Origin of the sequence: Nonomuraea sp. NPDC050786 (assembly GCF_040654115.1) — a bacterium.
In the GTDB taxonomy this organism is placed as follows: domain Bacteria; phylum Actinomycetota; class Actinomycetes; order Streptosporangiales; family Streptosporangiaceae; genus Nonomuraea.
Genome location: NZ_JBFAHJ010000054.1, coordinates 1 through 41,510, shown reverse-complemented (window position 1 = coordinate 41,510; position 41,510 = coordinate 1). Strand labels below are relative to the sequence as shown.

The following is a 41,510-nucleotide window of genomic DNA, read 5'->3' as shown; positions in this document are numbered from 1 at the left end:
AAAGCTATCTCGCTGGGCTCCACCTACGTGGTGCCATCTTGTGGATCCGAAGCCTGCAGCCCACATAGAGATCCGAACTCAGAACAGGCCCTAGAGCGGCGCGAGGGAGCTGGAGTCGATGACCGGCCAGATCTCGGCCACCTTGCCGTCCTCCATGCGGAAGATGACGCAGGCGCGCACCTCCAGCGGCTTGCCGGTGGCCGGGAAGCCGAAGAAGTCTCCCTCGTGCGTGCCGTGCAGCGTCCACCGGGTGGCCACCCGGTCGCCTTCGGCGATCATGTCCTCGATGTCGAAGCGCATGTCGGGCAGCGCCGAGCGGAGGTAGCGGGCGGTCTGCTTGAGTGCCTCCGGTCCGGTGACGCTTCCCCCTCGGGGCGCGAAGCCGGGGCCGACGATCTCGTCGGCGACGTCGAGGTCGTCGGCGTTGAGCACCTCGTCGTAGAAGCGCCTGATGACGTCCTTCATCGTGCTTTCCTTCCGATACGCTAGCCACTAGAGAGCCATATCTCTAGTTTTCCTAGACATCTGGAACGCTAAGGAGTTTGGATGGCGATGTCAAGGCGTGCCGAGCTCGTGGCCCAGCTGCTCGACGCGCTGCGCCGTACCAACGCGCTGTCGGTGGCGATGAGCCAGGGCGCCGCGGAGCGGATCGGCGTCAACACCACCGACCTGCACTGCCTCAACCTGCTCAGCGACGGCCCGCTGACGGCGAGCGAGCTGGCCAGACGCGCGGGCATCACGACCGCGTCCGTCACCGGGGTGATCGACAGGCTCGAGGGGGCGGGATACGTGCGGCGCGAGCGCGACAGCGCCGACCGCCGCAAGGTTGTGGTGACGCTCCTCGCCCAGGAGGCCGCGCAGGTGATCGCCCCGGTGTTCGCCCCGTTCGTACGGGCGTGGCGCGGCGCGATGGACGGCTACACCGAAGAGCAGCTGGAGCTGATCGCCGACTTCCTGGGCAGGACGGAAGAGGTCTTCGAGACGGAGGTCAGGCGCATGCGCGCCAAGTGACGCCGGGAGGAGCGCGGCGTCAGGCCATTCGCCGCAGGCTGCGCAGGACCCACGGCGGGCAGTCGGGGTGCGCCTCGGCCTCCTCGAGGGTGAGCCAGATCAGCTCGGCGACCTCCTCAGGAGCGGCCACCACCGGGCGGGCCCGCGGTGGCAGCTCGCTGCGGAAGACCACGTTGATCACCGGGTCGCCGTCGTCGGTCACGAAGAAGGCGCTGTCCACGTAGGTGAGGTCGATGCCCGTCAGGTCGACGCCGACCTCCTCCGCGACCTCCCGGCACGCGGTCCGCTCGAGGATGCCGGCCCCGACCGCCCCGGCCCCGTCGACCTCGGCCTTGCCGCCGATGCCGGCCAGCGTGCCCGGGGCGTGGGCCTCCTGGTGACCGCGCTTGACGAGGAGCCAGCGGCCGTCCCGTTCCAGGTAGACCTCGACGTTGACGACGAAGGCCGGCCGACCGGCCCTGGTGGCGCAGGGGTTGATCGTCATGGTGGAACACTACGCCCGCGCCTCCCCGGGCCGGGAAGGCGCGGGCGGGCGGGTCAGGCCCAGCCGTAGACCGAGCGGATGGCCGCGGCGATCTCGTTGACCAGGCTCATGTTGTTGCCGTTGGCCAGGACGGCGTAGCCGGCGCCGAGCTGCGGGTAGCCCTTGACGACGGACTTGAAGCCGTAGTTGGAGCCGTCGTGGGTGTAGGAGAAGTTCTGCGTCCCGGAGCCGGCGACGAAGAAGCCGCGCCCCATGGTGGGCTCGGGGCCGGGGGTGAGCAGCGTGCGGACGGACGCCTTGGTGAGCGGCCCGGCGATGTCGCCGGAGGCGGTCCACGCCCTGTTGAGGTAGCACACCAGGCGGCTCAGGTCGAGGACGTTGGTGTAGAGGCCCGCGGCGGCCGACTCGGGGTAGCGGTTGCGCTTGCCGGGGATCACCGCGCCGGTGGCGGTGTGGCCCGCGGCCAGCTCGAAGCCGGGCGACAGCGCGTACGAGCTGTTCTTCATGCCGAGCGGCGCGAACACCTCCTTGTCCATGTACTGGGCCAGCGTGAGGCCGCTCTTCTGCTCCACCATCCGCTGCAGCAGCACGAAGCCGGCCCCGGAGTAGTGGAACTCCGCCCCCGGATCGGTGGTGAGCTCGATCTTCGGGGAGTTGCCCTCGCCGTTCATGACCTGCAGCAGCGTCGGCACGGTCGCGTCCGGGCCGTAGCCGGCGAAGCCGCCGCCGCCGGCGTCGAAGCCGGAGCACGCGCCGGACGGGGAGGTGGAGCCGCGGCCGATGACGCCGGCCCGATGGGTCAGGAGGCGGTCGATGGTGGGGACGGCGGTGGTGGAGACGCACGAGCGGCGCGGCAGCGTCCAGCCCAGGTAGGGGCGGATGTCGCCGGTCAGGGGCTGCTTGAGCGTCTGCATGAGGCGCAGCACGCCGACCGAGGCCACGGCCTTGCTGACGGAGGCGGCCTGGAAAGCGGTCTCGGGATGGGCGGCGGCGCCGCTGCCCGCCTCCAGCCAGCCGTACCCGGTGGACCACGCGATCTTGTTGCCGACGACCACCGCGACGGCCACGCCCGGGGTCTTCCAGGCGCTCATCCGCTGCCAGATGGTGGCGCCGCCCACCGCGTTCTCGACCTGCCGGACGCGGTCGGCAGGCAGCGCGGGCACCTTGCCGCGCGAGCCCAGCGACCAGCCGCCGCTCGGCGAGAAGGCCAGGTGGTGCAGCTGCCAGCCGCCGGAGGCGAGGGAGTTCATCTGCTTGAAGCAGGCGTCGTCAATGGCGCGCGCGTAGAACTGGTCCTGCGCGACGACCGCCCATCCGCCCGCCTTGGGGAAGGCGACGCGGGTCACCTTGCGCCCGGCCTGCGTCAGGTTCCGCATCATCTGGTAGCACTCGTCGTCGATGCCCCGGACGAAGAAGCCCTGGGTGTCGGCCACCGTCCAGCGGTTGCCGCCGGCCGGCGGGAAGGCGACGTCCACGACCTGGCGGCCGGCGGCGTAGCTGTCGCTGATGCGCTGGTGGCACTCCTCGGGCAGGCCGCGCGCGGACATCCCCTTGTCACCGGTGATCACCCAGCGATCGCCGCCTTCGGGCGGGAAGGCCACGCAGTGGACCTTCCCGCCCGCTTTGATCATTTTCTGCAGCTCGGCGAAACACGCGTCGGGCACGCCGCGGGCGAAATAGCGGCCGTCCTGCGCGACGATCACCCAGCCGCCTGACGGCGTGAACGCGGCAGCGGTGATGCCGTACGGCGCCAGCTCGCCCATCTTCGTCTTCAGCTCGTCGGGGACGCCGCCGGTGGCGAAGGGGTAGCTCGCCGCCAGGGCGGGCCGGGCGAAGTCCACGGTGGCGAGGCCGGCCGCGCCGGTCAGGGCGAGAAAGCGTCTGCGGTCCAAAGGGGGGAACTCCTTCAAGCGCTGATCACAAAGTGCGCTTGCATCATGGCAGACCGCTGAGACCGCCTAGACCGACGGCGGTCCCTGCTCGACGCGGCGCAGCACCGGCGCGAGCCGCTCGTTGTCGGGGCTGTCGATGGGCTGCCGCTCGTCCCACCACGTGGCCCCGGCCTCCTGGAGCGGCCCGAGCAGGTCGCGGGCCTTGGACGTCTCGGCAGGGCTGACGCCGCCGACGACGATCTCGAAGGGGCTGTCGTCCTGGCGCTGCTCGCGGACGTACGAGACCAGCTCGCGGACCTGGTCGGCGGGCGGGGCGTAGCCGTGCGAGCCCGGCCCGAAGAGCGGGACCGCGCCGTCCCAGCGGGCGGCCCGGCGCATCGGCTTGCGGTTGGGCCAGAAGCCGGCGACCCAGACCGGCGGGCGGGGCTGCTGCACGGTCGGGGGCAGCAGGGCGACGTCCTCGGCCCGGTAGTGCCGTCCGTGATGGGTGACCGGCTCGCCGGTCCAGTAGCGGGCCAGCAGGTCGAGCCCCTCGTCGAGGCGTTCGGCGAGCTCCACGGGGTCGGTGGGCTCGCCGAAGCTGCCGTACTCGTCCTCGATCGGCCCGCCCAGGCCCGCGCCGAAGATCACCCGCCCGCCGCTGAGCACGTCGAGCGTGGCGACCTGGCGGGCGAGCTGCTGCGGCCGCCGCCGCGCGACCGGGGTGACCAGGGTGCCGAGCTTGATCCGGGTGGTCGCGATGGCCGCCGCCGTGAGCAGCATCCAGGGGTCGCCGAACGAGCGGCGCCGGCTCTTGTGGTGGACGACGTGATCCCAGACGAACAGGGCGTCCCAGCCCGCCCGCTCCGCCGCGACGGCCAGCGAGGCCACGGTGCGGGGGTCGGCGAAGTCCCCGAAGTTCGGGATGTTGATCGAGAAGCGCATCCCGCCATGGTGCTCGGTCATGGCGGGAGTCGCAAACGCGTCAGACGGTGTCGGCGATGTCGTTGGCGGCCACGTAGCCGAAGGTCATGGCGGGTCCGATGGTGGAGCCGGAGCCGGCGTAGCTGTGACCCATGACGGCTCCGCTGGCGTTGCCTGCGGCGTACAGGCCGGGGATGACCGAGCCGTCCGCCCGCAGCACCCGCGCGCGGGCGTCCGTGCGCATCCCGCCCTTGGTGCCGAGGTCCCCAGGGACGATCTTGAACGCGTAGAACGGCGGCAGCCAGAGCGGGGCCAGGCACGGGTTCGGCTTGACCAGCGGGTCGGCGTAATAGCGGTCATAGGCGCTGTCGCCGCGGTGGAAGTCGAGGTCCTTGCCGGTCGCCGCGAACCCGTTGAACCGGGTGATCGTGCCGCGCAGCGCGGCCTGCGGGACGCCGATCTTCTGGGCCAGCTGCTCGATCGTCCACGCCTTGTACGCGGCGCCGCCGTCGAACCAGGAGTCGGGCAGCGGCAGCAGCGGCGCGACATCCTTGAACAGGTACTTGTCGCGGTAGTTCTGGTCGACGATCAGCCAGGCGGGGATGTGCGGCGCGCCGGGGGTGTTGCGGTCGTACATGACGTGGACGACGTCGCTGTAGGGGGCGGCCTCGTTGACGAAGCGCACGCCGTTGCCGTTGACCAGGACGCAGCCGGGCAGAGTGCGTTCGGACAGGCAGAAGTACGGCTGGTCGGGCAGCGGGATCATCGGGCCCCACCAGGAGTCGTCCATCAGGTCGAGCGCGGCGCCGGCGCGCTCGCCGGCCTCGATGCCGTCGCCGGTGTTCTCCTTGGCGCCGATGGTCCAGCTCGTGCCGATGGGCTGGCGCTGGAACTCCGCGCGCATGGCCGCGTTGTGCTCGAAACCGCCGGAGCCGACGATCACCCCGCGGCGGGCCCTGACCGCTCCGCCGGGTGTGACGACACCCGTGACGCGGCCGGACTCGATGAGCAGGTCGAGCAGCGGGGTGTTCAGCAGGACCGGGACGCCGGCCGCGGCCAGCCCGGCGCGCAGGCCGCCGGCCAGGGACTGTCCCATGGTGAGCGGCTTCTGGCCGCGCAGCGCGGCCTCGGTGCCCCGTGCCAGGCAGGCGGCGCTGACCTCGAGGCCCTTGGCGTTGACGGCCGCCAGCGTCAGCCACTTGTAGTCGGCGCTGTAGACCACCATGCCGGCCGGGACGGCCATGTAGGGGCCATTGAGCCGGGCCAGTTCGGCGCCGAGGATGTTGCCGTCGAGCTGGGCGGGCTCGATGGAGCGCCCGTTCGGCATCCCGCCGGGGAACTCCGGATAGTAGTCGGAGTAGCCCTCCATGAAGCGGAAGCGCAGCGGGCTGTTCCGCATCACGAACGAGATCATGGCGGGCCCGGCGGCGAGGAACGCCCGCTGCCGCTCCACGGGCACCGTGTCGCCGACGACGCGGGCGAGGTAGGCGGCGGCCTTGGCCGGGGTGTCGGGCACGCCGGCGGCGAGGACGACCTCGTTGCACGGGATCCAGATGCCCGCGCCCGACCGGGCGGCCGAGCCGCCGAACGTGGGTGCCTTCTCGAGCACGACGGTGCGCAGCCCGCGCTTGGCGGCGGTCAGCGCCGCGGTCATCCCGGCGGCGCCGGCGCCCACGACCACGACGTCGTACTCGGCGTCGGCACGGGCGGGCGCGCTGCCCAGCGCCGTGCCCGCCACCAGGGCGCCACCGGTGATGGCGGCTCCTTTGAGCAGGTTGCGGCGGGTCTGACCTGCGGGGGTCAGGGTGTTGCCGGATCTCCTGGTCTCGACCATGTCGCCAAGCATGCGCTTGGTTGTTTTACCTGTCAATGCGCCGGGTGTTGACGGGAAGGCCGAGTCCTGGTGCCATGACCGGGACGGTCTTTACCAAGCAAGCATTTGTGCAGAGGAGATGTCATGCGACGCTTGGCCGCCGTGCTCCTGCTGCTCGCCGCGGCGCTCGTGGCCCCCGCGACCGCGGCGTACGCCGAGACCTGCTCGGCCACGCTCCCCCACCCGGACGGCCACGGCATCACCTGCCTGCGCGTCGACCGGCACCCGCAGGGCGACGGGTCCGAGCTGCGCGACGTCGCCATGACCTCGACGGCGATCTTCCAGGCGGCCGGCGGCACCCCGGCGATCGATCCGCTCGCCCAAGAGCTCACCGTGCGCGTCTACCTGCCGCCCGGGTACGACCCGGCCCGGAGCACCCGTTACCGCTCGCTCTACCTCGTCAACGGCGGTGGCGACAACTACGACGAATGGACCACCAAGGCCGACCTCGTCTCCCTGATCCGCACCACGCCCGGCCATCCCTACGACGGCATCGTGGTGATGCCGACCGGCGGCATGGCCGGCTGGTACAGCGACTGGGCGGGCCGCACCGACGGATATTTCGCGCCCAAGTGGGAGACGTACCACATCGCCCAGCTGATCCCGTGGGTCGACGCCAACTTCAACACGATCGCCAACCGGTCGGGGCGCGGGCTGGCCGGGGTGTCGATGGGCGGGTTCGGCACGCTCAAGTACGCCGCCGCGCACCCCGACGTCTTCTCCGTCATCGGCGCTTTCTCCCCCGGCATCGATCTGCGGGCCAAGCCGGCCCAGCGGACGGTCTCCGACTCGATGTGGCAGGCCGGTGCCGCGATCACGCTGTGGGACCTGGGGTCGTACCGGGTCAACAAGTACGCGAACGGGCTGCCCGTGCCGGACCAGCAGGAGCAGCTGGTGTACCGGCTGGACACCCTGTTCGGCCCGCACACGGTCAGCTCCTCCGGGGTCTACGACTGGCCTTCCGCCGACCCGGCGGTGCTCGTGACGCAGGGCAAGTACGCGCCGTTCAGCGGCAAGCTCGGGCTCTACGCGGGCGGCTGCAAGACGCTGCCGCGCGACCCATCGGGCGCGTACGTGCTCGGCGACGGCGACGACCCGGCGCCCGCGGAGTGCGGCTACAGCACCACCTCGCCGGAGAACACGCAGGCCAACGGGGTCAACGAGGCCATACTCGGCTCGTACGCCAGCGTCTTCGACCAGACGCTGACCGGCCTCGGCGTGCGCCACCGCTACTGCTACGGCACGGGCGGCCACGACTGGAACTCCTGGCCCGCCGTCCTGGTCGACTTCCTCCAGTACGCCTACGGCACCGCCCCCGCCCGCTGCCCCAACGCCTGACGCGGTGATCCGCCGAGGGCGTCGCGGCGAATACGTACCGGGTCCATTCACCGATCTGGAAGGAGGCGCGTCATGGTTCGTTGGCGCCGACTCGTGCTGACCCTGACCGTCGCGTTGTTCGCGGTGGTGGCGGTGGCGACCGCCGCGTCGGCCGGCATCCAGGGCAGCGGTTTCTGAGCCGCCCGCGAAGGGGCGGCAGGGGTCTGCCCTGACCGCCCCCCGTCACCAGGTCACGTGGAGCGACCGCACCCCGTACACGACGTTGAAGGAGCGGAACTCGGCGGGCGGCCCGGCCTCGCGCAGCCCCGGGAAGCGCTCGAACAGGGCGGGGAAGGCGATCTGCATCTCCATCCTGGCCAGCGGCGCGCCCAGGCAGTGGTGCACGCCGTGGCCGAAGGCCAGGTGTCCCATGTCTCCGCGGCCGATGTCGAGCCGGTCGGGATCGGAGATGAACTCCGGGTCGCGGTTGGCCGCGGGCAGCGCGCACACCACCAGGTCCCCCGCCGCGATGCGCCGGCCGGCCAGCTCGACGTCGGCGGTGGCGACCTTGACGATGCCCGTGTGCACGATGCTGAGCCAGCGCAGCAGCTCCTCCACCGCCGCGCTGATCCGCGACGGCTCCTTCCTGAGCAGCTCCAGCTGGTCGGGGTGGCGCAGCAGGGCCAGGGTGCCGAGGCCGAGCATGTTGGAGGTGGTCTCGTGGCCGGCCAGCAGGAGCAGCCCGGCGATGCCGATGAGCTCGTCGGTGCTCAGGTCGTCGCCGTGCTCGCGGACGAGCATGCCGAGCAGGTCCTCCCCCGGCTCGGCCCGGGTGCGCGCGACCAGTTCGGCCATGTAGGCGCGCGACTCGAGCTGCGCCGCCGCCCGCTCCTGCGGGGGCAGCGAGATGTCGAGGATCTTGCCGGTACGCCGCTGGAAGTCGTCCCGGTCGGCGTACGGCACGCCCAGCAGCTCGCAGATCACCAGCGACGGGACCGGCAGGGCGAAGGACGATACCAGGTCGGCGGGCGGGCCCGCGGCCTCCATGGCGTCCAGGTGCTCGGTGACGATGTCCTTGACGCGCGGCTCCAGGAGGCGCATCCGCCGCATGGTGAACTCGGGCGCCAGCATCCTGCGCAGCCGGGTGTGCTCGGGAGGGTCGAAGGACAGCAGGTTGCCCGCCCGCAGCTTCTTGACCTCCTCATCGCTCAGCGGCGGCATGCCGGGCGCCCTGAACACGGTGCGCTGGGCGTTGCTGAAGCGCGCGGGGTCCCCGAGCACCTCTCTGACGTCGGCGAAGTGGCTGACCATCCACGCCTCGAGGCCGAACGCGGTCTGCACCCGCCGGACGCGCTCCCCGTCGCGCGCCGCGAGGAGCTCGGGATCCGGGTCGAACGCGACGCGCCGCATGTACAGGGGCAGGGTCACAGACTCGCTCATACCGGCTCCTCGAAGGATCGGACCGTCACCGCGAACTGATAGAAGTCTATCGCTTGGCGCTCCGAATCAGGTGATCAGCAACGCCAGGGCGAGCGTGAACAGCAGGGAGTCCAGCCGGTCCAGCAGCCCGCCCGCCCCTGCCAGCCACGACGCCGAATCCTTGGCCCCGGCTCCCCGCTTGACCATCGACTCCAGCAGATCGCCCAGCGGCGCGCCCACGACGACGGCCAGCGCCAGCGGGACCGTGAACGCGCCCAGCACCGCGAGCGCCCCCAGCCCGGCGGCGGCCCCGGCCAGCGCCCCGCTCCACCGCTTGGCCGGCGACAACGGCGACAGCGCGGGCCCGCCCAGCAGCCGTCCGCCGAACGAGGCCGCGATGTCGCCCACCGAGACCGCGACGAACACCGCCAGCACGGCATCCCCGAGCAGCACCACGCCCACCAGCGGCAGGAACCACACCACTCCGGACACGCCCAGCGACGCCCGCCTGAGCCCGCCCGCCGCGTCCCCGGCCAGCAGCGGGACCAGAACCACCGCCAGCACGCCGGCGACCACCGCCTTCACCAGGTGCGCCGGCGCCAGCCACGCCACCAGCGGCGCGGCGGCCACCGCCGCCACGAGCGCCACGCGGTCGGCGACGGCCAGCTTCAGCAGCCCGCCGTACTCCAGAGCGCACCCGATCCCCGCCGCCACGGCCAGGGCGGCGGCCCCGGCGCGGCCGGCGTAGAGTGCGGCGACCACCACGGGCACGGCCACCGCCCAGGCGCACCAGCGCAGGATGTAGTCACGCCTGCGCGACAGGGCGACGGCGATCCCGCCGACGGCAAGCGCTCCCGCCACGTACGGGACCGCTGTGGCGGGCGTGATCATCCGGCGTCCAGGACGTTCGCCGCCGTCGAGGCGAGGCGTTCGTTGGCGACAGCGGCCACCGTTGGGACGAGGCGTTCGTCGGCGTCCGCGACGGCGGCCACCGTTGCGGCGACGCGTTCGTTGGCGTCCGCGTCTCGTACCGAGACGCGGACGGTCCTGCCCTCGAAGGCGGGTGACAGCGGCGACAGGTCGCGCAGGAACACCCCGCGCCGCCGGCACGCCTCCACCAGCCTGGCCGCGCCGGCACCGCCCCGGGGCAGCGTCAGCAGGACGAAGTTGGCCACCGACTCGTGGACGTCCAGGCCGCCGCCGATCGCGGCCAGCCGTTTCGCGAGGCCGGCCCGTAACGTACGCGTCCGGGACCAGCGTGCGGCGTAGTAGCCGGGGTCGCGCAGCGCGTGCACGGCGGCGATCTGGGCCGGCAGGCTCACGCCCCACGGCGGAGCCCAGCGCCGCACCCCGGCGACGATCTCCGCCGGCCCGGCCAGATACGCCACCCGTAACCCGGACAGGGCGTACATCTTCGACATCGACTTGCACACCACGACGTTCCCGGACGCGGCGGCGTACGCCTCCAGCGAGGGCTCACCCTCCACGTAGCCGACGTACGCCTCGTCGAGCCAGAACCGCGTGCCGTCCGGCGCGTCCTCGATCACCCGCCGCAGATCGTCCGCGTCGGTGTGCACCCCTGTGGGATTGTTGGGATTGACGATGACCACCAGGTCATAGCGTTCGCGCAAGGCGTCGCGGAGGCGGTCGAGGTCGATCCGCCACCCGTCGGCCCGCCGCAGCGCCAGCCGGTCGGCGCGGCAGCCGATCACCCGCTCGACGACGTGCGCGTACTCGCCGTAGGCCGGGTCAAGCAGCAGCACCCGCGACGAGCCGTCCAGCCAGCCGCGGAACGCGCGGAAGATCAGGTCCGACGAGCCCGCCCCGGCCGCGATCGCCGGCTCGGGCAGGCCGCGCCGCTCGGCGATCTCCTCCACCAGCCCCTCGGGGTAGGCGGGAGGAGAGGTACGCGCCAGCCAGCCCTGGTCGTCGGCCAGCGTCTCCACCACGGCGGGCGCGGGCGGGAACCAGGCGTCGAGCACATCGGCGGGGACCACGTCGCCGCGCGCCTTCACCGTGTCGAACCGCCTGCCCAGCACGCCGATCGACGCTCCCCCATGCCGGCAGCCGTACGCGCCGCCGTCCGTACCGCTGTCGGTGCCACCTGGCAGGAACGGCAGGTCCAGGCTCCACCGCACCCTCGGCTCGAGCGCCCGCAGCAGCGGCCCGTACAGCCGCAGGGCCCGGGAGGCCAGCTCGTCCACCTGCCCGGACAGCACCTCGAAGGTGACGGCGCCCGACCGCACCCGCGTGCCGATGCCGGTCAGCCCGGCCGCCACGTACATGCCGAGGATCTCCGACCGCCCCAGCGCCACGACGGTCCTGCCGCCGTGCTCGGCCACCCAGCGCAGCGCCGCGTGCATGAGCAGCACCGCCGCCGCGCTCCCCCGCCAGCGCGGCGCCACGGTCAGGATGCGGATCTCGAACAGCCCGTCCTGGCCCAGCAGCGGATGGCCGTCGCGGGTGAGGTACTTGTCGATGGAGTAGCGGCCCGCCCAGGGCGGCGTCACGCTGACGAACCCGACGGGCTCGTCGCCGTCGGCGGCGACGAGGTAGACGTTGTCGCCGTCGAGCTCATCGGTCAGGCGTTCGGCCTGGTTGGGGACGTGCTGGCCGAGCTCACGCGCGTAGACCTCGTGCCGCAGCCGGTAGATCCACTCGCGGTCGTCCGCCGTTCCCGGGCGTATTTCCAGGATGGTCATGCCTATCCGACGTGCGCCGCGATCAGCCGGTTTCCGGGCACGCGCCTGGCCCTATGCTCTGCGTGTGACAACCGAACACACGCGCGACGACGCGCCGCGGCCCGTGCCGCAAATCGGGGACGGGCTGCGGAGGGCCGGTTGGGGAGCCCTGGCGCTGTTCCTGGCCGCGTTCGCGGCTTTCGAGAGCGTCAAGTACGGCCTGCCGACCACGCTCGCCGCGCTGGTGTTCTTCGCGCTGCCCGACCTGGCGCGCCTCGCCGGAGTACGCCCGCCGGGGCCGCTCCACCACGCCGTGCACCGCGTGTGGATCCCGCTCCTGGTGGCGGTCGGCTACTCGGTGGGGCCGATCGTGTGGCCGCCGCTCTTCACCGCCGCCCTCGGATGGCTGACCCGCATCGCCCTCGAGCGGACGCTCGGACGCCAGCCTGCGTCGCGGCCGCCTGCCCACTAGCGCTCGAGCGGACGCTCGGACGCCAGCCTGCGTCGCGGCCGCCTGCCCACTAGCGCTCAAGCGGGCGCTCGGACGCCGACCCGCCTCCCGGCCGCCTACCCACTAGCGCTCGAGCAGCTCCCGCAGGGCCTTGACAATGTCGGCGGGGGCTTCCTCGGCCATGAAATGCCCGAGGCCGACGGTGGCATGCCGGAGGTCGGTGGCCCAGGCCCGCCAGAGCGCGGCCGCGTCGTAGCCGAGGGCGGCGCCCCAGTCCTGCTGGAGCACCGTCACCGGCATCCGCAGGCGACGTCCGGCCTCCCGGTCAGCCCGGTCGTGCTCGATGTCGATGCCGGCCGAGGCCCGGTAGTCGGCCACGATCGAGGGGATCGCGTGGCGGCAGGCCTCCAGGTACGCGGCGCGGACACCGGCGGGGATGGCCTGCGGGTCGCCGGTCCAGGTGTCGAGGAAGTGCCCGAAGAAGGCGTCCGGGTCCGCCGCGATGAGACGTTCTGGCAGGCCGGGCGGCTGGGCCATCAGGTAGAGGTGGAAGCCTACGGCCGCAGTGACGCCGTGCAGCGCCTCCCACATGTCCAGGGTCGGCAGCACGTCCAGGCAGGCCAGATGGGTGACCGCCGCGGGGTGGTCGAGCGCGGCACGGAAGGCGACCAGGGCGCCGCGGTCGTGCCCGGCCAGCGCGAAGCGCTCGTGGCCCAGCGCCCGGGCCAGGGCGATGATGTCGGCGGCCATGGTGCGCTTGGCATAGGTGGCGGGGCCGGTCTCGGCGGGTTTGTCGCTGGCGCCGTACCCGCGCAGGTCGGGGCAGATGACGGTGTGGCCGACCGCCAGCTCGGGGGCGACGTGCCGCCACATGAGGTGGGTCTGCGGGAAGCCGTGCAGCAGCACGATCGGGCTGCCCTCGCCCGCGACGGCCGCGCTGAGCGAGACGCCGTCGCCGACGGGGACGCGGTGGTAGGTGAAGCCTTCGATGATCACGATGCGCACTCTCTTTCGTCGTGGCCGGTTTCGTGGGGGGTCGGTTCCTAGGGCCGGTTTCGTGGGCCGGTTGCGTGGGCCGGTTTCGTGGGCCGGTTTCGTGGGCCGGTTTGTGTGGCTGGTCCTCAGCGTGCCGGGTACGAATGAGCATCCGATGAGCGCGCTACCGTGGCTTGGGGGCTTACCTGGGGGGTGACCGTGACGTGCGGGTGGAGTTCGGGGTGCTGGGGCCGGTCGCGGCCTGGGACGACGCCGGGGGTGCGATCGGCTTGAAAGGGCCGCGGCACCGTGCGGTGCTGGCCCGGCTGATCGTCGCCCGGGGACGCGTGGTCCCGGTCGCCCACCTGGTGACCGACCTGTGGGAGGATCCCCCTCCCGACGCGGTGGGCGCGGTGCGCACATTCGTGGCGGCGCTGCGCCGGGCGCTGGAGCCGGCACGCCCGCCGCGCGCCCCTGCCCGGCTGCTGGTCACCGAGGGGCCGGGGTACGCGTTGCGCGCCGAGCCGCACGCGGTGGACGCCTGGCGCTTCGAACGGGCCGCGGCCGCCGCGGGACCGCCCGAGGAGGTTCTCGAGCGGCTGGAGGAGGCGCTGGGCTGGTGGCGCGGGCCCGCCTACGCCGACTTCGCCGACGAACCCTGGGCCCGTGTGGAGCGCTCCCGACTGACGGAGCTGCGGCTGCACGCCGTCGAACGCCGGGCCGAGACCCGGCTGACCCTGGGGTTTGCCGGGGCGGCGGTGCCGGACCTGGACGCGCACGTGGCCGATCACCCGTGGCGGGAGGAGGGCTGGCGGCTGCTGGCTCTGGCGCTGTACCGTACCGGCCGCCAGGGCGACGCGCTCGCGGTGCTGCGCCGGGCGCGTACGCTCCTGGCCGATCACCTGGGCGTGGACCCGGGACCGGCACTGCGCCGCCTGGAGACCGACATCCTCCACCACGCCCCCCACCTCACCCCGAGCCCGGCGAGCGTGCCGGAGCGCGGCGTGCCGAAGCCAAGCGCTCCGGAGCCGGGCGCAGCGGAGCGCGGCGTGGCGGAGCGCGGCGTGGCGGAGCCGGGCGCTCCGAAGCCGGGCGAGCCAGAGCCGGGCATGCTGGAGCCGGGCGCACCGAAGCCCGGCGTGCTAGAGCCAGGCGCACCGACTCCAGGCATGCCGGAGTCGGGCGTGCTGGAGCCGGGCGTGGCCGGATTGAGTGGGCCGGAGACCGGTGCCGCTCAGCGGGGCGTGGCCGAGACGGTGTGGGCCCAGGCGGCAGCTGCCTACGACCGCAGCGCGCCGCCCGGCTCCCGGGCCCGGCTGGAGTCGACGGTGGCGCTGATGCGCGGGCTGGCGGTGACAGGGGGCGGCGGCCTGCAGACGGCTCGCGAGCACCGGGTGGCGGCCATCGCCGCGGCGGAGGAGCTGGGCGACGTGGAGCTGACGGCCCGCGTCATCGGCGCCTACGACGTTCCGGCGATCTGGACCCGCCTCGACGACCCGGACCAGGCGGCACAGGTGATCGCAGCAGCCGAACGCGCCCTGGCCGCCCTCCCACCGGACACCCCGGCCACCGTGCCCGCCCTGCCATCAGAAGCGGCGGCTTCCCCGACGAGCACCACCGCTCCCCCGGTCAATCGCACCGCAATCTCAACCAGCGGCGGCACCACCGTCCCAGCGAGCCGTGCCGCTCTCCCCACAGGTGGCGCCGTCCTCTCCCAGGGGGCACGTGATGCGGCGCGGGCTCGCCTGCTGGCCACGATCGGCCTGGAGTCTCGCGGCGCCCACTCGCCGCGCGGCCCGCAGGCCGCCCAGGAGGCGGAACGGCTGGCGCGCCGCCTGGACGATCCGAGGCTGCTGGCGTTCGCACTCAACGCCGTGTTCATGCAGACGTTCCACCGGGCGGGACTGGCCACGCGGCGGGATGCGATCGGCGCCGAACTGATCGCCCTGTCGGCGCGGCACGGCCTGGCCACCTACGAGGTCCTCGGCCACCTCATCCGCCTCCAGGCCCGCTGCGCCCTCGCGGACTTCCCCGGAGCCGATGCCCACGCCCGCACCGCCGACCGCTTGGCCGAGCGGTACGAGCTGCCGCTGGTGAGCGTGTTCACCCAGTGGTTCCGAGCGCTGCGGCTCGACGCGACCGGGCAGGCCCCGATGGAGGAGGTCGAGTCCGCCTACCGGGCCGCCGCCGCCCGCCTCGACGGTGCCGGCATGCCGGGGCTGGAGCACGGACTGCTGCCGCTCGCCCTGCTCTGCCTGCGCCTGCGCGGCCCCGCACGAACCCCTGGACAGCCCGCTCCGCTCTCTCGGATCGGACTGGCCGATGAGGACGCCCACTCACTCCGCGCTGCGACAGGCGGGAGCAGCGGCACCGGCTCTCTCCGGGTGACGGCGGACGAGGGCAGCGGCACCGGCTCTCTCCAGATGACGGCCGACGAGGGCGCCGACTTCGGCCCCTACGAACCGTGGGCCCGTCCCGTGCTGCTGCTCGCTCAGGGCCGCCGCGATGAGGCCGCGGCGAAGCTGCGCCGCCTCCCCGACCCGCCACGGGACCTGCTGCTGGAGGCCATGTGGTGTCTGGCCGCGCGCGCCGCCGTCGCGGTCGGCGACCGGGAGGCGATGGAACGGGCCCATACGGCGCTCGCACCCGCGGCGGCGGAACTGGCCGGGGCGGGCAGCGGGCTGCTCACCCTGGGACCGGTCTCCCGCCACCTCGACGACCTCGCCGCCGCCCTGCGCCGCTGACCGCACCACCGCAGTCGATCCCCGACGCCCGATAACCGTTGGCGCCCGATAATCGCTGGCGGTTGCATCGCCATGTCCACGACAATGGCGCGGTGTTGAGCAAACGGGCCTATACCGACGCCGACCTGCCCTGGCTCCAGGAGAGCGTGGCCGAGTGGATCGCCCGCGCGGGCCGGTGCGGCTACGACCACATCGGCGAGCTGCCGCACCGCATCTATGAGAACCTGCGCGGCCGCCGCCCGGTCGGTGAGGTCGTGCACGTGTGGGAGCAAGCCGGCAAGCTGGCCGGGCTGACCATCAACACCCGTTTCGGCAACGCCTTCGACGTCTTCGCCGCTCCCGAGCTGCGTGGCTCCGAGGCGGAGATCGCGATGATCGAGGACGCCTGCGTGACCACCGGCCACGGCGTCGACGAGGTGCTCACCGACGTCTTCGACTGCGACCACGTCCGCATCGACCTACTCGAACGTCTCGACTTCACCCGCTTCCGCGTGTGGGACGACATCCGGGAGAGGCCGCTCGCCGACCTCCCGGCGGAGCCGGAGCCTCCCGCGGGCTTCACCGTTCGCGGCGCCCGCCTGTCCGATGCCGACCGGCTGGCCGAGGCCCACAACGGCGCCTTCCAGGCGGGCTGGACCGGCGCGGAGTACCGCGACGAGGTCATGCGCAAGCCCGGCTACGACCCGGCCCGCGAGATCGTCGCCGAGGCTCCCGACGGCCGCATCGCCTCCTTCGCCGTCTACTGGGTCGACACCCGCAACGGCCTGGGCCACTTCGAGCCCGTGGGCACTCACCCCGACTTCCAGCGCAGAGGCCTGGCTCGCGCAGTGATGCTGCACGCCATGCACCGCATGAGTTCGCTGACCACCGTGACGGTCAACCACAACGCGGAGAACCTCGGGGCCCGCAAGCTTTATGAGAGCCTTGGCTTCGCCAAACGCCACGAGACGTACGGCTACCGCCGCTGAGTCCCCCGCCATGTGCCCGGGATGACGCGGGGAAGCCCAGAGCGCCGGTGGCACCCGTGACGCGACGGTGCGTGGATCATGCGGGCGTCAGGCGTGCACGCCCCGGCAATTGATCTTCTTACGAGTCGCCGTAGCGCCGCCACGGTCCATCCCGCGGCGACCTTGCCAGTGTGCTGCCAGGTGCAGGTCGAGCCCCGCCGCGAGCGGTGGTCTCACCGGCCCTCCACGAACGTTCTGTCTCTTCGTGCTCCGGCGAGCCCGCCCCGGAAAGGGGGCATGAGGGCGGCGCAGCAGGCCAGCAGGGCCAGCGCGAACGCCGGCAGCCAGGCCAGCCGGGCGAGCACCCACGCAGGGCCGTCGGGCACGGTGTGCAGGCCGGGCAGCGGCCGGCCGGCGAGCAGGCCGAGGGCGGTGACCGCGATCATGGCGGTCTGGTGCCACAGGTAGATCGGCATGGCCGACAGGTTGGCCGTCGCCACGGCCGCCCAGGCGGCGGGGCGGGCCAGCGCGCGGCGTAACGGGCCGAGCAGCAGCAGCGCCGCCCCGCACTGGGCCAGGCCGAAGGCGACGGCCGCGATGGTGGGCGGGGACTGGTTGGAGATGGGGGCGCCGGGAACGCCGACCATGGATGCCGGATATCCGGCCCACAGCACGAGCGCGGCGGCGGCCGCGGCACCGCCGATCAACAGCGTCCACCCGGTCGCCCGGCCGCGCAGGCGGCCGCGGCTCCAGGCCGCGCCCAGGCAGTACGGCACCAGCCAGCCGGCGGCGACGTTGACCCAGCCGATCCAGTCCGGCCCGCCCACCCCGAACCTGACGAGGTCGACGACGGCGACCGCGGCGAGCGGCCACACCGGGTGGAGCCCGGCGACCAGCGGGGTCGCCGCCGTCAGCGCGGAGAAGACCAGCAGGAACCACAGCGGCGACCACACCAGCTTGGCCAGGGCGTTCACCGTCTGCAGGTCGGCCCCGAAGGCGAGCATCGCGGCGGCCGCCAGTGCCCAGACCGCCAGGACGGCGCCGACCGGCCGGAACAGGCGGGCCGTGCGGCCGCCGAGCCACCGCGCGTAGGACAGGCCGCGGGCACGTGCGCGGGTGTGGCTCGTGGCGGCCATCTGCCCGCCCACGAGGAAGAAGAGCGCCATGGTCTGGAAAATCCACGAGGCGGGTGCGAGATAGGGCATGTGCCGCAGCGGGCTGGTCACGTACAGGGTGCCGCTGTCGGTGACCAGGGCGCTCACCAGCCAGTGGCCGAGCACCACGCCGCCGATGGCCAGGGCGCGCAGCGCGTCGACGCCGCGGTCGCGGCCGGAGGGCGTCGCCGCCTCGATGCGCCGCAGGAGGTCACGCTGCACGGCGGGCCTCGACGGAGGTGCGTCCCAAGACTGCACGGCGGGCCTCGACGGGGGCGTGTCCGGAGACGATTCTGACGATGCTCTGCAGCGCCAGGGAACCGGCTTTCAGGTAGTCGCTGTGGCCGCCGTCCCCTGCCGCGAAGACGCGGGCGCCGAAGCCCGGCGAGACCGGGTCGGCGCCGAACCCGAGGGCGGCGAGCCGGACGTGCGGCACGCGGGCGATCCAGTCGCCGCCGGCGCGACCGGCCCAGACTTCCGCCCGCGTCCGCAGGCCGGTGGCGCGCTCGACGGTGACGCCGGGGCTGCCGATCAGGATCAGCCGCTCGACGTCCAGCCCGGGAGCGGCCAGGCCGCAGACCACGCTGCCGTAGGAGTGGCACAGCAGGGAGACGCGGGCGGCGGGCCTGGTCGCGCCCAGCTCTCGTACGAACGCGCGCAACGCCGGGGCGCCCTCCTCCGCTCGGCCGGAGGTCAGCGCCGCCAGGCTCACCAGGTTGGGCGTGCGATAGCCGAGCCAGCCGACGACCGCGTACCGCTCGCCGAGCGCCTGCGACAGCCTCAGCGCGCCGCCGCGCAGGAGCCCGTACTTGTCGAGGGTGGTGCCGCTGCCGGGGACCAGCACCACGATCCGCTCGGCCGCCGCGAGGTCGCCGCCGAAAACCTCGACGGCACGGCCGCCGTCACGGCCGTCGAACGAGAGCAACCGGCGTCCGGGATCGGCCATGGCACGCAGGAGCGCGGCCCGCCGCAGGTCACCGTGGTCCGCGGCGGTCCGCTCGGCCGCCCGGACGGCGTCCCGGGTGGCCGCGTACCGGACGGCCAGGGCCTCGGGGGTCGCGGCCCGCAGCGGGGCGAGCGGGGCGGGGACGGGCGCGGGGACCGCGGCGGGGCTGGCCGCGCCGGTCACCGGCGCGGCCACCGAGGCGGAGAGGAACGCGGCGAGCAGGGTACGGCGCAGACGCGGCGCCTTGACGTCGATCACCCGATCGACGGTGCCGCAGGAGCTGCCCGCGCCACATCGAACCGCCGTCTGCATTCGCGCGGGCGCCGGGATACCCCGGTTGTACGACCGTGGTCCGATGCCCGGGCGAGGGGCAGGCCGATACGATCCTGAGCATGCACGTGACGCCCCCATTGCCGCTGCTCAAACGGGTCACGCCCGGCGCCTGGACGGTCGCGGCGTGGTGGGGCGGCCTGGTGTTCACGTTCCTGGTGCGGATCAGGCTTCCAGGGGAGGTCGAGCCTGGCACGATGGCCGCAGCACAGTTCTTCCGCTGGGACGGGCTGACGAACTTGGCGGTGGCCACCGCGGTCGCGCTGTACGGCGGCGCGCTGCTGCGGCGCCGGCCAATTGCGGCGCTGTGGCTGGTGATGACCGGCTCCGTCCTGGCCTGCCTTCCGCTGGGTGTGGGAGCGATTCCGCTGGCCCAATACCTGGCGGTCGACGTCGCGGTGTGCTTCATCGCGGCGGGCGGCGCGCGCCGGACCGGGATCGCCGCCCTCGCCGGCGCGCTGACCGTCCTGGCCGGCTACCTGACCACCCGGCTGCTGTTCGGCTGGCCGGTCGGCCTCTCGGCGGAGCTGGCCGTGGCCATGACGGTGGTCATCGCCTGGCTGATCGGCCACTCGGTGCGCCAGGCGCGCGAGCACGCCGCGACGCTGATCGCCAAGGCCACCGTCCAGGCCGCCACCGACGAGCGGCTGCGCATCTCCCGCGAGCTGCACGACACGGTCGCGCACAGCATCAGCGTCATCGCCCTGCAGGCCGGCGCGGCACGCCGCGTCATCGACACCCAGCCAGGCCGCGCGAGCCAGGCCCTCGACGAGATCGAGACGGTCGGCCGGGAGACGCTGGCCGGGCTGCGCCGGATGCTGGGCGCGCTGCGCCACAGCCAGGAGGACCGGCCGCACGACGTGGCCGAGCCGCATCCCGCGCCCGGCCTGGCCGACCTCGACCGGCTGGCCGCGGCGACCACGGCGGCCGGCGTTCGCGTCGAGGTGCGCCGGCGGGGCGAGCCGTACCGGTTACCGCCGGAGATCGACATCTCCGCCTACCGCATCGTCCAGGAGGCGGTCACCAACGTCGTGCGCCACGCCGGCACGGGCTCGTGCCGGGTGTCCGTGGAGTACGGCGACGGCGAGCTGGCCATCGAGGTCCTCGACGACGGGCACGGCCCGCGCCGGGCGTCAGGCGGCGGTTACGGCCTGGTCGGGATGCGCGAGCGCGTCAGCCTGCTGCACGGCACCTTCTCCGCCGGCCCCCGGCCCGGAGGCGGCTTCCGGGTGGCGGCCCGCCTGCCCCTGACGGCCTCCCCGACGGCCGCGGTCCGATGACCATCCGCGTCGTCCTGGCCGACGACCAGCCGCTCATTCGCACCGCCCTGCAGATGGTCATCTCCGATGCCCCCGACCTCGAGGTTGTCGGGGAGGCCGCGACCGGGCTCCAGGCCGTCCAGCTGGCCGGCGAGCTCCGCCCCGACGTGGTGGTGATGGACCTCCGCATGCCCGGCATGGACGGCATCGACGCCACCCGGCTCATCACCCGCGGGCCCGGCCCGGCCCAGGTCGTCGTCCTGACGACGTTCGACGAGGATGACAATGTCTACGGCGCGCTACGCGCCGGCGCGTCCGGGTTCCTCGTCAAGGACATGGCGCTCGACGACATCCTCGCCGCGATCCGGGTCGTGGCCGCGGGCGACGCCCTGATCGCACCGGCTGTCACCCGGCGCCTGATCGAGGCGTTCGCCGACCGTCCAGGCGCCGCTCCTGCGCCGCGCGAGCTGGAGGGCATCACCGAGCGCGAACGCGAGGTCCTGACCCTGATCGCCCGCGGCCTGTCCAACAGCGAGATCGCCGCCGACCTGTCCATCAGCGTCGCCACCGTCAAGGCGTACGTGACCCGGCTGCTGGCCAAGCTCGACGCGCGTGACCGGGTCCAGCTCGTCATCATCGCCTACGAGGCGGGACTGGTGTCACCGTCCAGGTGACTGACCCCTCGTCTCGCGTACCGTACTCGCTCCTGTTGGAGAGACGGTCGGGACGGTTTGGACGTGCTGCGGTCGGAACGGCCGGACGTGCTGCGGTCGGAACGGCCGGACGTGCTGCGGTCGGGACAGCCGGACGTGCTGCGGTCGCATCGCGGCGACGCGGTCGCCCAGGCGATGATCACGCCACGTACAGGCGACGATCTCCTCGGGAGGGGTCGACGCGCGGCCGAGGTCGCCCTGCCAATGGGCGGGTCCGCCACTGGCAGGGCGACGCACGACACTAGCCCTCGGTGCCGCCACCGGCCGGTGTGCCCTCGCCGACCGGTTCGAGCACGAAGACCGGGATCTGGCGGTCGGTCTTGCGCTGGTAGTCGGCATAGTCTGGGTACGCTTCCACCGCCCGGCGCCACCAGAGCGCCTTTTCGTCCCCGAACACCTCGCGCGCCCGGTATTCCCGGGTCACCGTGCCGTCCTGAAGCTCGACAACCGGCTCGGCGACCAGGCTGGCGTACCACTGCGGGTTGGTCGGCGCGCCACCCTGGGACGCGACAGCCGCGTAGCGCCCCTCGTGCTCGACGCGCATCAGCGGCGTCTTGCGAACCTTGCCGGTCTTGGCGCCCCGGTAGGTCATCAGCACGGTGGGCAGGCCCTTGATCGTGACGCCGTCGGTCGTGCCGGTGCGCATGATCTGCTCGACGTGCTCGCGGACCCACCCCGTCGCGCTCGGCTCGTAATCACCGCTCACCGCCCGGCCCCGGTCAACGCGCCCGGCCTGCCCGCCGGAACGGTGGCGGGGGCGCCTGGTGTCCACGTTGCCGGTCAAGGTGGCGAGGATGCCCGGCAGTTCCGCCACCGTCTCTGCGGGCAGGCCGGTCACGGTCTCCTCGGCCAGCGCGCACCACAGCTGCTTGACCTGGTCGGCCAGGGCTTCGCCGCTGTCGGTGAGTTCGACGATGCTGGCGCGCTTGTCCGAGGGGGCGGGTCTGCGGCGGATGTGGCCGGTGGCCTCGAGCTTGCGGGTCATGAGTGTGACGCTGGGCGGCTCGCAGCCGAGCGCCTCACTGAGCTGGGCCTGGATCATCGGGCCGGTCCGGGCGAGCTCGAGCAGGAGCGCCTCCTGCCCGGGGTGCAGGCCGAGCGGGGCCAGCAGCGCCGCGGCCCTGGCCCGATGGCGCAGGCTCAGGAGGCGGATGGCCTGATTGAGGGCGTCGGCTTGCTCGAAGTCCATGGGCTCCCCTTTGACAAGTTAGTTACGCGCATAACATTATGCGCATAACAAATTTACACGATATTGAGGGAGCCGGCATGACCGTGAAGGTCGCAGTCATCTACTACAGCGCGACAGGCACCGTGCACGCACTCGCGCAGGCCGTCGCCGAGGGCGCCGCCTCGGCCGGCGCCGGAGTGCGGCTGCGGCGGGTCGCCGAGCTGGCACCCGACAGCGCGATCGCCCAGAACCCGTTGTGGCGCCGACACGTCGACGCCACCACATCGATCGACGAGGCCGTGATTGAGGACCTGGCGTGGGCCGACGCATTCGCGTTCGGAACTCCGACCCGGTTCGGCGCGCCGGCCGCGCAGCTCAAGCAGTTCATCGACCAGGCCGGCGGGCTGTGGCGAGAGGGCGGGCTGGCCGACAAGCCGGTGACGGCCTTCACCTCGGCGACCAACCGCCACGGCGGCAACGAGGCCACGATCCTGTCGCTGAGCAATGTCTTCTACCACTGGGGCGCGCTGATCGTCCCGCCCGGATTCACCGACCCGGTCGTGTACGCCGCCGGCGGCAACCCGTACGGCGCGTCGTATGCCGGCCCGCCGACCGCGGACGGCCCCGATGCCGCGGCGCTCCGAGCGGCCAGGTACCAGGGACGGCGGCTGGCCGAGATCACCATCCGGCTGGTCGAGGGCGGCCTCGTCGCCGACAACACCGCCGGCGCAGCCATGTCCCGGACCGCGTGAGCGACGAACCAGCAAGGAAGAAGTCATGACCAGCACCAACACCGTGACGCAGCGGGCCGGCGCCACCTGGATGATCATGGCGTTGGCGTGTGCCAGCCAGTTCATGGTGATCCTGGACGCGTCCATCGTCAACGTCGCCCTACCCTCGATCCGCGGTGAGCTCGGCTTCACCCCCACCGGCCTGCCCTGGGTGGTGAACGGCTACCTGCTGACCTTCGCCGGCTTCATGCTGCTGGGCGGCCGCGCCGCCGACCTGCTCGGCCACCGCCGCATGCTGACCGCCGGACTGTTCCTGTTCGCCGCATCGAGCCTGGCCGGCGGCCTGGCGACCGCCCCGGAGATCCTGGTGGCGGCCCGCGTCGCCCAGGGCGTCGGAGCCGCCATGCTCGCCCCGGCGACGCTGGCAGTGATCAACACCTGCTTCACCGAGGGGCACGCGCGCGCCCGTGCGTTCGGCGCATGGTCGGCCGCGGGCGGTGTGGGCGGGATGGCCGGCGCGGTCGCGGGCGGCGCCATCACCACCGGCCTGTCGTGGCGGTGGGTCTTCCTCATCAACGTGCCGATCGGCGCGGCGCTCATCGTCATGGCCATGATCTCCCTGGCCGGCACACGAACCGGCCGGTGGGAATCGCTCGACCTCACGGGCGCGGTCACGGGGACGGCGGGGCTGGCCGCGCTGATCTACGGAGTCATGCAGAGCGCCGATCACGGCTGGACATCCGTACCGGTCGCCGGGCCGGTAGTGGCGGGCCTGCTCCTGCTTGTCGTCTTCATCGTGGCGGAGGCGCGCTTCGCCCGCCGGCCGATGATGCCCCTGCGACTGTTCAGAATCCGGGGGGTGGCCGTCGGCAACGGCATGCTGCTGCTGTTCGGCGGGATCGCCATCGCGATGTGGTACTTCACGTCGCTCCTCCTGCAGAACGTACTCGGCTACAGCGCGCTGCAGGCCGGACTCGGGCAGACACCCGCGGCCGTGACGTTCGTGGCGATCGCGCGACTGGCCGCCGCCCTGCTGCCGCGAACCGGTGTGCGCCCCCTGGTGCTGTCCGGCTGCGGCTGCTTCGTGACCGGTTTCGGCTGGCTCGCCCAGGCTCCCGCCGACAGCGGCTACGTCGCCGCCGTGCTCGGGCCCACGCTGATCATCGCGGTCGGCATCGGACTGACCTTCCCCACCCTCATGGCCGCCGCGACCGCCGACGTTCCCGAAGGCGACGCGGGCACCATCGGCGGCCTGGCCAACACCGCCAGCCAGGCAGGCGGGTCGCTAGGTCTGGCGGTGCTCGCTCCGGCCGCCGGCGCCAGAGCCGCCATGGAGGCCGGCGGAAGTTCCCCGGCCGCCGCCCTCGCCGCCGGCTACGACCTGGTCTTCCTCATGGCCGCCGGGCTCGGCCTGGCCATCGCGCTGGTCAGCTTCCTGCTGCCGCGACACCGCCGCGCCTGACCACCGGCGCGCCTGACCACCGCCGCGCCTGACCACCGCCGCGCCTGACCACCGGCTGGCTCACCGCACCTCTGTACCCGCCAAGCCATGGCGCTCCCGCCACCGGGTCCACGATCACCATCGGCACTCGCGGCCCCGACGCGCCGAGCCTCCGTGATGTGTGGGACCACGGATCCCAACGCGCCGAGCCTCCGACGTGGGCAGGACCCCGGCCCCGACGCGCCGAGCCTCCGACGTGATCGGGACCACGGATCCCGACGCGCCGAGTCCCCGGCGTGAGCGGCCGGACGCGTGATCGTCGCCGCATACGCCACCGCAGTTCAGGCCGGCAGGGAGTGAGCGCCAGGCACCGGGGCCGCCGCCTGCCCGGCCGGCGGCGCGATGACCGCCGCGTCGAAGCCGACGTCCCCGCTGCCCCGAGCCCACCCCCCAAGGTGATCCCCGCCACAGAAAAGTCCCGGCCGTTGCCCCGGCCGGACCCCAGACGTACGTTTCATAAAGTACGTACTTTACGATCCTCTCGGAGTTGGCATAGATGGATCCCCGGGAAAGCGAGTTCGTCGACCGGATGGGGCTGGTCATGGAGCGACTCGGCGGGACACGGACGATGGGCCGCCTGTACGCCTGGCTGATGATCTGCGAGCCGCCCCACCAGTCCCTCACCGATCTCGCGACGCGGCTCGGCGTGAGCAAGACCGCGGTCAGCACGGTCGCCAGGCAACTGGAGATGGTCGCCATGATCGAGCGCGTCCCCACGTCGAGCCGCGAGCACCACTACCAGGTGGTCCACGGCGGCTGGGAACACGTCATGCGGGTCCAGTTCGCCCTTCTCCGACCGGCGGTGGAGACGTTGGAGTTCGGGCTGTCGGTCGTCGGCGACGGTCGGCCCGAGCAGCGGGCGCGGCTGCGGGACACCAAGGAGTTCTTCGCCTTCGTCGAGTACGACGGAGAGCAGTTCATCCAACGCTGGCAGGAGTATCGCGAGAAGACGGCAGACGGGGGCTGAGGGCGTTGCGCCCGCGCCTTGAAGTGCTCAACCGCCGCGCCTCACGTACACCCATCACAGGTTCACGACCAAGGGAGAGGCGATGACCGACATCGTCGAGCGGTACAACATCCCCGAACAGCTCTTCTGGCTGCACGGACCGCGATCCGGCCCGCCGGTCGAGTACGACGCCGCCGCCGGGATGTGGAACGTCTACGGCTACCCCGAACTGCACGAGGTCCTCAGCGACCCCGCGACGTTCTCCTCCGACACCATGCGCGTGGTACCTGAGGCCCTGAGGCCCAAGGACTTCTCCATGAAGGGCTTCATCACCCAGATCGACCCTCCAGAGCACGGCAAACTACGCAAACTCGTCAGCAGCGCCTTCACCCGGAAGGTCGTCGCGGATCTCGAACCAAGGATCGCCGCCCTCACCCACGAACTCCTCGACGCGGCACAAGAGCGCGGCCGGCTGGAACTGGTGACGGATCTGGCCTACCCGCTGCCCGTCATCGTCATCGCCGAACTGCTGGGCGTGCCCAGCAGCGACCGAGCCCTGTTCAAGCAGTGGGCCGACGCGCTGTTCCAACGCGACGCCAAGGTCTCACTCGCCGAACCCACCGAGGAGCAGCGGGCGAGCGTCGAGACCTCGCTGAAACCCTGGCGGGAGATGTCCGACTATCTCGCCGGCCACGCCGCCGAACGCAGAAAGCAGCCACGCGCCGACCTGCTCACCAGGCTCGTCGAGGCCGAGGTCGACGGCGAACGCCTGCCCGACGACGAGGTGGTCAACTTCGCCATCATCCTGCTGCTCGCCGGACACATCACCACGACGATGCTGCTCGGCAACACGGTGCTGTGCCTGGACGCCCATCCCGAGCAACAGGAGAAGGTACGGGCGGACCGCGCCTCCATCCCGGACGTCATCGAGGAATCCCTGCGCCTGTTCACCCCCTTCGCCGCACTCGGCCGCTCCACCACCCGCGAAGTCGAACTCGGCGGCGTGACCATCCCCGCTGATCAAATGGTCATGACCTGGGCCGCAGTGGCCAACAGAGACCCCCGGCAGTTCACCGACCCGGACGTCTTCAACCCCGACCGCGACCCCAACCCGCATCTCGCCTTCGGCCGCGGCATCCACTTCTGCCTCGGCGCCCCCTTGGCCCGCCTGGAGGGACGCGTCGCCCTGGACATCCTCCTCGACCGGCTCAACCCCCTGCGCACCGATCCGGACGACCCGGTGGAGTTCATGCCCACACCGACCATGACAGGCGTACGCCGCCTGCCCCTGATCTGACGGCCCGGGCCCGGTCCCGTCCCCGGACCGGTCCCTTGACAGGGCCGGCCCTGCCCGGGGCCGGTCCCGCCCAGGCACCGGTCCTATCAGGGGGCCGGTCCTGTCCTTGTCGATGAAGTGGTCGGTGACCAGAAAATGATCACTACTGTCCGGACGCCTTTACAATGTAGATTCCTAAGGGACGGCCACCAGGAGCCGTAACCGTCGCGCCTCCTGCACGAGCCTGCTCGACCCCTTACGGTCCGCCAACGCCGCCACATCCGGCAGCTCAGCACGCGCCCCCGCGATCCTGGCCGCCCTCGCCCCCGCCGCCAGCAGGTCCGCCACCCCCGCACGCGGCCGTTCGCCCTCCTTCGGCAGCAGCCCCGGCAGCAGTCGTACGATCAGCTCCCACACCGTCTCGTGCGCCCCCGCCTGCGTGGCGTCGTCGAGCACCGACACCACCCGGTTGAGCTTGACCAGGCCCCGCGTGACCAGCTTGGTGAGCGCCTCCCCCAGCGCCGCCACCGGAACCTGGCCGCGCGCCGCCAGCGTCAGCAGCGCGTCGGTGGCGGCGGCGCGGTTGGCGGCGTTCGCGTGGCCCATACCGCAGGCCAGCGCGTGGGCCATGCCCTCGCCGATCGGGCCGTCCGCGTACGCCAGGCTGACCAGCACCCGGGTGGGCAGGTAGGCGGAGTCCATGTCGGCCCACAGGTTCCAGACCATGTGCGCGGCCACGACCTCCCGGTGCGAGGGCATGGCGAGGGACCACCCCTCGAGCGTGTACCCGTGCCCGGTCTCGAGCCGGTACAGCTCGCGGATCGGCTCGGGCAGGTCGCCCGGCACCTCGAGCACGGCCTTCAGGACCGGCGTCGACACCGCGTACGCCAGGCGATGCTCCGCCACGAAGACCTTCACCTTCGGATCGGGCGGGCCGCCGCCGCGCATCCAGTCGGCGCACGTGCGCCCCGCCTCCGAAAACAGCTGCTCCGCGCGCCGCACGCACACCTCCGGGATGTCGCGGGGCAGTCGCAGCAGGGCCTGCGCCAGGTCGGCGGGAAGCGCCCGCGCGCCCTCCGCTTCCAGCAGCTCCAGGCGGTCGAGCAGCACCTCGGGATCGATGTGGCCGGTGCCGGCGGTGGGCGTGGCCAGCAGGACCGGGCAGTCGTCGCCGTCCTGGAAGGACCGCGCGAGCTCGTGGGCGCGGCGCAGGCAGAACCGGTCGAACGCGCGCAGCGGCAGCAGCTCCCTGGCGGCGGTCTCCGACAGCCGTCTGCTCTCCTCGGGCGAGGCGAACGCGAGGAGTGCCCGGCGCACGGACTGAGCCGGCCCGTCGTAGAGCCGGTCGCCGTAAAGACCGAAGAAGCTCGGATCGAGCGGGTCGCGCCAGGGACGCAACGCCTCGTGAAGCGCGCCGGGCGCCCGCCGCGACCAGTCGACCAGCCCGGCCAGGAGGAGCTCGAACGCGTACGGGTCCAGATCAGGGGCGGCGGCCTCGCGTACGAGCTGCTCCGGCGAGGCGATGGGCGCCGGCATCGCCGGGCCGTCCCCGACCGGGGGAAGGGGGACGAGCGTGGCCTCCTCCGCCTCGATGCCACCCCCGTACGCGGCCGAGACCTTCTCCCGCAGCTCGTCCGGCAGCCCGGCCGCCGCCTGGCGTACCGCCTCGCGACCCGGCTCACCGGCCTGCCGGGCCAGCTTGACGGCCAGCCGCACGGCGCGCTCCTGCAGCGCCGGCGTGTCCTGCGCGAAGATCAGGCAGAGCGCGCCCAGCACGACGTCCACTCGCCCGGCCTCGCGCAGCACGGCGTCGCCGGCCCAGGAGACGGCCGCGCGCAGCAGCTTCTTCTCCGGCCTGAACGCCAGCGCCTGCACCGCCTCGGCGAACAGCTCCTCCTCCAGCCGCCCCGCCTCTTCCAGCCGCCGCAGCTGCGCCAGCGCCAGATCGGCCACGGGAACCGGCCCGGCGGGCAGCAGCCTGGCGTAGTCGCGGGCCCGCTCGGCCGACTCGTCGATGTCGAGGTCGAGCCGGTCGTGCAGGATCGCGAGGGCGGCGGGCGCGGCCTGCCCGTCACGCAGCAGCCGCCCGACGAGGCCGTCGATGACCGCCTTGCGCTCCAGCAGGCCGTCCTCGACGAGCCGGGCGATCGCGCCCACCTGGCCGTCGATGGCCTCGCCCAGTCCGTCGATCTCGAAGAGCCGCGGCGCGAACGCGGCGAACAGCGGGTCGGTGGCCGCCGGATGCGAGCCGAGCGCGCGTACCCAGCCCACCATGAACGCGTCATCGTCCGGCGGCTCGATGCCCGTCTCGCGTACCAACGCCGCGGCCACCTCCCAATAGCGCAGGTCGGGCAGGCGCATCCGCCGGGCGAGGCGGCGCGCCAGGTCCGCCTTCCACTCGGCGGGCCGCTCGCGCAGCAGCTCGACAATGAGCTCGTCATCGCCTCGCATCCAGCGGAAGTCGCGCCTGAACAACCACGTCGCGACGGCCGCGGCCCCACCCAGGCACGCGACTCCAGCCAGCAGCATCGATCTGAGGTGCTCCCGCCAGGCCGACCAGTCGCCCTCGGGTCCCGACATGGCCAGGTGCGCGGGCAGCAGCTCGGCGACCGCCTTGCGGTCGGCCGCGTCCAGCTCGCCGAGCAGGCGGAGCACCTTGCGGGTCTCGCCACGCGCGGCCAGCATGATCAGCCGCTCCCCCGCGCGGTCGCCTCTCCGGCGGGCCGGGAAGAAGATCGGGCGCACGACTACACCTCCGCTGCGTCAGCCAACGCGGTGACCCTAGCGGGCGCCCACGACAATCTCGGGCTCCCGAGCCCGAGGGTGACTGCTTCGCCTTTCATCCCTTTGATGAGGCGGAACGAACATGGGGAGGCCCGGCGCGGCTCGCGGTCCCGGCAGGCCGAGAGCGGCGAAGGGTGGCGCTGCGCCGACCCCTCACGAGGCGCTGTCGATCGCGAGCGAGTCGAGTTCGTCTGCTCGCCGGAGGTCCTTGGGGCGGCCTATGGCGCGGCGCATCCGGATCAGGTCTTCTCGGGAGACGTAGTGAACCTCCAGGCCGCCCGGGTCCACCACGGTGATCGCCCGATCGAGGAACTCTCGGACGTGAAGGTTGCCCCATGGGAGCGCCGGGGTGCAGCAGTCGCCGCTGGCTCCGGGTGAGGTGAACTCCACTTTGGGACGGAGAAAGGAATCCGGTCGAGTTGCTACGGAGTTGCCCTTTTCGTCAATCAGTTGGGCGTTGACGGAGGCGAAGGCCGCCGCCAGGGCTGGGGCGTGAGCCGGGAGGCCGTCCCAGAGCAGGTCCAGATCGCCGGTCAGTTCGGTGGATCCATGCATGATGCCGGCGACCTGCCCGACCACCACGGCTCGGACGCCGTGGCGATGGAGGGCTTCGAGCAGAGGGAATGGGTCGAACCCGAGGGCATCGTCCGTGCCGATCGTGCCGATGTCGTCGTCGGCGTCCTGGTGGCCCAGGCCGGTGCCCGCCCGGTTCCGGGCCAGTTCGCGGGTGCGCCGGGCGGCGGCGCGGAGTCGTTCCAACGGTTCGTCGATCATCTCGACTCATGTAACACCGGCCGCACTCATGGCGCACTCGAATTTCTTGAGATCACCGCAGATCAGGCAGGCGACGCTAGTCTGTGTTCTCCGTCAGCCCCTTGAACGGACGAGACGCTACTAGTCTGTGTTCGCCGTCAGCCCCTCGAACGAACGAGACGCTCCATGACCATCCCGAACGTGGCAGAACTCCGCGAAAGCTCGCGTCGGCGGGCCGCTGACCGGCCCAAGGGACCTGCGCTGAGCCACGTGGAAGACCTCCGCGGTCCGAACGGCATCCCGCTGCGCCACTACCGGCCGGCCGGGCAGCCACGGCCGCTGGTGGTGTTCGCGCACGGGGGCGCCTTCGTCATCGGCGACCTCGACACCCACGACCGTACCTGCCGGCGCATCGCCGACAGCTGCGACGTCGAGGTGCTGGCCGTCGGCTACCGGCGTGCGCCCGAGCATCCATGGCCCGCGGCCATCGATGACGTGGCGGGCGTACTGCGCTGGGCGCGCCCGGCGGCGGTAGCGGGTGACAGCGCGGGCGGCTACCTGGCGACCATGGCGTGCCTGCGACTGCGCGACGCCGGCGATCCTCTGCCCGGCCTGCAGATCCTGATCTGCCCCAACACCGACCTGACGCTCTCGCAGCCCAGCGTTCTCGACAAGGGCACCGGCCACGCGCTCGACGCCGACTTCCTCGCCTGGGCCATCGCCTGCTGGACGCCGGAGCCCGCCGACCGCGCGCCCGCCAGCCCGCTGCTGACAGCAGACCTGCACGGCATGCCCGACACCCTCATCGTGACCGCCGAACACGATGCGCTCCGCGACGAGGGCGACGCTTACGCCAGGCGGCTGGCACAGGCCGGCGCGCACGTGGTGCACCGCCAAGAACCCGGCCTGGAGCACGGCTTCATCCAGAACATGGACCTGACCTCCCCCGAGGCGGCCGCGGCCCACCAGCGGCTGTTCGACGACATCGCCGCACTGATCCACAGATGAGCACGCGCGCGTCGTCGACGCATCGCAGAGTACGCGCGGCCGCAGCTTCGAGCTGATGCGCCGGCTGGGTCGTGTGGGCGGGCGGGTGTTGGGTGGCGTCCCGGTCTCACGGGCCGGTGGCTCAGGCCGGCTCGGACTCCAGCAGGTTCGCGACGGTCTCCGGGCGGTCCAGGAAGCCCAGGTGCGATGAGGGCAGCGAGGCGATGCGGAATCGGTTGCGGGGTGTCAGCGCGTCCGCCTCCCGGATCATCCGGTCCTGCAGCGGCAGCGGGACGGCGCGGTCCGCGGTGAGACGGACGAAGGTGCGCGGGACGCCGCCCCATCGCGCCGGGTCCGGGCGGGCGTCAGTGAAGGACAGGATCGCGGCCTCGTCGGGCTCGCATTCGGCGAGGAGCGCGCGCAGGCGTTCGTCGGTGCCGTCGGCGAGGAACGCGGCCTTGGCCGTGGCCAGGAACGCCGGGTCGGCCGAGCGCCAGTTGGTGCGCAGGGCGCCCGTCTGCGCCGGGTCGCCGACCTTGGGCAGGGTCAGGACAAGGCTCGGAGCACCCTCCGGGGTCCGGTACAGGTCGTAGACCGTCGGCTGTGCCGTACAGCAGAAGGCCGAGATGTAGACCAGGCAGGCGAGCAGGTGCGGTACCGCATCGGCCACTCCGGTGATGGTGATCCCGCCGAGGCTCTGGCCCACCAGCACCACCGGCCCGTACGGGGCCAGGCGCCGTACGGCGGCGGTGACGTGCTTGACGTTGGCCGCGAGCGTCACACGCGCCAGCGGCGAGGGGGCCGCGGCGAACGCCGCGAGGTCCTGCGGTGCCTGGTACGACGCAGGGAAGAAGCCATCGGGGCCGTGCCCGGGCAGGTTCACGGCACAGACGCGGTGGCCGCGCTGGGCGAGCTCGGCCGCGACGGCGCTCCACACGCCGGCGTTGCCGTTGCTGCCGTGCACGAGCACGAACGTCCTGGTCCTGCCGCCCCGGGCAAGGGGGCCGCCGAGCAGCCCCAGCCCGCCCACGGTCGCCGTTCCGCGCAGCAGGGTGCGGCGGTCGACAGCGCTCATCGCGCGGCCTCGACCGCGCGGCGGACCTGCCGGCTCAGCAAGGTCACGGCCAGCGCGACGAGGACCAGGCCCTGCACGGCCTGCTCGATGCGTACCCACAAGGGGTAGGGGCTGTCCGGCAGCAGGGCCAGGGCCGCGATGCCGAGGGACCCGGCGATGGAGATCCACAGCAGGCGGCGGTACGCGCCACGGCTGCCCCGGCCGAGCTGGGCCGCCCAGCGGAGGCTGAACAGGGCCAGGACCAGGAGACCGGCGGCCCGGATCCACACGAGCGCGTTCACCGCGGCCGGGTCCGTGATACTGAGCACCGCGGTCGCGGCGATCAGCCCCGCGCTGAGGAGCGTGAAAAGCTGCAGGAGTCGCAGCGGCGTTGTCGTCATGACGTCGACGGTATGGACGGGGACGGCGGTTGGGCATCGGGCTGGACCCATGATCGGGTGGGGCTGGCCCCACCCTCGGGGCCGGAAAGGGGACGAGGTGCGGCGTGGCGGTGTGTGCCTTGCCCTGCTGGCGCTGAAGGTGCCCGCGGTGGCGCTGCTGGCGGTGCCGCCGCTGGCGTTGACGCACCTGTACGGCGCGCTCTCGTTCCCCGCACTGGTCCTGCTGGTGTTCGGCGGCCGCCGTCTGGCCGACGTCAGCCGGGCACTGCACCGGCGCTGGACGGACACGACGATCGCGCGGCCGTATCCGCCTCGGCCGCGGATCGAGCGCACCGAGCAGGGCTGGTACTGGACCGGGTACGACTACCACCGAGGCCGGCCGCTCGCCACCGTGTCGCTCTGGTTCAACTGGGTCGCGCGCGACCCGGCGACCTGGCGGGATCTGCTGTGGCTGGCGCTCGACCCGGTCGCCGGCACGATCCTCCTCCTGCCCGGCCTGCTCGGCCTCGCCGCGCCGCTGCGCTGGCACGCGCGATGGACACACGCGCTGCTCGCCCCGACCGGCCACGCGCGGCTCACCGACCGGGTGCGGCAGCTGACCGACACCCGCGCCGAGGCCCTCGACGCGCAGGCGGCCGAACTCGAACGCATCGAGCGTGACCTGCACGACGGCGCCCAGGCCCGCCTCGTCGCCATCCAGCTGACCCTGAGCCTGGCCCAGCGGACGCTGCGCGAGGACCCCGACAGCGCCGACGAGCTGCTGCGCGAGGCGCGGGCCACGGCGGCGGCCGCCGTGGCGCAGCTACGCGACCTCGTGCACGGCATCCGCCCGCCGGTCCTGTCCGAGCGCGGCCTCATCGACGCCCTGCGCCTGCTCGCCCTCGACCACCCGCTCGCCGTGAGCGTGACCGCCGACCTGCCCGGACGACTTGTCCCGCCGCTGGAGTCGGCGGTGTACTTCGCCGCCGCCGAACTCCTGGCCAACGCGGCCAAGCACGCCCAGGCAGGTAGCGCCGGCATCCACGTCGTCCACCGTGGCGGCCTGCTCCGGCTCGCCGTCACCGACGACGGCGTGGGCGGCGCCGATCCGGCCGCCGGGAGCGGCCTGGCGGGCGTGGCGCGCAGGCTGCGGCCGTTCGACGGTACGCTCGTCGTCGACAGCCCGCCCGGAGGCCCGACCACCGTGACCTTGGAGGTGCCGTGCGCGTTGTCCTCGCCGAGGACCTCTACCTGCTGAGGAACGGCATCGAGCGGATGCTGCACGCGTACGGCATGCAGGTCGTCGCCGCCGTCGACAACGGCCCCGACCTGCTCGACGCGCTGCTGACACACCGGCCCGACGCGGCGGTCATCGACGTGCGCCTGCCCCCGACGCACACCGACGAGGGCCTGCGCGCCGCGATCGCCGCCCGCCGCGAGGTGCCCGGGCTGCCGGTGCTCATCCTCTCGCAGTACGTCCAGCAGCTCTACGCCCGCGAACTACTCGCCGACGGCGGCGGGAGCGTCGGATACCTGCTCAAGGAGCGCGTCTCCGACACCGACGAGTTCGTCGAAGCCCTGCGCCGTGTGGCCGCCGGCGGCACCGCCGTCGACCCCGACGTGATCGCCCGGCTGCTCGCCCCCGACCGCGTCCCCGCAGGACTGACGCGACGCGAACTGGACGTGCTGTCGCTGATGGCGCAGGGGCTGTCGAACGCGGTCATCGGCAAGCGCCTGTTCCTCAGCGAGGGTTCGGTCAGCAAGTACACGACGCAGATCTTCGCCAAGCTCGGCCTCGAGCCGTCCCCGGACACCCACCGCCGGGTCCTGGCCGTCCTGGCCTACCTCGACACCAAGCCGGCCTGACGCCTCCGCTCGAACGGCGGTCCGTGTGGCGCGCGGACGAGGGTGAGAGGGGCGTCACCAGCCACGCCCCGGGCTGACCGGCTCAGCCGGTGAAGTCAGCGGCATGGTCCCGAGGCCAACCTGGCCGGCTCAGCCGGTGAAGTCGGCGGCGTGGTCCCGAGCCCACCGGCCGTAGGCGCGCGCGGGCTCGCCGGTCACCTTCTCGACCGTGTCCGTGGTCGCCGCCGGACGGCCGACCGCGTCCTGCGAGTGGCGGATCACGGAGTCGGCGACCTCCGGCGACGTCCAGCGGCTCAGCTCCTCTCGGTGCTCGGCCAGGTCCTGCACGACGAAGCCGACCGGCCGGCCGATCGCCTCCCCGATCAGCTCCGCCTGCCGCCTGCGCGTGACCGACTCCGGCCCGGTCAGCTCGTACACCGCCCCTTCGTGCCCGGGCTCGGTCAAGGCCCGCGCCGCGACCGCCGCTATGTCCGCCTCGTGCACGGGAGCGGAGTGCGCGTCGGGGAACGGGTCCCGTACCACCCCCTCGGCGCGTACCGACGCCGCCCACGACAACGTGTTCGTGGCGAAGGCCCCGGGCCGCACGAACGTCCAGGCCACGCCCGAGCCGGCCACCACGGCCTCGGCCTCACGGTGCATGCGGGCGATGGCGTCCTCCTCCTCGGCCTTGCGCTGCACGCGGGCGATGGCGTCCTCCTCCTCTGTGCCGCCCCCGAGCAGGGCCGACAGGAGCACGACGTGCTCCACCCCGGCGGCCACGGCCCGCTCCACGAATCCGTCCACGCCGCGCGGTTCGGCGTACAGGAAGACCTTGGTGACGCCGGCCAGGGCCGGACCGGCCGAGTCCGGATCGGCGAGGTCGCAGAGCACCGCGGGGAGAGCGGAGGCGGCGGGATCGCGGCTGGCGGCGCGCACCTCCGCCCCCGCGGCGCGAAGCTGCTGTACGAGGCTGCGCGCGACGTGACCGCGCGCTCCGGTGATCAGGATCGTCATGCGACCAGGCTGGCCGGGCCGCAACGGCGACGGGTAGGCACCGGCGGGCCTGGGACTCGCGGTACCAGGCCGCTGGGCGAAGATGGAGTCGAAGCAGGTCCATGGAGTGGAGGCCATGAGCAAGCGCACCGAACTAGGAGATTTCCTGCGCAGCCGGCGGGCCCGGCTCCAGCCGGAACAGGTGGGGCTGGCGCCCGGTCACCGTCGCCAGACGGCCGGGCTGCGGCGCGAGGAGGTCGCGCTGCTGGCCGGCATCTCGGTCGACTACTACATCCGGCTGGAGCAGGGACGCGGGCCGCAGCCGTCCGACCAGGTCCTGTCCGCGCTGGGGCGCACCCTGCGGCTGACCGGCGACGAGCACGACTACCTGCTGCGGATCGGCGGCCGGCCTCCCGCGCCGCGCCCCGGCTCCCCGGCCGGGCCTTCCCCGAACGTCCTGCGCCTCCTGGAACGGCTCGGCGCCGTCCCGGCCATGGTGATCAACGTGTGCTGGGACGTGCTGGCCTGGAACCACATGCTGGCTGCTCTCATCGGCGACCCCTCGGACGTGCCCGCCCGCGAGCGCAACACGCTCCGCTGGCTGTTCGGCTCGCCGACGCTGCCGCCCGACCATGCCGAGTTCGCCCGCCAGGCCGTCGCCGACCTGCGGGCCAGCGCCCGCCATCCGGACGATCCGGACGTACGGCGCCTGGTGAGCGAGCTGTCGGCGGCCAGCCCGCTGTTCGCCGAGTTGTGGGCCGAGCGGGAGATCGAGGTGCCGCGAACGGTGACGAAGCGGGCGGTGCACCCCGTGGTGGGAGAGGTCGAGCTCGACTGCGAGATCCTGCCCCTCCCGGGCGGCGAACATCGCCTCGTCCTCTACACCGCCGCCCCGGACTCCCCCTCCCACCACGCCCTCCAGGCGCTCTCCTCCATGGCCGAGCGCTCCCGGAGACAAGGTGACCCGCTCACGACATGATCAGCGCGATGACGCCCGGCCACGGTCGCCCGCCGGTAATGCCACCCCACCTCGACGAGGAACATCCCCGGCCCGGGCATCTCACGGCCGTCCACACACGGAATGCCGTCGAGGTGGAGACCGACCGGCTCGCCGGACTTTCGCGGCTCGGCGCGGATCGCCGGCCCTCAGACGATCCGGCAGGGCCGCGGTACGTGCCCTGCCGGATGCCTTCCATCAGTTGTTGCAGGGGTACGAGGACCAATCGACGTAGCCGGCGAGCCGGCCCCAGCTCGAGACCTGACCATCGCAGAATTCCGTCCTGACCCCCACCAAGTTGGTGCGCGCCGAGTCGGAGAAGTACTGGGTGTTGCACATGTAGCCGGCCGGGCAGCGAGGGATGGCCTGCGCGGCGGAAGGTACGGTGGCGAGCGTGGCGGTGGTCAGGGCCGCGACGGCCAGTACGCGACGAATCATGAATTGTCCTTTCTGATCGCGGGGAAACGGTGGGAATCAGCTACAGGGGGTTTCGGACCACTCCTTGTGCACGGTGCGCACGCCCCATTCGGAGAAGGAGCCGTCGCAACCCTCGAAGCGGCCGCCGACCACCTGGGTGCCGGTGCTGTCGGAGTAGTACGTGGTGACGCATTGGTAGCCGAGCGCGCAGGCCCTGGCCTGCGCGGGACCGGCGGGGAGGGCGGCGAGAGCCGTCGCGGCCACGGCCGCGGCGACGAGTGCACGGCGGATCATCACAGTCCTTCCATAACGTGGAACCGGGGGGTGCCCCGACCCTCACGACACGGCAGGCAGGCCTGCGCGGTCGGCCGGGGAGCGGACAGATGAATGTGGGTGGGCCGTACGAGCAGACGGGGCCCGTGGAGAAGGCCCGCCGGAGGCAGACAGATACCCGGTCAGAGCAGGAACGCGGACGAGTTACCGGTGGTTCCTCCGCGGACTTCCTGCTTGCCGCCGACGGCGTCGGGACGGGCGGAGTCGGACTAGTACGTGGTGGTGCAGGCGATGACGAGCGCGCGACGGATCATCCATGGTCCTTCCTGAGCACGAAGCAGCACAAAAGTCCCGCGACTTCATGAGCGGCCCAGCCGGTGATCGAAATGATCCGTCCTATAAGACGAAAACGCAAGGGGTGCTCATATTCGCCACGCCGCGTAGACCAACGATCACATTTATTGCATGAGCCATGAGAATCACCACGCCCCTGATTTCCGGAACGCTCAATATTGATTTTCGGACCGACTGTTCGGATGATCGCCTGCCCCCCGTGTCCTTCTCGGGCCAGACGTCAACCAGCCGGCTGAAGGCGGCCTGTCGTGGTGCTCATGGACATCCGACTGCCAGGCATGAGCGGCTTGGTCGCCACCGAGCGCACCCTGGCGGGGACAAGGCGACCGGCCTCCGTGTTCTCCACCCTGCCAGCGGCCTGACATCACGCGAGCCCTCCAAGCCAACCGCTCCACAGGCCCCGAACCCAGCAGAACCGAGCGGGCCCATCGCTGGACGAAACCCGACCCGGGTCAGGTGGAGGCTCGCCACTAGCCTGACGGGATGGGATGGAACCTGGATGAACTTGTCGCGAAGTACGACGTACCGGGCGCACAGGTCGCCGTGCTGGCCAACGGGGAGATCCGGGACGAGGCTGCGGGCGTGCTGAGTCTGCGCACCCGAGTCGAGGCCACGACCGACTCGGTGTTCAAGATCGGCTCGATCACCAAGATCTGGACAGCCACGCTGATTCAGCAACTGGTCGACGACGGTGTGCTGGATCTCGACCGTCCCGTCCGCGACTACCTGCCCGGCTTTCGGCTGAGCGACCCAGCCGCCACCGAATCCCTGACCGCCCGCCACCTGCTCACCCACACCGGCGGTGTCGACGGCAACCACTTCACCGACACCGGTCGCAACAACGACGCCATCGAGAAGTTCGTCGCCACCCTCGCCGAGGCGGAGCAGCTTCTCCCGCCTGACACCGTCTTCTCCTACTCCAACAGCGGGTACGTGGTGCTCGGCCGACTGGTGGAGGTGTTGCGCGACAAGCCCTTCCACGACGTGCTCCGCGAACGCCTGGTGACACCGCTGGGCCTGCACACCGCCGTTACCGACCCCTACGAGGCGATCCTGCACCGCACCGCGGTCGGCCACATCAAGACCGGCGGAGAGGTCGTTCCGACGAAAGCGTGGGCGGTTTCCTACTACTCCGCGCCCAGCGGCTCGCACTTCGCGATCAGCGCACGCGACCTGCTGGAGTTCGTCCGCCTGCACCTCACCGACCACGCGCTGGCGGCACTGCGCGAACCCCAGGTCGAATCCGTCCCGGACTTCGGCGGCGGCGTCATCGGCTGGGGACTTGGCTGGATGCTCTACCAGGACGGCGTCGTCGGCCATACCGGCGTCTCCAAGGGGCAGAAGGCATGGCTTCGCGTCGTCCCATCGGCGGGTGTGGCGGTGGCGGTGCTGACCAACAGCACGGGCGGTGGGCCATTGGCCTACGAGATCTTCGGTGCGGTGCTCAAGGACCTCGCCGACGTGGAGACCGCACCCCTACCCGTGCCGCCCTCGAACCCGACCGCGATCGACGCCGACCGCATGTGCGGCACCTACCGCTCCACCCTGTACGACATCACGCTTGCCAGCGAGCACGACCGCGCGTTCCTCATCTACCGCCCACGCAATGAGATCGCCGAGTCCTTCCTCGGCGGGTCCGAGAACCGCGTCGAGGTCGTCCGCCTCAACGGCAGCTCGGTCATCACCGCCGAACCGAAGTCCGCCGGCCACCAGGTCCTGTCCCTGGTCGGCTCCGACGGGCACGGTCGCGCCCGCTTCCTGCACAACGGCGCCGCCGCCTACCGGATCGCCTGATGCTCACCGGCGACGCGGCGCGAGATCATGTCGCCCCTGATGAGCTGCTGTTCTCCGATCTGAGGGCGCCGGCCTGGCGATTCACCACCGACCTGCCGCCGAAGATCCAAGCCGGATGAAAGGACGAAGTCGGCGGTCGGCTCAGAGGCCGATCCCCGGACGCCGGCTAGATCCCTCTCCTCCCCACGAGCCCCTCAGCCGCGCGCGCGGATCGACTCGCCATACTCCAGGACCCGCCACTCTCTCCAAGCCGATAAGCCTGGACGGACAGGTGTTGCCGGTCACTCAGGATGGTGATGAAGGCGACATTCGCGGTGATGACGTTGCCGCGCGAAGAGACCCCGCCGAATGTGCCGGGCGGGGTGTTGGTGTGCAGGTTGGCGGCTTGATGTGCAGCATGTCGCTAAAGGCCGCGTTCCTACGCTCTCGGCGACCACACCGGCATAGATGTCATGTCAGAAGCAATGTCTTGCCCGTGAAGCGCCGTGCCTCGATGTCGGCATGCGCGGTGGCGGCCGCTGCCAGCGGATAGCTCTGGCCGATGACCGGAGCCAGCCGCCCTGCGGCGGCTTCACTCACCACGTGCGTCACCCGCCGAGAACTGTCCGGCCAGAACCCCGGCAGCTGCGACATGTCCACCACCGTGAGCCGTTGCCGGTCCTTGTTACTGATCACGGCCTGCTCCCCGCTGGTCATGCCATACCCGGAGAACCGGCCACCGTCCGCGAGCAGGGACGCCGCCACCGCGCCGATCTGGCCGCCGATTCCGTCGAACACCACATCCACGCCGTGCCCACCGGTGAGCATGCGCACCTGGTCGGGCCAGGTCGGCATGGAGTAGTCGACCGCCTCAGCGCCCAGTCCCAGCGCTACGGAGCGTTTCGTCGCTCCATGCACGGCGGCGATGACCGTCGCCCCTGCCGCTAGAGCAAGCTGCACGAGGAGATTGCCGAGACCCCCTACTCCCGGCGCCACCAAGACCCGCTCCCCCGTCCGCACCGGTGTCTTTTCGAGCAAGGCCAGAGCGGTGCTGCCATCGTCCATAACGGCCATGGCGCTGCGCAGATCGAGACCCGCCGGCACCGGGAAGGCGGTCTCTAGCGCGGCGACCACCGTGTCGGCGTAACCTCCGCCGTACCCGCCACTCACCGCTCGGGCAACCACGCTGGTGCCCAGCCAACTGCGTCCACCCCCGCCCCGACCGCGGCGACCGTACCCGCGACCGCACCGCCAGGAATGTACGGCGGATCCACCGCGAAGACCTCGGGACCTCTGCCGGATCGAATCAGGGTGTCCATCCAGGTCACGCCAGCGACGGCGACATCGATACCGAGTTGTCCCGCTCCCGGTGAGGGTGTGGGCAGGTCAAGCAGTTCTAGAACATGAGGGGCGCCGAACCGGGCCGCCATGATCGCTCGCATGGGTCAAGCATCCAACCTCAACTCGGCTTGAGGTCAAGCACCAGGGACCGATTGCGGGAGTGTTGAAGTTCAGGGATACTCCCCGCCACGCGTCGCCGGTCTAGATCTCGTTCGGGCGCGTAGCCTCGAACCGGCCGAACGCCCGCGGCGGGCTGCCGTTCGGGCGGCTGCCCAGCTCCATGGCGTCGAAGTGGCGCAGCAGCGTGCGCTCGCTCGGCGACCAGCCCAAAGTCGAGCGCGGGATCCAGGCGATCTGTGCCCCGGTCCGCTCGGGATTCTCGCGCTTGAGCGCGGCGGCCAGCTCCAGCACCTCCGGCGGTGTGCGCGGCGTCGGCTTGCGCGCCGGTGGCAGCAGCCCATCGAACCCACAATGGACAGCGCCAGAGCGCGACCTCCCCCGGCATCCCGCCCACACGTCAGCTTGCGATCGCCGCGCCGCACTGTTGCTGATCACCTACTGTCATCCCACACCTTCCGCCTCATGACAGATGTCAGATACGGCTGATGACATCGCCCTCTACGCGTGGCCGCTGAACTGATACGACACTTGGCGGTATGTCCAGACAACAGCTGACCTTCGCAGACGAACTCATCCTGCTTGCCCATCGGGAGAGCGACGGCAAGCAGTTGATCCCCAACAACGTGCTGAACATCAGCCTCACCGCCGCCGAGCTGGCCGAGCTGGCCGCTCTCGGCAGGGTGGAGTTGCGGGGCGCCGATCTGGCCGTGGTGGACAG

The 41,510-nt window shown here is 72.1% G+C and carries 37 protein-coding genes and 1 pseudogene; 17 read left to right on the top strand and 21 right to left on the bottom strand.

The genetic code is table 11. From position 1 onward, the window contains the following. Positions 1-90: 90 nt before the first annotated feature. Positions 91-465 carry an ester cyclase gene (locus AB0H84_RS51475; RefSeq protein WP_357621540.1) on the bottom strand — a complete coding sequence of 125 codons (375 nt, stop codon included), beginning with the start codon at positions 463-465 and terminating at the stop codon, positions 91-93. Between the two features lie 81 nt (positions 466-546). Here AB0H84_RS51475 and AB0H84_RS51470 point away from each other — a divergent pair, with 81 nt between their 5' ends. Further along, positions 547-1,011, top strand: a complete 465-nt coding sequence (locus AB0H84_RS51470; RefSeq protein ID WP_357621538.1) for a MarR family transcriptional regulator — start codon at positions 547-549, stop codon at positions 1,009-1,011. 19 nt (positions 1,012-1,030) lie between these two features. Here AB0H84_RS51470 and AB0H84_RS51465 read toward each other — a convergent pair whose 3' ends face one another. The 4 genes from AB0H84_RS51465 to kstD form a co-directional block, all read right to left on the bottom strand. After that, on the bottom strand, positions 1,031-1,495 hold the full coding sequence (locus AB0H84_RS51465) for an NUDIX domain-containing protein (RefSeq protein WP_357621536.1): 465 nt from the start codon (positions 1,493-1,495) through the stop codon (positions 1,031-1,033). A gap of 53 nt (positions 1,496-1,548) precedes the next feature. Further along, the gene (locus tag AB0H84_RS51460; RefSeq protein WP_357621533.1) at positions 1,549-3,387 is read right to left on the bottom strand and encodes a serine hydrolase domain-containing protein; all 1,839 of its coding nucleotides are present in this window, start codon (positions 3,385-3,387) and stop codon (positions 1,549-1,551) included. 66 nt (positions 3,388-3,453) lie between these two features. Continuing rightward, positions 3,454-4,332 carry an LLM class flavin-dependent oxidoreductase gene (locus tag AB0H84_RS51455; protein WP_357621530.1) on the bottom strand — a complete coding sequence of 293 codons (879 nt, stop codon included), beginning with the start codon at positions 4,330-4,332 and terminating at the stop codon, positions 3,454-3,456. Between the two features lie 19 nt (positions 4,333-4,351). After that, positions 4,352-6,124 (bottom strand): 3-oxosteroid 1-dehydrogenase, encoded by a 1,773-nt coding sequence (gene kstD, locus AB0H84_RS51450; protein WP_357621527.1) that lies wholly within the window; start codon positions 6,122-6,124, stop codon positions 4,352-4,354. A gap of 123 nt (positions 6,125-6,247) precedes the next feature. Between kstD and AB0H84_RS51445 the strand changes: the two genes are divergently transcribed. Further along, a complete protein-coding gene (locus AB0H84_RS51445) occupies positions 6,248-7,501 on the top strand; it encodes an alpha/beta hydrolase-fold protein (protein WP_357621524.1) in 1,254 nt (417 codons plus the stop codon). Between the two features lie 222 nt (positions 7,502-7,723). Here AB0H84_RS51445 and AB0H84_RS51440 read toward each other — a convergent pair whose 3' ends face one another. The 3 genes from AB0H84_RS51440 to AB0H84_RS51430 all read right to left on the bottom strand — a co-directional run bounded on the left by AB0H84_RS51440 (position 7,724) and on the right by AB0H84_RS51430 (position 11,601). Continuing rightward, positions 7,724-8,920: a cytochrome P450 gene (locus AB0H84_RS51440; RefSeq protein ID WP_357621522.1), complete on the bottom strand. Its 1,197-nt coding sequence runs from the start codon at positions 8,918-8,920 to the stop codon at positions 7,724-7,726. A 66-nt stretch (positions 8,921-8,986) separates the two neighbouring features. Continuing rightward, positions 8,987-9,790 carry a phosphatidate cytidylyltransferase gene (locus AB0H84_RS51435; protein ID WP_357621519.1) on the bottom strand — a complete coding sequence of 268 codons (804 nt, stop codon included), beginning with the start codon at positions 9,788-9,790 and terminating at the stop codon, positions 8,987-8,989. Then, positions 9,787-11,601 (bottom strand): aminotransferase class I/II-fold pyridoxal phosphate-dependent enzyme, encoded by a 1,815-nt coding sequence (locus AB0H84_RS51430; protein ID WP_357621517.1) that lies wholly within the window; start codon positions 11,599-11,601, stop codon positions 9,787-9,789. The genes AB0H84_RS51435 and AB0H84_RS51430 overlap by 4 nt, the downstream gene beginning before the upstream one ends. Before the next feature lie 64 nt (positions 11,602-11,665). On the opposite strand from AB0H84_RS51430, the gene AB0H84_RS51425 reads away from it, so the two are divergent. Continuing rightward, on the top strand, positions 11,666-12,052 hold the full coding sequence (locus AB0H84_RS51425; protein ID WP_357621514.1) for a hypothetical protein: 387 nt from the start codon (positions 11,666-11,668) through the stop codon (positions 12,050-12,052). Between the two features lie 102 nt (positions 12,053-12,154). Here the strand turns inward: AB0H84_RS51425 and AB0H84_RS51420 are convergent, their stop codons facing one another. Continuing rightward, a complete protein-coding gene (locus AB0H84_RS51420) occupies positions 12,155-13,027 on the bottom strand; it encodes an alpha/beta hydrolase (RefSeq protein WP_357621512.1) in 873 nt (290 codons plus the stop codon). A gap of 203 nt (positions 13,028-13,230) precedes the next feature. On the opposite strand from AB0H84_RS51420, the pseudogene AB0H84_RS51415 reads away from it, so the two are divergent. Further along, positions 13,231-13,899, top strand: a pseudogene (locus AB0H84_RS51415) (BTAD domain-containing putative transcriptional regulator); the annotation flags it as partial. Positions 13,900-15,842: 1,943 nt separating this feature from the next. After that, positions 15,843-16,718 carry a GNAT family N-acetyltransferase gene (locus AB0H84_RS51410; protein WP_357621509.1) on the top strand — a complete coding sequence of 292 codons (876 nt, stop codon included), beginning with the start codon at positions 15,843-15,845 and terminating at the stop codon, positions 16,716-16,718. A 212-nt stretch (positions 16,719-16,930) separates the two neighbouring features. On the opposite strand, the gene AB0H84_RS51405 is transcribed toward AB0H84_RS51410, so the two are convergent. Next, positions 16,931-18,073, bottom strand: a complete 1,143-nt coding sequence (locus AB0H84_RS51405; protein ID WP_357621507.1) for an acyltransferase — start codon at positions 18,071-18,073, stop codon at positions 16,931-16,933. Further along, positions 18,063-19,055: an alpha/beta hydrolase gene (locus tag AB0H84_RS51400; RefSeq protein WP_357621505.1), complete on the bottom strand. Its 993-nt coding sequence runs from the start codon at positions 19,053-19,055 to the stop codon at positions 18,063-18,065. The genes AB0H84_RS51405 and AB0H84_RS51400 overlap by 11 nt, the downstream gene beginning before the upstream one ends. Before the next feature lie 134 nt (positions 19,056-19,189). Here AB0H84_RS51400 and AB0H84_RS51395 point away from each other — a divergent pair, with 134 nt between their 5' ends. Continuing rightward, positions 19,190-20,407 carry a sensor histidine kinase gene (locus tag AB0H84_RS51395; protein WP_357621502.1) on the top strand — a complete coding sequence of 406 codons (1,218 nt, stop codon included), beginning with the start codon at positions 19,190-19,192 and terminating at the stop codon, positions 20,405-20,407. Further along, positions 20,404-21,060, top strand: a complete 657-nt coding sequence (locus AB0H84_RS51390; RefSeq protein WP_357621499.1) for a response regulator transcription factor — start codon at positions 20,404-20,406, stop codon at positions 21,058-21,060. The genes AB0H84_RS51395 and AB0H84_RS51390 overlap by 4 nt, the downstream gene beginning before the upstream one ends. A 280-nt stretch (positions 21,061-21,340) precedes the next feature. On the opposite strand, the gene AB0H84_RS51385 is transcribed toward AB0H84_RS51390, so the two are convergent. Further along, positions 21,341-22,288, bottom strand: a complete 948-nt coding sequence (locus tag AB0H84_RS51385) for a nitroreductase/quinone reductase family protein (protein ID WP_357621496.1) — start codon at positions 22,286-22,288, stop codon at positions 21,341-21,343. A gap of 77 nt (positions 22,289-22,365) precedes the next feature. Between AB0H84_RS51385 and wrbA the strand changes: the two genes are divergently transcribed. The 4 genes from wrbA to AB0H84_RS51365 all read left to right on the top strand — a co-directional run bounded on the left by wrbA (position 22,366) and on the right by AB0H84_RS51365 (position 26,742). Next, positions 22,366-23,019, top strand: a complete 654-nt coding sequence (wrbA, locus tag AB0H84_RS51380; RefSeq protein ID WP_357621493.1) for an NAD(P)H:quinone oxidoreductase — start codon at positions 22,366-22,368, stop codon at positions 23,017-23,019. A gap of 25 nt (positions 23,020-23,044) precedes the next feature. Beyond that, a complete protein-coding gene (locus AB0H84_RS51375) occupies positions 23,045-24,460 on the top strand; it encodes an MFS transporter (RefSeq protein WP_357621491.1) in 1,416 nt (471 codons plus the stop codon). A gap of 535 nt (positions 24,461-24,995) precedes the next feature. Further along, positions 24,996-25,466, top strand: a complete 471-nt coding sequence (locus tag AB0H84_RS51370) for a hypothetical protein (RefSeq protein WP_357621489.1) — start codon at positions 24,996-24,998, stop codon at positions 25,464-25,466. A gap of 82 nt (positions 25,467-25,548) precedes the next feature. Then, positions 25,549-26,742, top strand: coding sequence for a cytochrome P450 (locus AB0H84_RS51365; protein WP_357621486.1), 1,194 nt, complete (start codon positions 25,549-25,551; stop codon positions 26,740-26,742). A 174-nt stretch (positions 26,743-26,916) separates the two neighbouring features. Here AB0H84_RS51365 and AB0H84_RS51360 read toward each other — a convergent pair whose 3' ends face one another. Then, positions 26,917-29,466: a DUF6493 family protein gene (locus tag AB0H84_RS51360; RefSeq protein WP_357621484.1), complete on the bottom strand. Its 2,550-nt coding sequence runs from the start codon at positions 29,464-29,466 to the stop codon at positions 26,917-26,919. 192 nt (positions 29,467-29,658) lie between these two features. Next, entirely contained in the window at positions 29,659-30,279 is a 621-nt protein-coding gene (locus tag AB0H84_RS51355) for a hypothetical protein (protein ID WP_357621481.1), read from the bottom strand. Between the two features lie 249 nt (positions 30,280-30,528). On the opposite strand from AB0H84_RS51355, the gene AB0H84_RS51350 reads away from it, so the two are divergent. Next, positions 30,529-31,266, top strand: a complete 738-nt coding sequence (locus tag AB0H84_RS51350; protein WP_357621479.1) for an alpha/beta hydrolase — start codon at positions 30,529-30,531, stop codon at positions 31,264-31,266. A gap of 121 nt (positions 31,267-31,387) precedes the next feature. Here the strand turns inward: AB0H84_RS51350 and AB0H84_RS51345 are convergent, their stop codons facing one another. Both AB0H84_RS51345 and AB0H84_RS51340 read right to left on the bottom strand, forming a co-directional pair. After that, on the bottom strand, positions 31,388-32,320 hold the full coding sequence (locus tag AB0H84_RS51345) for an alpha/beta fold hydrolase (RefSeq protein ID WP_357621476.1): 933 nt from the start codon (positions 32,318-32,320) through the stop codon (positions 31,388-31,390). Further along, entirely contained in the window at positions 32,317-32,700 is a 384-nt protein-coding gene (locus tag AB0H84_RS51340) for a hypothetical protein (protein WP_357621474.1), read from the bottom strand. The genes AB0H84_RS51345 and AB0H84_RS51340 overlap by 4 nt, the downstream gene beginning before the upstream one ends. A 97-nt stretch (positions 32,701-32,797) precedes the next feature. Between AB0H84_RS51340 and AB0H84_RS51335 the strand changes: the two genes are divergently transcribed. Further along, positions 32,798-33,937 carry a histidine kinase gene (locus AB0H84_RS51335; RefSeq protein ID WP_357621471.1) on the top strand — a complete coding sequence of 380 codons (1,140 nt, stop codon included), beginning with the start codon at positions 32,798-32,800 and terminating at the stop codon, positions 33,935-33,937. Further along, entirely contained in the window at positions 33,901-34,545 is a 645-nt protein-coding gene (locus AB0H84_RS51330; protein ID WP_357621468.1) for a response regulator transcription factor, read from the top strand. Before AB0H84_RS51335 ends, AB0H84_RS51330 begins: the two co-directional genes overlap by 37 nt. A gap of 129 nt (positions 34,546-34,674) precedes the next feature. Here the strand turns inward: AB0H84_RS51330 and AB0H84_RS51325 are convergent, their stop codons facing one another. Beyond that, entirely contained in the window at positions 34,675-35,538 is an 864-nt protein-coding gene (locus tag AB0H84_RS51325) for an NAD(P)H-binding protein (protein WP_357621465.1), read from the bottom strand. Between the two features lie 115 nt (positions 35,539-35,653). Between AB0H84_RS51325 and AB0H84_RS51320 the strand changes: the two genes are divergently transcribed. Continuing rightward, positions 35,654-36,496, top strand: a complete 843-nt coding sequence (locus tag AB0H84_RS51320) for a helix-turn-helix transcriptional regulator (RefSeq protein ID WP_357621462.1) — start codon at positions 35,654-35,656, stop codon at positions 36,494-36,496. A gap of 216 nt (positions 36,497-36,712) precedes the next feature. Here AB0H84_RS51320 and AB0H84_RS51315 read toward each other — a convergent pair whose 3' ends face one another. After that, positions 36,713-36,952: a DUF6289 family protein gene (locus AB0H84_RS51315; RefSeq protein ID WP_357621459.1), complete on the bottom strand. Its 240-nt coding sequence runs from the start codon at positions 36,950-36,952 to the stop codon at positions 36,713-36,715. Positions 36,953-36,988: 36 nt separating this feature from the next. Then, positions 36,989-37,225, bottom strand: coding sequence for a DUF6289 family protein (locus tag AB0H84_RS51310; RefSeq protein ID WP_357621456.1), 237 nt, complete (start codon positions 37,223-37,225; stop codon positions 36,989-36,991). 816 nt (positions 37,226-38,041) lie between these two features. On the opposite strand from AB0H84_RS51310, the gene AB0H84_RS51305 reads away from it, so the two are divergent. Further along, positions 38,042-39,352: a serine hydrolase domain-containing protein gene (locus tag AB0H84_RS51305; RefSeq protein ID WP_357621453.1), complete on the top strand. Its 1,311-nt coding sequence runs from the start codon at positions 38,042-38,044 to the stop codon at positions 39,350-39,352. Between the two features lie 450 nt (positions 39,353-39,802). Here AB0H84_RS51305 and AB0H84_RS51300 read toward each other — a convergent pair whose 3' ends face one another. Then, entirely contained in the window at positions 39,803-40,465 is a 663-nt protein-coding gene (locus AB0H84_RS51300; protein WP_357621450.1) for a zinc-binding dehydrogenase, read from the bottom strand. A 408-nt stretch (positions 40,466-40,873) separates the two neighbouring features. Next, complete coding sequence (locus AB0H84_RS51295; RefSeq protein WP_357621447.1) at positions 40,874-41,083, bottom strand: hypothetical protein; 210 nt, start codon at positions 41,081-41,083, stop codon at positions 40,874-40,876. Positions 41,084-41,328: 245 nt separating this feature from the next. Here AB0H84_RS51295 and AB0H84_RS51290 point away from each other — a divergent pair. Continuing rightward, a partial coding sequence (locus AB0H84_RS51290; protein WP_357621445.1) for a GPP34 family phosphoprotein occupies positions 41,329-41,510 on the top strand: 182 nt, incomplete at its 3' end.

Bases quoted from the DNA above. Each gene is read 5' to 3' on its own strand.
- AB0H84_RS51430 (WP_357621517.1), bottom strand. From the start codon at position 11,601: ATGACCATCCTGGAAATACGCCCGGGAACGGCGGACGACCGCGAGTGG.
- AB0H84_RS51445 (WP_357621524.1), top strand. From the start codon at position 6,248: ATGCGACGCTTGGCCGCCGTGCTCCTGCTGCTCGCCGCGGCGCTCGTG.
- AB0H84_RS51355 (WP_357621481.1), bottom strand. From the start codon at position 30,279: ATGATCGACGAACCGTTGGAACGACTCCGCGCCGCCGCCCGGCGCACC.
- AB0H84_RS51375 (WP_357621491.1), top strand. From the start codon at position 23,045: ATGACCAGCACCAACACCGTGACGCAGCGGGCCGGCGCCACCTGGATG.
- AB0H84_RS51365 (WP_357621486.1), top strand. From the start codon at position 25,549: ATGACCGACATCGTCGAGCGGTACAACATCCCCGAACAGCTCTTCTGG.
- AB0H84_RS51435 (WP_357621519.1), bottom strand. From the start codon at position 9,790: ATGATCACGCCCGCCACAGCGGTCCCGTACGTGGCGGGAGCGCTTGCC.
- AB0H84_RS51320 (WP_357621462.1), top strand. From the start codon at position 35,654: ATGAGCAAGCGCACCGAACTAGGAGATTTCCTGCGCAGCCGGCGGGCC.
- AB0H84_RS51310 (WP_357621456.1), bottom strand. From the start codon at position 37,225: ATGATCCGCCGTGCACTCGTCGCCGCGGCCGTGGCCGCGACGGCTCTC.
- AB0H84_RS51305 (WP_357621453.1), top strand. From the start codon at position 38,042: ATGGGATGGAACCTGGATGAACTTGTCGCGAAGTACGACGTACCGGGC.
- AB0H84_RS51370 (WP_357621489.1), top strand. From the start codon at position 24,996: ATGGATCCCCGGGAAAGCGAGTTCGTCGACCGGATGGGGCTGGTCATG.
- wrbA (WP_357621493.1), top strand. From the start codon at position 22,366: ATGACCGTGAAGGTCGCAGTCATCTACTACAGCGCGACAGGCACCGTG.
- AB0H84_RS51440 (WP_357621522.1), bottom strand. From the start codon at position 8,920: ATGAGCGAGTCTGTGACCCTGCCCCTGTACATGCGGCGCGTCGCGTTC.
- AB0H84_RS51395 (WP_357621502.1), top strand. From the start codon at position 19,190: ATGCACGTGACGCCCCCATTGCCGCTGCTCAAACGGGTCACGCCCGGC.
- AB0H84_RS51345 (WP_357621476.1), bottom strand. From the start codon at position 32,320: ATGAGCGCTGTCGACCGCCGCACCCTGCTGCGCGGAACGGCGACCGTG.
- AB0H84_RS51315 (WP_357621459.1), bottom strand. From the start codon at position 36,952: ATGATTCGTCGCGTACTGGCCGTCGCGGCCCTGACCACCGCCACGCTC.
- AB0H84_RS51385 (WP_357621496.1), bottom strand. From the start codon at position 22,288: ATGGACTTCGAGCAAGCCGACGCCCTCAATCAGGCCATCCGCCTCCTG.
- AB0H84_RS51340 (WP_357621474.1), bottom strand. From the start codon at position 32,700: ATGACGACAACGCCGCTGCGACTCCTGCAGCTTTTCACGCTCCTCAGC.
- AB0H84_RS51455 (WP_357621530.1), bottom strand. From the start codon at position 4,332: ATGACCGAGCACCATGGCGGGATGCGCTTCTCGATCAACATCCCGAAC.
- AB0H84_RS51325 (WP_357621465.1), bottom strand. From the start codon at position 35,538: ATGACGATCCTGATCACCGGAGCGCGCGGTCACGTCGCGCGCAGCCTC.
- AB0H84_RS51465 (WP_357621536.1), bottom strand. From the start codon at position 1,495: ATGACGATCAACCCCTGCGCCACCAGGGCCGGTCGGCCGGCCTTCGTC.
- AB0H84_RS51390 (WP_357621499.1), top strand. From the start codon at position 20,404: ATGACCATCCGCGTCGTCCTGGCCGACGACCAGCCGCTCATTCGCACC.
- kstD (WP_357621527.1), bottom strand. From the start codon at position 6,124: ATGGTCGAGACCAGGAGATCCGGCAACACCCTGACCCCCGCAGGTCAG.
- AB0H84_RS51475 (WP_357621540.1), bottom strand. From the start codon at position 465: ATGAAGGACGTCATCAGGCGCTTCTACGACGAGGTGCTCAACGCCGAC.
- AB0H84_RS51470 (WP_357621538.1), top strand. From the start codon at position 547: ATGGCGATGTCAAGGCGTGCCGAGCTCGTGGCCCAGCTGCTCGACGCG.